We start from the raw sequence: 57,671 nt of genomic DNA on the forward strand, positions 1-57,671 counted from the left end.
AGCAAATTGTTCTGGAATAGTCGCAATGGATAACGTTCCATCGTAACCTTGGTTATTACTTGCCGCGTAATAAAGCATGTCATCTGCATAGAATTCAATTAAATCACCGCGTGGTTCAAAAGTTAATTCAACTCCACCAGGTAGTGGAATTGGTGTACCAAACTTCACTAAAAATCCTTCAATATCAATTGGCACATAATGTACATTCTTCAAACCGAATGTTACTTTGTTTTCATTCTTCATTTACATCAACCTCGTTTCATATATTTTTTGATACATTTTTTCTGATTCAATAAAAGTCCCATATGATTCATAAGGAATCTCATTGTCATCTAAGACTTGTTCAAGTTTAGCTTCAGCAGCTAAATCCTTTTTAGTTGTGTAAAGCTCTATATTTAAATCATTTATCTTGTGATAAACCTTGTTATCAGCCATTAAATTCGCTGATCCATCCGCAAGAAAACAAATATATGGTGGCTTTGGTATCGGATTACCTGGTAACGCTGTGAAATGCGAATAAGCCACAGGATAACCTGTAGCACCAAGAATCTTCTTTAATTCAATTAAATTCATTGTTGAATCGCCCTTTCGACTCGCTCTACAAATTCATTTATTGCTTTTTCTTCAGCTGGATCAATATGAACTTGAGCCGGTACGCGTCCACCATTGGCTTTTGCGTGTCCTTTTTCTAGCAGGTGTGTAAGCTGAGGCTTTAATGCATTATGAACAATAATTGCATTGCCATCCTTCTTCTTACGCCATCCCTTCGCATACTTACCTGTATTTTTAGGGCTATTCTCTTTCAGGTCACTCACTAGATCATTTGCAACCTCTTCTTTTGCAACTTCTAATTTTTCTTCTACTTCATTTCCGTACCTTTGTAGTTCTCTAGCAATCTCATTTGCAATGTTATCAATACTAGCCACTAGCTTTCACCTCACAATAAAGCTCGATTTTTTCATCATCTCTTTCATATGTGCGGTATATGCTAAATTCCTTATCTCTATACTTTACTTTTCGTTCATCCTGGTAATCCAAGACATGAACAATCAATACATGGCTAGCTTTAATGTCACTTTGTCCAGCTTGAAAGAATTCTGATTGTGGGACAGATTTCTTTTTACAAAATACTTGTCTACTAAACATTTCCGTTTCTTCTTTTTGCCCTAATCCATCTTCAATAACTGTAACGATTGGGAAATGTAGAATATCGTTCATTTATAATCACCTGCTAAAGTTAGATGATTTTTAAGCATGTTATATGATAATTGGAATCGCTCAGATTCCTTTGCATCTGGAATGAAATTAGCTTTCGTATAAGTGATAATCGCACGCTTAATTAATGGATCAGTATCATCATTCGATTTGAAACCAGAAACGCCCGATAACTTCAAATCATATCGGGCCGCTTCAATCAAATCATCAATTTCATCATCAAGATCATTATGAGAGACACGCAACGCCTTCTTAACAGTTGTAAGCATCATTGTTATTCACCAACTTGCTCCAGTTCTTTTAAAGATTCAAGTGCAGCTTCTTTCCCTTTGATTTTTTCACCATTAGGTAGTTGATAATACCCACCACCTACATGATGAAGTCCGTTAGAATACTCTTGTTTTACTTTAAGGAATCCTTCTTCTTGTAAGAAAGCGATGCGTTCCGGGTCTTCTGACTCGTACACATCGCCTTCTGAATATCCTATTTGTGTATCCTTATCGATAAATGGCTTAATTACTAAGCTTTTCATTTATTATCAACTCCTTAAACTGCAACTGCCTTTTTAAGAACTACTAATGAGTTATTATCGACAACCTTACCATCCACAATCATGATTGCCTTTGTTACAAGGTCATCAGTCTCATTGTCTTCATATTTCTTAACTCCCATTTGATAGTTAGTGTTAAGAATATAATCTTTGTAGTTAAATAAGAATGCAAATGGTTTACCATTTGCTGCAGTCGAGAAACTATCAACATAGTTGCATAAATTAACTGGACGCCCTAATAAAACTCGTTCCGGTTTACCCGCGATACCATAATTAGTACGTGCAATTGGTTGTCCTGCACTATCTGTCATAGCTGAAAATGCCATAAATGTTTTCTTTGTCATTGTCCAAACAGCATTTGCTTCATATTCAAGTGGTAATGCCGCTTCTGCATCAATGAGCGTTTTGTATTCGATTTTAGCGATATCTAATGCTTGTCCTGTAACAGGAGTTTCAGTCAAAATACCTTTTGGTTGTCCAGAACCAGTTCCACTAATAATTGATTGTTCAATTGCTTTTGTCATTGCTTCCACAATATTGTTGATTAAAGTAGACTCAAAGACTACTAGTGCCATAGTATCTACTTCAAGAGAAACAGCTACAGCACAACGTAATTTATTGTAGTTAAAAGTAATACTGCCAGTAGGTTTCTTCTGTTTATCACTTCCAGCACTTTCAGCTACCCATGTTGCAACTGGTTTAACAGCTGAAGTCGGAACAGTTACTCCGCCTTTAATAGCTGTACGTGTAACTAATGGAAGAATCATTCCAACAGCTTCTATTTTTTCAATAATTTGATTCAATACAGTTTGTGGAATAACAGATCCTACATCGCCAGTTTTTGTAACTGCATTAGCGCGAAGTTCAGCAGGGATTGCTTCCCCACGTAACACATAATTCATGAAAGCATTACGATATTCTAGTGAATCTGTTCCGAATTCGCGTTCTTCATGCTGTTGAGTGTTGAAAGTGTGAATTGTGCGAGTTTCAGGTGCACCACCGTCATTAATAGCACTAGCTTCTTGCAATAAACGTTGACGTGTCTCAATTCCTGTTTGTTCTTCGCTTAGTTCGCGTAATTCAGTTTCTAATGCTACTAAATCAACTTCTCCACTACCTTCTAATGCCGTGCGGATTTCCGCTTTACGTTGTAAAATTTCTTGCAAACGATTCATATATCATTCTCCTCTATAAGTAAGTTTTTAAGATTAGTTTTTTACGTAATTCTTCTTTATATTTTCTTTCTTCATGATGTTTGTATGGATCGTAACCCCTCGCACTAACTTCCGAATCAGGATAAGCAGGAAAAGCGACTGCGCTAACCTCTAATAACTTAGCCTTGATTACCGTTCGTAACATTAAGTCATCGTCAGGTTCATCTATTTCCTCGGTTATCATACTAAAACCAAAGCTAACACCATCGACATCGCCACGCTTGATTGTTTCGTATGTGTCGTTTCCAAGTGTTGTTTTGGGCAATGTCAATTCGAACCTTAACCCAATGGAATCTTCCGCTAATTGCAAGGTGTTATTCTTTGTTCTTCCTAGAACTTTAGATGTATCATGCGACCATAAGAAACGTTGATCATCCTTTTGCAATGACTCTAAGAATGCACCTTGTCTAAACTGTTCGCGAAATTTACGATAATAACCCATCACAACTGAATTTTTACCCCACTTTACAGCATAACCAGAAAGAATTTTATTGCCGTTTTCATCTTCCCTAATTTCCATCGTTTGTGTTACTAGTTCACGTTGTTCCGTCTTGTCCATCGTTCTCACCCCCTTCACTAGCTGTTATTGGAGCCATATCCAATCTCATCAATACTCTGTCTCCACCATCAATAGGACCCATGTTAAGGATTTGCCGGACTTCATTTGGTGTCATCATCGCTCTATCCACAAATTGAACAAGATTCATCTTCGTGCTCATGGAAGCGTACTGCAGGCTTGAGGCTTCATATATTATTTTGTTTCCAAACCCTCTTTCCCGACGTGAAAAAAGCTTGCGGGTCATTTCACCTGCAAACTGCATTGCTAATGGTTCTATTTCAGATTCGTAATATGAATTCCATTCATCTTCTGAATATTTACTTTGTATAATTTGTTCGTTTGTGTTGAAGAAGTTATAAATCCTTTGAGTTGTTTCTTGCATCTGCTTTGAGTCAGGAACAAATGCCTCATTCTTAACTTGATCTAAATCATAACGAGGATCAGTAGCCGCTGCGCCTCCGTTTACATTATCAATACTTAGATAATTTTTAACGAAATTGCTAACCTGCATATCAATATCATCTTGCTTCAATACAGATTTGAATTTAAGAACCCATTTAATGATTGCACTATTTTTAATCGCTTTTACAATACCTTGGTCAGTAGTTGAAACGATATCCATAAGAGATGCCAATGATTTACCAGGATGTTCACCAAAAAAATCATCTTCATTAAAATCTTTTCGTAAATGAATGATATCTGTGTATGGAACAGTCATTCTTTTACCATTCTTAAAATAAAACTTTAGGAATATGTCCCCTTGTACGCCTTCCACAACTTCTACATTCATACATGGAATAGGATAAATTTCAGTAGCATAACCTAATTCATCACGTTTGATATAAGCGAATGCATTATGATTCAGTTCTAACTGAACCGTCATCTTTTCTTGAAACATCTGGCCCGTCATTAATGGGTTCGGCTCTTCTAAAATAAATCGTATATAAGGATCAGGATTCACCTTAAATTCAGTTGTATTATCTCTAATATGTTTAGCGACCAATTTACCAACAGCCTTCGCCTTAGGTCGTATACACGCTCGAATAATGTCACTTTGATATATATCACCATTCCATGAAAAAAAACCGCCCCCGTTATCGTTCACCATTTCAAAGCGAGTTGTTGTAGGTGCTTGCTTCTTGCCAAACATCTTATCGAATAATCCCAATTTATCACCTCCCTTAAATCATATTTAAATAATCATTTCGTTTCTCTTGAAGGACTACATACGCATTTAAAAGTGCCGCTGTCCCATCAATACGGCGACGTTGATTCTTCGTTTTATTCGGTTGTATGTTTAAGTTTTTATCAATATCAACTGCGGTGTTAGATAAGCACCACTTGTCGATAGGATTATTGTTATAGTTAATCAAGTTTGATTCTAAGTCAGCTCCTAAAAGCCTCATCGGGCTTGATAATGTTTGTTTACCTTGCGCGACTGGAATCATAGCTTCCTTACCGAAATATCCTTCCATTTCCTCAACCCAATAATTCGCACTCCATCGGTCATAACCAATCCATGGGAGATAAATACCGTATTCATCACGTATTTCTAAGAACCATTCTGTTACATATTTGTAATGAACCGAATTGCCAGGAGTAGTCCTAAGTAACCCTAAGTCATGCCAACGATTATACGGTATTTTATCTTCTGTACTTCGTTTTTCTAACAAGTCTTCTGGAAGCCAGTACATCTGTTTAACATATATATGCGGATCGCCAGAAACCATAAAAATAACCTTCGCTGCCGTTAAATCGGTTGTTGAAGATAAATCGCAACCACCAATTCCATACGAAGGTCTTAGTTCATTGATATTATAAGAAGCTAAGTTGTTTAATTGTTCAAATGTTAACCATGCTTCCGATGATGTTTCACGAATATTAAAGTCTTTAGTTAATAAATTGCTAACTAAAAGAGAATTAGCCTTAGCTTTATTTACTTTCGTTTCTAAGTTATCTATTTTCTTTATGGTGCCTAAACCAGGATTAGCTTTAGACCATTTTGTTTTGTCAGTCCATTCTTCTCTTTTATCAAGTTCATAAATAACAGGTAAAAAACGATCGTCTTTATAACCCTCTTCATCATCCAATCCATTCAGTAACATTTCTGCTTCATCATACTTCATATCATAAACGGATTCTCTTACCGTTCCGGCCGTTGTAATCATAAGAATTAATGGTTGCTCACGTGCCGAAGTACCATCGACAATTACGTCATATAAATTCTTATCCTTCCACGCATGAATTTCATCCAAAGAAGCTCCATGAACGTTTAATCCGTCTAATGTATCGCTATCACTACCCACTGGTTTAAATACACTATCGTTAAAATCAGCAGTTAATTCTTTAACTAAAGTTTTTATCCTCTTTGATAAAGCGGGTGACTTTTTCACCATTCTTTTGGATTCCGACCAAACGATTTTTGCTTGCTGTTCCTTGGTTGCTACTGCATAAACTTCTGATCCACCTTCACCATCTGCAACTTGTAGGTACAAACATATACCAGATGAAAGTGTGGACTTACCATTTTTACGTGCGACTACTAAAAATGCTTCTCGGTACTTTCTGGTCCCATCGATTTTATGAACAAAGCCAAAAGTAGCAGCCAAAAAAGCCTGTTGCCAAAGTTCTAAATCAATTGGTTTACCTGCCCATTTTGCTTTGCTATGTTTACAAAAATTTTCGATAAATTCAATAACATGATTGGCCCGATTAGGGTCATATTCGTACTCTGAATCATTGCTATAAACATCATCAACAAGCTTCTTATAAATACGCTTAACTTTGTTGCCTACTACAATTTCACCGGATTCAATTTTATTGTGATACTCTATTATCGGGTTATGTGATAATGGATATTGTTTTCTCATCGCTTCTGCACAAACTTTTCAAATTCATCATCATTTTCTTCTTTTTTCTTTGGATCCGGTTTAGGAACGTAATCACCTAATTGCTTCATAATGCTCTGATAATTTTTATTCATCGATATATACCGACGAGCTTGTGGACGTTCTCTTTCATATGGTTCTTGATTCTCAGATTGCGAGAACATTTCATCATAACCATTCTCATCGAGATCTTTTCGGATATCTTCTAATCGAACTCTTAGGTCTGCAGCTTCAACAATTAGCCCATCCACAACCAAGAGGGTATCTTTTGGCATTTCTTTATATATCCGTTTAAGTCTGTTAATTTCCTTTTTAACTCGGTCTTCTTTTGTTAACTCTTTCTTAATCGCCATCAATAACACCTCATTTCTTCCGTTTTGGGGTAGGGGGGTCACGCGAAATGACCTGTGTGTTACACGAAGCTCCCCTATCGGTCCCCGATAGACCTTTAACTCCTTCCTTCATAGGGGGCCTATCCTTTCAGGAATTCATCCATCATTTTATTAAGCAAACTAATCATTGCTGCTCTTCTTTCTCTTGGCGTGGTATTATCGTGCATTTCATTATGGGTTTTACTCACTTCCTCTAACCTCTTAGCATCGAAATGTTCATTCACCAAATTCTCTCCAAGTATTGAAATGAACGTTCCAATCACAACCGCTTGTTCTTGTTTTGTTAATATCATTTCTTTTCCTCCCTCCTAATTAGATCGCCGTTCGCATCAAACATTACATCTTCCCTAATCAATACAGACTTACCAAACGTCTTTGTATTATGGCAAGGTAAGCATAAGTATTGTAGGTTCTCGTGATTCAATGTGATATCTGGATTGTCTATATTCTGTGGTGTAATCTCAACAATATGGTCAACAATATAGCCAGGAACTTCCTTACAATGCTCACATATACCATCTAATGTTGTAGCAATATATGACTCTCTGCACTTCACCCATGCTGTTGACTTGTAAAACTTCTTTGCGTATTCCTTTGCCATTCCCACCTCACGATAACCTCTTCTATAAAATAAAAAAGCAGCGGATTCGCTACTTTTATTTCTTCCAATTTTTAAGGTCTTTATATTGCTTTTTATATTCATTTTGTAAAACATCCTCATGCCATTTATCCTCTTTGTCTTCTCTGGATTGGCTATTATTGTATTCATTTAGGGTTCCTGTGTACATAACGGTAAATACATTGTCTAGCTTCTTTTAATGAATTGAATTCTCCGAGGTATACTTTTTGCTCTATCCCTACCGCATAACCATGTACAAAGTAAGTTGTCCCCTTTTTTCAATGTGTTTCAAAAAACGGCCTTTTTGACTCATCTATTTTTCTCACATCAACAGCCCCTTTCTAAAATGTTTCACATTTTCTTGTTCAAAAGAATCATATTTTAAAAAATCCATATCGAAAACTAATTTATACAGGGAAATAAATAATATACACAAAATAACTACCGATAATTAGCCCCCCTCTAAAAGATTTTTCTCTTATATATTTTTATTTTTTGTATAAATAGCTATGATTTACCAAAACATCGCCTCATAAAACACTTTGTTCTGTAACGTATAACCTTTTAAATACACCCTCACTATTATCTCAGTATATAATTTCTTTACTCTTCCATAGTTATTATTGAACCAAAACTTTCTCCTCTATAATCCAAAATAGGCGCTTCTTTATGTATATAGATATCTTCCAATATTTTTCCAAGTTCAAACAATCTCGTACTTTTAATAACTACACCAAGATGATTAGGAATCAACGTACTATATGCACTTGTAGGAATTTTTTCTATGACTACATCTCCCTCTGCAGTGTGCTCATAAGATGCAAATACTACTCCTAACAATTTAATTGACAAAAAAGGGTCAAATGTTTTTGAATCAAATAAAGTTTCAATCGAAAATACTGGTGATCCACTCGATCCTGGATATATAGCACAGTCAATTAAAAACTCTTCCTCCCCTTTATAATTAACGGAGGGTGCTGTAGCTAATATCCCCTTCCTGAAAATAGGGAAATTATTGACTTCGTCCCAAATTGCATTTGGATAGCCTACAACAACAATATCCTTTGTTGCTGATATCCCTTGTAATCCCTTTTCATCCATTACTTGACTTAAAGATACAGATTTGTAGTAAGGTCTTATCCCATCTTTTGCTGTTAATCCATGGAGAGGAGCAATTGCCATAGCGCAAAGATCTACATCCTTTTCAGGGTGATCATAGAATTTTTTTTCAAAATTCTCTACATGAAATTTACATTGCCCTTCTCGCTTACCTTCTTTGGTAACTGCATGAAATTGAATTGTTCCCTCCACAGCTCCCTCTATCACATGTTTATTTGTAACAATTACGGGAATCTTCACAGGTACTCCTTTTATTGTTTTTTCTCCTAAATCCATAATAAATCCCGTACCACAGTTCGGCTCACCTTTATCATCTTTAGTACTAATTATCACTGTCGCAAACTGTAAATCCTCAACAGTATTTATCGTCATAGTCCTCCAACCCCCAATTATTAAAACTATTCAAATATTTTTCTAAAAAATAACATTATTAACCTGTTATTTATATTATAATTCTATTATAATATCTCATCATAGAAAGGAGGAATTTTCATGTCTGAAAAAAATTCTGACAGAAAGCCTTTAGGTAAAACGATGGTTAATTCAGCCAAACATACCAAAGCTTCCGTCGATAAGCCGTCATTAACAATTAAAACAATGACCACAAAAGGTCCTACCCCAAAAAAGAAGTAGAAATATTCTACTTCTTTTTTACTAATTCATTGATTTATTTCTTCTATTGTTTCCAAATCTTCATTGTCTTCAGCTTGTGGATTTTGATTATACATGGATTGTGCTTTTATGCATTCGTTACTGTCATATACTTCAACCTGCATACCTGTTTTTATATCTACAAATACTTTTTCAATTTCTATATCATACGCTTTAACTATTTTGGTCCAATACTTTGTTTCCCTCAATACTATGTTTTTTTCTAATTCATATGTTCTAGAAACATTTTGTATTTCTCCTACTATAAACATTTTAGGATTATCTAATTTCGAGATCCTTACTATTTGTGCCTGATTACTTAAAAACACGGTATCCCATACATTTGATTCTCTCGATAATGGCGCCTTATTATTCTTCACTCTTATTTTATTTACTTTAGTTAGCATTTTATCGTATATCTTCCCAGATACAATTTTTGCAAATAAATAGCTTATTATTGTACTAGTAACCACATAATACAATAAGAAAAAGAAATTACCTGACATTTTATTTAATGATGCCATGTCATAAATACTACTTAAGTTTAACTTTGAATATAAATCTGTTTTAACTAAAAAAATTGTAATGTTATAGATTGTTAATACGACAATATTAACCGGGATCCAGAGGATTGCACTAATTGCCAGAATTTCTGTACCTTGATATCGTACTGTTGGTGTGACACCAAATAATTGAATCCAGAAATAAGTTATCAAACCTGGAAAAGTAAAAATTAATAGCGCTAAAAAATTTTCCATATATACCTCCATGAATTTCCATAAAATAATATATCAAATTTTACCACAAAATTAGCAATTTCAATATCATTTTGCACCCTTCTTCGCTACAAACTTCCTTTCGTCATCCATAATACGGTAATGAAAAACATGTTTGTCATCTATCGTGACTTGCTCCAGTAGTCCCATTTGGGAAAGTTGTCCCAGTCACGTATCATACCGCGTAGCTGGGATTTCTCCGCCTAACTAGTGTGTCGCTCATAAGCTGACTTCCGAAACAAGTGCATTAAAACAAGCTTTATATACTTTTGATATCTTATTCTGTATTTGAATCTTTACGGGGAGCGTACTTACTAGATCGTCTAAAATCATTTACAACTTTACGTTTAAGAATTTTTTATATGAATTCCCCATCTACAAAAATCTCAATCTTTATTCGTATAAATTCCAGTAGATATGTAGCCTCACCTTCAAATGTCCATTTTGTTCATATTCATTTTTAATGTGTAATTTCTATACAACAAAAAAGCATCCGATTTGGATGCTTTTTTACATAACTTTGTACAAATCTATAATGGCTCTCGTATATACTACTCCCCAATATTCATTCGCATCTATCGTACTGCTAAAAAACAATTCTTTCCCATTGTCGAAATTTAACTTTAATAGATGTTCACCATGTTCATACTTGCCCTTAGTTAGCGACTTAGATAATAATTTGCATTTAAATTGCTCGTATAGATAATTTTCTTTTATTTTTTTGACAGTTAAATAACCGTCTTTTAAAAAGAATATAAACTCTGTTTCCTCATTATTATATAAATTTCTAGGATAAAAGAATATAAAGTCTTTTGCTTCATCATAAAATTCACTCAAATCTTCTATAATTCTTTTGTATCCATCGGAATTATTTAATTCTCGAGCTTCTGCTTTTTCCTTGAATTCATCATATGTAATTCTCATTGTTCCATCTCCCTTCTCTCTATCTATTCGACAGAAAAGAAGAAGACCCTACAAAATAAAAAGCGCCCGAATGAATACTTTTTTCATTAAGTATTAATTTGCACTTCAATTTACGGTAAATGCAGTTTTATTCTTCTTCCAATCACCTAAAGTTGTTAACATTTATCTACTCTAACAATATTAAGTAACTGGAAGAAGAGCAAAAGCTCTCCTTATTAACAGTAACATTCAATCAGTACCATCTGCTGGTTTCGGATTTCATGTGCCCTCATTATGAACCGTTTAGAAAATATATAAAGGAATCTTTGTGAGTTGTGTTTTCCGCCACTTCTCATAATACAAATATAACACGCAAATTCCAAAACAACCGGCACATATACTGCCAAAAAGCGGTCACGACTCTGCCACTTATTTTCACATCATTTATTCCTCAATTACTCCTAGTAACTTTCTAAACTCTTTTTCAAGAGCACATTTTAATTTTGGAATTTCACTTAAAATATCCTCAGGTATCTCCTCTAATTTTTCTTTCCAATAATCTGCTCCTTGAACCCATTCATGTTTATATCCTGAAAGAGCAAGTAATATTGGATACATTTTCCCTAATATTTTCTCAAGCAGTTCACAAATATCTTCTGAGAAGTAAATCTGATTATCATAAAAATAATCTTTTAATTCACTAGCATCTTGATACGTTTTAACCACCGCTTGTTGCATCTCCGAAGGATTCATTGACTTACCAATTGATCGAGTAAGTATTCCATCATATCCTAATAACTCCATAGAACTATCATGTAACTTGACTAATTTGATATATAAATGTCGTATTGTTTCCGCTCTATCTATATGTAATTTACTAAATGTAATATTATGTTTATTATTCATTCTTTGTAATTCCGCTTTATACTGCTCTGTTTGTTGATTCAACAGTAACTTATAATGCTCTGTCTGTTGATTCAATAATGCTTTATGTTCCTCTGACTGCTTACTTAATGTATGAGTAAATACTGTTTTAAAAAGATAACCTGCTATTCCTGTTACCGTTACAGTTCCTAGAGTAAATACCCCTAAGCTTCCCATCCACTTAACACCTGCTTCTGCCCAAGACCAATCCATTTTTCACACTCCATAATCATTATTCATAATTTATATATTAAACTATAAGTATTTATTATACTACCACTAGTTACCCATATCTTATATTTTGTGTAACCGTCCCTATCGTTGAACCCCTTGATATTCATAGCTTCATAACACTTTCTTTTTTGAATTACACAACACATAAAAAATGGGTAACTATAAAACACAAAAAATAAAAAGGATGTTGCTATATTTTAAATTTAATCATAGCTTTATCCATTGCATCTTGGTTGACACCTATGTATCTTAACGTAACTCTTTCGGATGAATGATTAAATATCTCCATAAGTAAGGCTATATTCTTTGTTTGCATATACATGTGATATCCAAATGTCTTACGTAATGTATGTGTACCTACCTCATCTAATCCAAACTCTGATGCCGTACTTCTAAGTATCTTATATGCCATGCTGCGTCCAATTGGTTTATTCTTTCCTTCGCGACTCTTAATTAAATACTCATTGTCATCTCTTTCTTCAATGTACCAACGTAGTTCTCTTTTTAATGATGGAGTTAATTGAATACGTTTCTGTTTCCCTGTCTTCTTTTCTCTCATTGAGATGTGGCTTCCTTTTAAATCACTAACTCTTAGTTTTAAAATATCACTGATCCGCAAACCTGTATTAATCCCCATTACAAACAAAATATAATTGCGCTCATTGTTTTCCCTCAGATATTCTTTAATCTGTTGTATTTGCTCTGGATCACGTATTGGCTGAACAAAATTCATCGGTCATCCCCTCCGTAATGCTCTTCTGCCTCATATACTTCTAATCTAAGAGCAAATGCTAGTTTATAAAAAGCATTAGATTTATTGCGTCTGTATGTACGTTCACTCATTCCAACCTCGTTATAAATCATGTAATCAAAGACTTCTTCATCTTCTAAATATCGCTTTACAATGATGTCTCTTTGATTCTTGCTAAAGCGACTTAATGCCTTATCAATTTGAAAGGATAAGCGTTGTAATTTCACTTCTCTTTCACTCATTACAACATTTGCTAAAGCAACATCTTCAGCTGGCTTGCCTACCATGTTTGTAGGACCGTGATATTTTATCTCGCAAGAAGCTGTGACCTTCATCTCATTTCTAATCATCCCAAACTGTCTATAAATACGAACGTTTTCAAGAACCTCTTCTAAACGTACTTGTGTTGCTTTACGATCAATTTTTGGTAAGAATGTTAATTGCGTCATATATAAACACTCCTTATCTGTTTTATTAATGAAAATAAAAAAACGGACACCAAACCATAGAACACTATCACTAATGCCCTTTATCGTTTGATGTCCGCTGGTTCTTCCAGTAGGACTAAATATTTAATTTTTATTTATTATACCATTTTTACACAATTTATCTATTTTTCTATTCAAAGGATTATTTTGTTGAAAAATTCATTCTAATTTATAGCCACTATCTTTTTCTTATATTTTCCATTAAAATTTAATAGAAATATTTCGATAACAAAGGAGCAACCTATGAAGCATAATATAAATCTATGGTCCTTTATTTTTTCATTCGTTTGCATTGCTTTTTTTCTTTTATATCTTGAAGTATGCACACCTGAAATGAATGCATCTTTTATAAACGTCGTTTATTTTCACCCTTTATTTTTTGTACTCATTTTTTCAATAGGAACTTTTTTTGCTGGTATGAAAGGATTCTCTAAAGTAGATAATTTGATTTCAATGCTTAGAAGCATAGTAACAGTTCTACTAACACTTTTATTATCAGTGTTTTTAACACTAACTTTGATTGTGGGCTATGCATTAAGTTAAACGTATTTCTTCACGAATAAAACTCAACATTCCGTCAATACTGTAGATAGGCTGTTTAACAGCCAGAAATCTCTTATGTGTAACCGTACTATTCGAGACTTCCTTCAAGACTGAGCAGTTAGCTTTTGCTGGCTGCTCTTTTAATTGGTTCGAAATCTCTGAAGAAAATATCCTCTGATATAGGTCTTATAACGCAATCTGAACATTTAACCCAGCAATACCAATCGTTAGCATTAATTTCTAATAATTGAACGACCGTTCCATCTTCTTTATGTTGATATGATTTAGGTGGATCTATAATCATATCCGTTCCCCTTTTCTACAAAATGAAATTTTTATTAAGCTCATTTTCACTCCCACATACTATTTTTAATTCCGCTTATACTATAGCTGTAACTTAAAGTTACATATCATTTACTTGTAGGGCCTAATTTTCTTTTGTACAACAAGCAGTTAGCTAATTGAGCTAGCTTCTTTGTTTTTTAACCATTTTTGTAGGAATACAATTTATATGCATAATTTCTGAAGTGAGATCTATACTATATTTAGGTCTTAGGTCTTAACATCTAAAACCCTTATTTCAGCCTTAGACCTAATCAAGCGCTCCTCTCTCTTCCTTGGGGCTAAGCAGTTAGCTTTTGCTAGCTGCTTTTGTAATTTATCTGAATAAAATTCCAAAACTTCCACATAATATCTACAAGCTGTTCAATTCCTGAATAGCAACCTTTTTCTTTTGTTAACAAGTTGCAATGGATCAGTTAGCTTTTGCTAGCTGTTCTTTTGTTTTCACCATTTAAGCAGGGTTTGAATATATTAAATTCTACCTTTCTTTATAACGTGAGCTGGCCACTTACGCTATTTTTACAAAGGGTACTAATTGATAGTGCTCTTTTTAGTTTTGCCTGAATAAATCCCCAATTTCTGTCCATACTTTGAATACGCCAATCTGTAACAATTGATTTCTCCTTTAAAGCGGGGCAGATAGCTTTTGCTAGCTGCTCTTTTGTTTGAGATTAAAATAGCGTTTTGGTTTAAAATGATGCCCTATTCATTTGGACACATTTACCAGTATTTTTACCAAAAAATTCATGATATCGTTAATTAGTCGAGTACGTCATTACTTGACGATTACCCTTAGGAACCCCGCAGACAATCGGGGTTTCTTTTATTTAAATAACGATTTTGTTACACTTTTGTAACCCCTATGGTTAAATGCGTGTGTTAGAATTTATAAGAATTTGCAAATTCCCCTTTGCAAACCCATATATCTTCTGCCCTTGTGACCCCAGAATACAAGGGCAGTTTTTAATAAAAAATAAGGATTTTGTATTAATTACCACTCATCATGCATACGAATAATTTCTAGTTGTTCCTGCGTTATTTCCATATCAACCGGATCATAGTGTTTCTTAATAAATTCCACATCATTATTAAATGGAAGGCTTGCCATGAACTTATAAAAGTTTTGTACATCCTCTTCAGTTGGCTTTTTAAAATCTGTTTTTATGATGTGAAGAGCATCAGTGATTTCTTGTGTGTCTAAAAACTCATCGCTCCAGTCACCGCAATCCGGGCCATTACATAAGTAACGGTTTTCTTTATTTTTAGCTTTAAATACAATTGTTGGTATTTTCATTCTTCATTCCCCCTTTGTTCATATTTTTGTAACACCTGTACAAGAATTTGTGTGTTAAACTAAGCTCATTCGAAGAAGTCATTCGTTATTGACCCGAAAATTCTTGATACCCTATCCCCTGCCCTAGCTTCCCTTGCTAGGGCTTTATTATTTTCCATTCAAATAACTATTTTGTTAAATCTACAATAGTGAGATTAATAGCTCCGGCTTGATCTAAACCTACTAATAAATTCTCTGCTACTGCCTTTGCCATATGAGTAGCACATGCGATTTCCTTACCATCCACAATAATTTTTAGTTCTTCTCCGACATCTTCAATTTTTACATCCTTCATATTTTCCATCTCTCCCTTTTCGATTAGTTGCGATAGGTAAGACTTTGAAGTTATCTCCATCTTTTCCCCCGCTTAACACTGTACGTGCGACTTTCATCGCATACAGCGCCCCATCTTATTCTTCTATACTAAAGCAACTAGATTACAAACAATGTTGTACTCACCAATGTATTAATTCCCCTTTCTTACGAAAGGTCACATCATCTTACTCGATCCTGTGAGTTACATCTAATTGATTTAGTTTTCAAAGAACAAGACTAGGGACTATCCCTCCACATTTATTACATGCTTCTTCGGTACTATGTCCCCACCTTCACAAGAATGAAGCAATTTCGGTTCGTTAGAACCTTATATGCACCTGTCTGCTAGTAGGCCTTGATGACAGTTTCTTGCTTACCACGTTCCAATTGACTTAGCTATACATATATCCTTAGGTGCTTGCTTTAAGCCTGTTATCTTTACACCTTCATCGTTAGATGTTCCGAATTTCATATCATTTACTCTTACTTTTCGGTAGATAACGTCGTCATTGACGACATACACATTTCTAATGTATTAAGCGTTTAGACCCGTACATTCGCAAGTTCGCCAGTCCATCTGGACATTCTCACCATAGATATTTTGTAGCATCCCGACCTATCCATCACCATATGATTTTTCACTTAGGTTTTGTTCAGCCGACTTCACCTAGCTTCATACAATTTGTGACTACTATCACGCCTTGCATGTAGGAGTATCAGATAAGTAGTTTCAGCTCAACCTGACGGCTTTCATTCCTACTTTCAGTCAATCAGTTGTTGTTATCAAATTGATAACCCTCCTATTTCGTGTTTGCACACTTATGAGGAAACGTGTCGCACAAATAACGCTTTTATTCAATTTCTTCGACAGCATCCACATCTGTCCAGTGAATCCAATGCCCTCCTATCTCAGACGGTTCAAAAACATTCATGTATAAATTCTCTTCGGTTTTCACATTCACAAAACACTTATATTCAAAAAAACCATTGTCTGGATCAAAGATTGTTATTTCGTATTTCTTGTCTACTTCAAATAGATTCATAACCAGTTCTGATACTTTCATCTCTCATTCCCCTTTGTTCATGATTTTGTAACAGATGTATACAAGTTTGTGTGTTACACTAAATTCATTCGAAGATGTCATTCGTTATTAATTCGGCAATTCTTAATACCCCATCCCCTGCCCTAGCTCCCCTGCTAGGGCTTTTGTTGTTAAAATAACTATTTTGTTCAAATATTAGATAGATGTTAATATTCTTAATAAAGGAGGTCTATTGATGAAAAACTCATGGAAAAAGATTTCTTCAGTTATTTTCATAGTAATTTTCCTTTTAATAATTTTATATTTTGGTGGTATGTCTCTTTTTTGGAATAAGCCATAAATTAAGTACAGCAGTTAGCTTTTGCTAGCTGTTCTTTTTCTTTACAATAACGCTTTTATGTGAAATTCGTACACATTTTTGACACATCGAACATCACAATTACTTGAAAATTCGTGATAATATTAATTTGTCGAATACGCCAAATTTCGACACAGTACGACAATAGCCTCTCCCCTCCGAAATCCTTGCCCCCGCAGGGATTTCTCCTTATATTCATTAATTGTTCACTGAGTCTTCATCCTGAACAAAATTCAAGGTTTATTATTACCCCAATTTCCAACTTGTTTAAAAAAATAAAAGCTAGGCTAAATCAACTCTGATTCTCGTTTTTCAATACGAATTACTTTTTTATTCTTGTATATCAAGGACTGCTCACCATGACCACTTATCGGCGGCTCTATTTGACGAACTTGTCCATCTTTCACGATATAAACCATATTTTCAGCTAAAGAAATTTCCGCTCTCATTTCTGCAATATCTTCTTTAATAATCGCCACATTCACCACTCCCATGATATAATTACTTTGTCGAAAGTAGTCGGGAGTATTCTCGGCTTTTTTATTTGCTTATAAATACTGCACAACATTCTCCGGAACAAACGATTGTTCCAAGGATAGATGAAGCCGTATTGGAATCGGCTCTTTGCTATCCCTTGCTCGCTTACATATCTCTTCAGCTTCTTCCCAATCAAACTGTTTATCCTCCACTCGCTTATAACGCCAAATCCCAATTGTGTAATCCTCAAATAATTCGTAACGATCATCTGGCGCTGTCGTTGGTTTTAATTCGTCAATCGCCTTTGCTTGGCGTGGTATTTGTACAACAACGTCAGCAAAACGTAGTTTAGAATTTAACCGATGAACATGAGCCTTCTTAGGATCAAATGACACAACTCGTTCAACATCAAAAATTGTTAGCTGCTTTGTCATCGCTTGTTCCCTCCAATACCTGCAAGCTTGCAATTAAGATTCCTTCAAGCTGCGTTAATGTTAGTTGATCTAATGTTTGCCCATTAATTTCCGATAGTCCTAATCCCAATAATTTACGAATGATTGCTAGTTTTCTACGCTCTACTTCCTGACGTAACAACATGATTAGGCCTCCTGTTGGTGACTGAACTTCCGCTCTAAATTTACAAACTTACTAAACTCTTTAATGAATGCTAGTTCAACAACACCAACTGGACCGTTTCTCTGTTTCGCTAAAATGATTTCTGTTATGTTTTTATTTTCCGTTTCACGGTCGTAATAATCTTCACGATATAAGAATGCAATCAAGTCCGCATCTTGCTCAATTTGACCATTTTCACGTAAGTCTGAGAGTAACGGCCTTTTATCTTGTCTACTTTCAACAGCACGGCTTAACTGTGATAATGCAACCACACATACATTTAGCTCTCTTGCCATAAGTTTTAGCTTACGACTAATCTCACCAATCTCTTGCATACGATTTCCTTTGTGCTTTGGGTCACCTACAATAAGCTGCAAGTAATCAATTGCGACTAACACCTTTTTGTCTGGGTATTTGCGCTTTAGTTTCCTAGTCTTTGCGTAAATCTCTTGCATCGTTACATTGGCTTTATCGTATATTTCTAGTGGTAAATCATTTATCAAGCCCATAGCCTGACTAATCTTTTCCCAATCCTTTAAATTACATAGCTTTTTAGGGTTTTTTAATTTCGTAGCATCTATATTTCCAGTACTTGAGATCATACGCTTAAGTAACTGTTCTTCTCCCATCTCTAGCGAAAAGACTCCTGTTGCTGTATGAGCACTCGCTGCATGGAAAGCAATGTTTAATACAAATGCTGTTTTCCCCATCGAAGGACGGGCACCGACAATAATTAAATCGCCTTCTTGTAGTCCTGCTGTCATTCTGTTTAAGTCGTCATAACCAGTTGGTATACCGGTTAGATCTCCTACATCAATTTGCATGTTCTTATACAGATCAACTAGGGTTTCCTTTAGATTAAATTCATCTGAATAACCTGTTTCTTCAATAGCGCTTAGTTCATCAATCGATGTACTAATAGCATTTATATCTCTTTCATGCTGAAGATGATTATATAAGTTGCCAGCAACCTCTTGAGCATGTCGCATCTTCCAAGCTTCAATCACTAAACCTTCATGATACGAGAAGTTTTTAGTTGTTGTTACAACTTCTGTCAGGTTTACAAAGAATTCAATTCCACCAATTTGATTCATAAAGCTTTCATCGAATTTTCCCATGAGAGCGACAAGATCTATTGGAACCTCAGCATCTTCTAACTCTCTCATCGCTTTAAAAATCGCTTGATGTGTCGGATTAGAGAACTGCTTTGGCTTTAGTTGGCAATCTTTAATTAAATCACCTTCTTGAATAATACTACCTAAAACACTTTGTTCAGCTTCTGCGTTACGAATCATATCGTTACTCATTGAACCATCCATCCATTCTGTTGATTAAGTTTTGCAAGTTCTTCATCCGTTGGAATGTTTTGTTCCCATGATTGTTGCTGCTGTATTACGTTTTTAGTAGATTCCGATAAGCCTTTTTGTTGATAAGGTATTTGTGTCGGCTGTTGCACTTTTGTTAATCGTTGAGCGCGAAATGCTTTATCAGCCACCTCCACATCTGCTATCGTTTTAAAACCTTTAAGATGCCAATCTCGTAAAATCGTATTTACGTAAGACATGTTTCTCGTATTTTTCTCTAAAGCAATCTCCATAGCTTTTACAACTAGCTCTGCATTTAAATCATCTATCCAAGCGTGAATACCATCTGCGATAAAAGGTGTAATGAATCCGAAATTCTGCTCGTAAAAAGAAATTGGATTAACCTCAACGACTTCTTCAGCGCCTGCGCGTTTTTCTTGTTGTTGTTCTTCTTCTTTTTCTTCTTCTTCTTCCTTGCTAGGGTCTTGGAAGCCCCTTATAAGCCCCTCCAAACGTGCCGATAAATACTCCTTAATTCTTGGAATCTTAAATTCTTGTTGTACTTCTAATTCCAAGCAAGTTTCATAGAAATCAACTAAAAAATCCTGGTCCTTCACAGATTGAATTTCTTTTAATACACACTTTTCAATGTTCACATTTTTAATCGGATTGAATTTTAACCAGTTGATTAAGAACAACTCTTTTGTTTTTTTGTTGTAATTAATTTTCCCGTACTCTGCAAAGCGTTCTAATAGCTTCATAACAGTTTCGCGGTTGTACCCTGTATCAGTTTCAATGATACGAAGTGGAAGCTCATAGATTCCTGATTGAGATGTTTTACTGTTTGTCATCAAATATAAGTAGAAATACTTTTCCTCCGGTGTAAGATCTAAAACAAATGAATCCTGCCAAAATGAAACATGTACTGGTCTATAAACTGCCATATTATTCATCCTCCCGTTTACATATCGCAAATCCGTCCTCTACACGTAATAAGCGATAATTCTTGTATCCTATTTTGAGATATTGGTTTACTAAGTAAATTAGGTGTTGCTCTGAGGTTGCTTGCTGAAATACCTTAGGGTTCAGCAACACTCTATGTAATGATTTGTCTAAAAGCATGCAACACACTCCGTTGTTATACGAATGCTAATTTGATATAATTAATTCAAATATTTTTTCCAAAGCTATTTATCTATCACTCTGCCAAGTGGTAGATTTTTTATTTTCTACGTGTTACTAAAGAGGCATTAACTCCTCTTGCTCTTAAATCTTTAATCACTACACGATAACTCATCGATGCCTCATGTTCTTCTTTTGTATCACGAAGCATTTTAAATTCTTTCATACATCGTTCCAGTTCTTCTTCCCAATGATTTGATTCTTCGGCTGATTTTGCATAAAACATGTTATGAATACATGCAACCATACAGTTATGAAGTTTATTCGCAAATGAAAAGTCTCCTGGGAGAACTAGATCATGAAGACGATCGTATTTATGTGTCATGAATTACATCTCCTTTCTATTTGAGTTGATGCTGTACGCATCGTTACAACCAGAAAGGTGCATTGTAGGGGATGGAGGAACAATCCCTTTCTGGTTGTAACGACAAGCACAGTAGCTTGTCCAAATAATGAATAAAATGTTATAATTATTTTGTAAAATATATTGCCAGCTACTGTTCTCAGGCGGTAGCTTTTTCTTTTGCCCATTTATGTTTTAAAATGAATGATGCTTCAATAATTTTGATTCGAATCTTCACTAACTTCTTCTCTTGCTTTAATTCAACTAATTTTGAATCCTCACCAAGTATTTTCGCTATTTTAATTTCATCAGTTAGTTTTGCATCATAGCGAATTAGTTCCTTATATTCTCTTAAACTTGGTTTCTTATAATCTACCGTCATTTTTCTTCCTCCTTTACAGCACTTTTGTTAAAGTCATTAAGCTATCCACCGATTGAATAATAACGTTCTCCGCCATAGCCTTTTGCAACCAACTTCTTTGTATTTGTTCCATAATGCCAAAATGAACTTGCTCAAGAGCTTGTACTACACATTGAGTAGCTTGGATTGTATCGAAGATTTCTTTTGCATGAACTGCGTATTCATGTTTCTTTTTTTCATCAAGCTTCCATGACCTTGTTGCAACTTGTAAGTTCATGATTTCCTTTGCTGCCACAATCCCCTCTTCAGCTTGTTTAATGTAGTTCATCAATTGTAGATTTACATCTTGAGTTAAACGTGGATCTGTAGGTGGTAAACCAACACCATAAATATGTTTGATTGCTTGTTGATTTAACTTTGCTCCTGTTGCATGACACCAATCCATCGCAAGCTCAAATTCTGGTTTAGAAAGTCCAGATTCAATACGAGTTAAGCGTTCATGTGTAATGCCAAGGTACTTAGATAGTCCTTTCTTCGTTTTCAGCTGAACATTATCACAACACTCTCTAGCATTCTGTAATAATTCCCCTATTGCTGAATTGCAGTATATGCTTGTTCCCATATCTGTTCGCCTCCATATTTAGTTTTCAAATGGTTACAATGAATTTAGTACATATGTAACTTGTCTATTTTTCATGTAAAAAGAGAGGAACTATTCCTCAATGTTTTCTTTCACTTGCATTTCTTTGATGATGGCCCAACCAGCCTTGTAATATGCTTGAAGGAGTTTATCAATATCCTTTTGCGATTTTGGCTCAGGAGCCACAACATGGACTTTCGTTTTTCCAAATTCATAAGTCGCTGCATATTCTTCTTGTTGGCTCATGGTGTCACCTCTTGAAGTGCTTTTTATATGTTTATGCGACGAATCTGTTGGTACTGCCATGTTAGTTGCTGTCATTTTTCCACCCACTTCCCAACTATAAAGTATAAGATTCTTGTACTATCATGCATCAAATTAAATCTTTGACATCACACCCAAGAATGGCAGCCAATCTTATAGCTTTTTCAAGATTTGGATTACTATAACCATTTTCCCAATTACTTATTGTAGATTTTGTAACTTGCATTCTACCTGCAAGTTCTTGTTGCGTTAACTTACTTTTTTTCCTAGCTCTAATTAACTTAATATTTTTGTTCACTTTCTCGCCCCTTGTATAAGTAATTTGTACTTTAATTATAAGTATAAGATTCTTGTACGTCAATGCATTTGTACAATATTCTTGTACAAAGTTTAATATTTCATTTGTATAAGGTACAATATCTTTGTACTTTTTATTAACGGGAGGTGCTAAAAATGTTGAAACAAAGATTAAAAGAAACACGTAAAACACGTCAACTTACTCAACAAGAATTAGCGAATAAAGTAAATACCACTAAGGGCACCATTAGTAACTATGAGAACGGACATAGCACTCCCTCAAACGAAATGCTAAAAGATTTAGCTAATGTTTTAGGAGTAACAACAGATTATTTATTAGGAAGAGAAGATGAATCAAGAGTATCCAATACACTTCCTGACTTAACAAAAAAAGATAGTCGTGATATTGCACGTGACTTAGAAAAAACATTAAAGGATTTAGAAAACAGTGATGAAGCGTTAATGTTTGACGGAGAACCAATAGACGACCATACAAAAGAAATGATTCGTATTTCTCTGGAGAACTCAATGCGCATGGCAAAACAATTAGCAAAACAAAAATTCACTCCAAACAAGTATAAAAAAGATTGAACGGAGCGAGAAATGGAAATTAAAGAATACGCACTCAAAATCGCAGAAAAACATGAAACAACAAATCCATTTGAAATTGCTAGACGAAAAAATATTATAGTGTTGTTTGAAGACCTTGGGAATACTCTTGGTTTTTACAACACATACAAACGCTTTAAATTCATTCATATTAATAATCAAATCGACGAAACCACTCAACGTTTTGTGTGCGCTCATGAACTTGGACATGCTCTATTACACCCAAAAGCAAATACTCCATTTTTAAGAAATAAAACTCTATACTCTGTAGATCGATTAGAAATTGAAGCAAATACATTTGCAGTCGAACTTCTATTATCTGATGAAATGATTTCTGAATATCAGAATACTAATCTATCAATTCAAGAAATAGCAGAAATTCATGGCGTTCCAAGGGATTTTGCTCGTTTAAAAAATTTGTTACTGTACAATAATCATTTACGTTGAAATTATTACTTAATTGATGCGATAGTTATTAAGTACAGCTATATCAAGTCATTTATACAAGCAATTGCTAGATTTATACCGTAACTCTAAATCAAAAACTTAAGGAGTTGTGAAATTACTATGGATAAATTTATTGGACCAATTATTACTTTACTAATTGCCCTGATAACTAATGCTATTGCATTCTATCAATTTCGCATTAAATTTAAAACTTTTAACGAATTTGACAAATTGTTCCTGAATAAATCTGAACAAAAAAAACTTACTGATTTTCAATTCCTTTCCGATTGGTTTCTATTGTTTTTTGCAATGTATTTAATGCCATTAATTGCATTCTGTCAATTTGAAAAACCATCCCATAATTGGAGTTTATACCTAGGGACGTTTGGGCTGCTATTTATGATGATTTCTATATGCTGTTTCGTACCCGTTTTTATTTACGCTTTTCAAAAAGACTTGCCGGTACAAAAATATTCTAAAGCCCGCAAATGGGGATTGGCGAATATGATATTAAGTTTAATTTGGTTCTATCCTATTTCCTATTTAGTGGTTACTAGTAAGAGTTGGCTTGCAATGCCTGCTATAATTTTATTTGCTCTTTTGTATAGTTTATTTTTAAACTTAGTTGCAAATCAAACAAAAAAGAAACCTTCTACTACAGAATATCTAGTAGATATTCTCACTGAAGAAGAATTAAAACAAACTCCATTAATCCACGCTTATATTATCGATGATAAAAAATCAGTTTTATATCATGGTGGGGACCTCTCTAGAAAAACTTTTTATGTTTGCGATTTTTCTTCAAAAATATATTTAAAGTATACTCCATTTCAAGAACTCGATATAAACACAAATGAATTGAGAACAGAGAACGTTTCCCAGTGATTCAAAAACAACTTATACACAATAATTAACATAAAAATAAAAGGTGCGCCTCCCTTAAGAGGCCTTTCTTTTATTAATTATCATATTTATTTCTTCACAATGTTTGTTTTTCATATAATACATATTATTGAGGAGGTACTACTATGAAAACCGCAATCTACCTAAGAAAATCCCGTGCCGATCTCGAAGCCGAAGCACGTGGCGAAGGCGAAACTTTAGCCAAGCACCGCTCTACCCTGTTGAAAATTGCCAAGGAAATGAACTTAAATATTTTAGCTGTCCGTGAGGAAATTGTTTCTGGTGAGAGCCTAGTGAAACGCCCTGAAATGTTGGCGCTACTTGAAGAAATTGAAGATAACAAATATGATGCTGTTCTTTGCATGGATATGGACCGTTTAGGTCGTGGTGGTATGAAAGAGCAAGGAATCATTTTAGAGACGTTTAAACGCTCGAATACGAAGATTATGACACCACGGAAGACTTATGACCTTAATGATGAGTGGGATGAAGAATACAGCGAATTTGAAGCGTTTATGGCACGTAAGGAATTAAAGATTATTACACGCCGTATGCAACGCGGCCGTATCGCAAGTGTAGAGGCTGGTAATTACCTCGGCACACATGCACCATTCGGGTATGATATACATCGTTTAAATAAGCGCGAACGTACGTTAACGATTAATTCAGAAGAAGCTTCTGTCGTAAGAATGATATTTGATTGGTATGCAAGCGAGGATATGGGTGCGAGTGCAATTAGAAGCAAGTTAAATGATCTTGGCTACAAAAGTAAGCTAGGTAATGAATGGAATCCTTATAGCATCTTAGATATATTAAAGAACAATGTGTACATCGGAAAAGTAACGTGGCAAAAACGAAAAGAAGTAAAACGTCCTGACGCTGTAAAAAGAAGTTGCGCACGTCAAGATAAATCAGATTGGATTATTGCTGCTGGCAAACATGAGCCAATCATACCGGAAAGTTTGTTTGAGCAAGTACAAGAAAAATTAAACTCAAGATATCACGTTCCTTACAATACGAACGGAATTAAAAATCCTCTAGCTGGCATTATTAAATGTAGTAAATGTGGTTATAGTATGGTCCAACGTTATCCGAAAAACCGAAAGGAAACTATGGATTGTAAACACCGTGGCTGCGAAAACAAATCCAGCTATACTGAATTAATTGAGAAGCGTTTACTCGAGGCATTAAAAGAATGGTATATCAATTATAAAGCTGATTTTGAAAAACATAAGCAAGGTGACAAATTAAAAGAAACACAAGTTATTCAAATGAATGAAGCTGCATTACGAAAGCTTGAGAAAGAATTAGTGGATGTCCAAAAACAAAAAAATAATTTACACGATTTATTAGAGCGTGGCGTTTATACCGTAGATATGTTTTTAGAACGTTCAAAAGTTATTTCCGACCGTATCAATGAAATTACTTCCACGATGGAAAACTTAAAGAAAGAAATTAAAACAGAAATTAAGAAGGAAAAAGTGAAGAAAGATACAATACCTCAAGTAGAGCATGTTCTTGATCTGTACTTTAAAACAGATGATCCAAAAATGAAAAACAGCCTCCTAAAGTCGATTTTAGAAAAGGCTGTTTATAAGAAAGAAAAGTGGCAAAGGCTCGATGATTTCGAACTTGTGCTTTATCCTAAGCTCCCTCAAGATGGCGACATATAAGCGTTCGCGCTTTGTCGTCACCTTGTTGGTGTAATTAGATTTACCCCATTTAACCCTAAAGCATCATTCGTCGAAACAGCTAACACAACAGGCTTTCCATTTCTAAGCGTCGCTTTTGCTGCCATTAATACTGGAGAATCTGTCATCGCATTCGCAAATTTACTCATCGAATTTCCAGTTAAAGGAGCAATCACCATACAATCTAGCGGGATTTTTGGTCCGAGTGGTTCTGCTCCGACAATTGAATTAATTGCTTTAAACCCTGTTATTTCTTCGATCTTTTTAATCCATTCTTCCCCTTCGCCAAATCTAGTATTTGTTGATTGGACAGTATAAGAAACAACCGGACGTACTTCTGCACCTTCTGCAATTAACTTCTCTAAATGCGGCATAACTTCTTCATACGTACAATGTGAGCCTGTAAATCCGAAACCAATTCGTTTCCCCTTCAAACTCATTTCTCATCCTCCTCCTTTGCGATTGCATCTGCTATTAATAACTGAGAAAGAACATTCGCTAATATTTGTCCTGCTGTTTTCGGTGCAACAATCCCAGGAAGACCAGGTGCTAATAGTGCCTTCACTCCACGCTTCTCCGCATAGCGAAAGTCCGTGCCACCTGGCTTAGAAGCTAAATCAATAACTAGCGTATGAGCTGGCATTTTTGAAATAACATTCGCTGTCACAACGAGATGCGGAATTGTGTTAATAACAATATCGATATTACCTACTTCTTTCTCTATGTCTTGCATATGAAAAGGAGAAAACATCATTTCTGTAATACGAGCAATATGTTCCGAACGTCTTGCTCCAACTTTGACATGTGCTCCTAATGATTGAAAGGCTCTTGCAACACTCATACCAGTTCTACCAAATCCTAAAACCATTACATTCGATCCATGAATTGTGTAATCAGTATGTTGAATAACCATCATTAGTGTACCTTCTACGGTCGGAATAGAGTTATAGATTGCAACATCATCACGATCAAATAATTTTACAAGTTTGCGATTTGTAGTAGATACGAGATTTTCCAAGTAAGGTGTACCAATACCTGAATATATAGTAAAGTTTTCTGGCGTCTTTTCAATTTGTTCTTTCGTTATGGAAACTTTTTCATTTGAAAAAATAGTATCTACTTCTCCTTTGGCATTCGTCCCTGCAACCGGCAAAATAATCGCATCTAAAGAAGTGAAATTTAAATCTTGTATACTTTCTTTTGCTGCCCCTGTGAAGCCATGGTCTAACTGTTCAAACCCTATTAATGAAAGTTTTGCGTCCAGTTCGACTAGCTTGCGAATTACTTCTAGCTGTCGTGCGTCTCCTCCTATGACAGCAATATGCATCTCAGTCAACATTCTCTAATTCACCTTCTTTTTCTTTCATTTATAAGAAAAATGCCTACTTTTTCTTTTTCCTCCACATCATATGTAATGTACGGGTTTGAGGTGATTAAAAAACAAAAAGCACACGTGATTTAACTTCTTTATCCCGCTATTTGCGAGGAGTAAGACTGCCTCCTCAAAATTCGGCTGAAACAAAGAAGTTAGGAGGCCGTCACAGGCTGCTCGTAAAAGCCTTCACTTTATATAAAAATAAAAAAAGACAACCAAAATGGTCATCTTTCACTCCGATCTTGAATGGTTCGTAAGATCACAAAGTATCATATCATTTCCCACCTTCTTAATTTTGCTCCACTCTACTCTCACTTCTTGCTGTTCTCTTTTAAAACCTCCCCATTTCCCAGTAGGTATAATAAGCGCTTGTATTTGTCCATCTCTCTCATCAATTTCTAAATCTGCATGACCTAAAACTCCCATTTTTTCTGCTCTTTCTAAATCCACAATCTCTTTGCCACTTAATTCACTTAAACGCATTAAATCTCCCCCTATCCTACTTTTCATGAAGGTTATCCTATAATAAGTACCTATTCTGCATATATAAAAAAAATAACCGTATCTCATATAAAAGAGATACGGTTATTTCCGAAAGCGAATGAATTACAAAATTGATTAAAGTTTCATTCCTTTTGGCAGTTTTCCATCTGGACTAATAAGTGCCGCAGAGAATTCATCGGTAAACATATTGCGAATTAACTCGTCTACATTTTGCTTTGTTACAGTGTTTACACTTTCAATAATCTCATCAAGAGAACGATGTTTACGAAGAAGCAATTCGTTTTTACCATTACGGCTCATACGACTATTCGTACTTTCTAAACTTAACATTAAGTTTCCTTTTAATTGTTCTTTACTGTTAACAAGCTCTTTTTCTGTAATACCTGTATTTTTCAACGTATTTAACGTTTCTTGCATTGTTTCATACAGTGTATCTAATTGTTTGCTACCTGTTCCACCGTAAAGTGTTAACATTCCTGTATCTTCATAAGAAGAGTGATAAGAGAATACTGAGTACGCCAATCCACGTTGCTCACGTACTTCTTGGAATAAACGGCTACTCATACTACCGCCTAAAACATTATTTAATACAATTAAGTTATAAATATCTTCGTGGCCCATTTGCAAGCCTTTATATCCTAAACATAAATGAGCTTGTTCTGTTTCTTTCTTACGCGCTACTTTATTGAAATGGAAGATTGGGCTATGTACTTGTTCACGATTTGTTGTTCCTTCGTAATTACCGAAATATTGCTCTACAGTTTGTAAAAATGCTTCATCAATATTTCCTGCAATTGATACAACAACATTTTCAGGTGTGTAATGATCTTTCATGTATTGACGTAACGTATCACCTGTAAATGTTTCAAGCGTTTCTTCTGTTCCTAAAATAGGATATCCAAGCGGATGCGTTTCATATGTTGCTTTCGTTAACATATCATGCACAATATCATCTGGCGCATCTTCGTACATTTTTATTTCTTCACATACAACATTCTTCTCTTTTTTCAGTTCTTCCTCATCAAATGTTGAATGAAAGAACATATCTGCTAAAACATCTAACGCGTATTTAGCATGCTCATCTAGCACTTTCGCATAGTAACATGTATATTCTTTTGAAGTAAAAGCATTTACTTGTCCACCAATGCTATCAAATGATTCTGCAATCTCTCTTGCACTTCGCGTTTCTGTCCCTTTAAAGAACATATGTTCCAAAAAGTGTGAAACCCCATTATTTTTTTCATTTTCATTTCTTGAACCTGCGTGGATCCATATACCAATCGCAACCGAGCGTACAGTTGGTATATTCTCCATAACAATTCTTACACCATTTTTACAAGTATATTTTTTAATCAAAAACTTTCCTCCTAATGCCAGTTTCTCTAAATAATTGCTATTATTTAATGATAACAAGTTTAGAGATGAATGTCATGCAAATGTATTTAATCCACACGTTTTTCATCTAGTAATTCTGTAATATTCCCCACTTTATATCCTTGTTCCTTTAAATTTTTAATCATAGTATCTAGCGCTTCTGTTGTAGATGAAGTAGGATGCATTAGCACAATAGCACCTGGATGTATTTTTCGCATTACTCTCTGCAATAACACACCCGGTTCTGGCCGCTTCCAATCAATTGTATCTACAGTCCACATAATCGTCCCCATTTGGAAATCATCCGCTATTTTTACTACCTCATCCCGAAAGCTTCCGCTTGGCGGAGCAAACCATCTCACTTTCTGATTTGTAGCTGCTTCTATCATTCGATTCGTTTTTTGTAATTGATCTCGTATTTCATCTGTAGACAGCGTTTTCATATCAGGGTGTGTGTAAGAATGATTTCCTACTTCTTGATTTGCATCGACAATCATTTTGGCAAATCGTAAATTTTCTTTCACCCAGCGTCCTTCTAAAAAGAAAGTCGCCTTCACATCATGTTTTTTCAATACCTCTAATATACGTGGCAAATACTCATTACCCCAGGCCACATTAATTGTTAATCCCACCATTTTTTTATTTGGATGTCCTCGATAAATGGGAGCTGGTGGTAAATCTTCTAAGTGAACACTCGGTGATACTTCCTTAAATTCAAGTTGTTTTTGATCAAACTTCTTGATTTTCTTCATATTATTATAGGACGCTTCTATATCCACTTGTTTTCCATTATACCCAGGCGTCGCCTTCCAAATCTTATCAATCATCGCATTTTGCGGCATAATCTCGTACTGTTTTACATGTTTTTGAATCTCTTCATGCAAGTTATCCTGCGCAAAAACGGAATAAGAGCCAAAACCCACATATAAAGAAAATATAAATATGTACGCTAATATACGAGCTTTCATATAAACCCTCCCATTAACTATAAAAAAAGAAACCATTTTCTTCTTATCTTTGTTAATTTGAGCGTTATGATGAAAACTATACCTATACTCACATAAAAATCTAAATGAATCACATTTTTTACATAACAAAAAAAAGCCAGCTAAACTGGCTTTCACTTATTGTTGCTCTTGTGCGTTTTCTTCTTTAGCTGCTTCTTCTTTAGCAGTTTCTTTTTCTTGCTCTTCTTTTAGCAATACTTTTCTAGATAAGTTTACACGACCTTGTTTGTCAATCTCGATAACTTTAACTGAAATCTCATCACCGATTTTCACAACGTCTTCTACCTTACCTACACGCTCAAGTGCAAGTTCAGAGATGTGAACAAGTCCATCTTTACCGCTAAATAATTCAACGAACGCACCGAATTTTTCAACACGTTTAACTTTTCCTAAGTAGATTTCGCCTACTTGTACTTCACGAACGATATCTTCGATAATTTTCTTCGCTTTTTCATTCATCTCTTGATTAATTGATGAAATGAATACTGTACCATCTTGCTCGATGTCAATTTTAACGCCAGTTTCTTCAATGATTTTATTAATCTGTTTACCACTTGGTCCAATAACATCACGAATTTTATCTGGGTTAATTGCCATTGTAATAATCTTCGGAGCATACGCAGATAACTCAATGCGAGGTTCAGCGATAACAGATAACATGTGATCTAGAATGTGCATACGACCAACTTTCGCTTGTTGTAATGCTTCTTCTAAAATCTCACGAGATAAACCATCGATTTTAATGTCCATTTGTAGTGCAGTTACACCTTTTGCAGTACCTGCTACTTTAAAGTCCATATCACCTAAATGATCTTCCATTCCTTGAATATCTGTTAAAATTGTGTAATGCTCACCAGATTTCACTAGACCCATTGCAATACCAGCAACTGGCGCTTTAAGTGGTACACCCGCATCCATCATCGCTAATGTACTACCGCAAATACTCGCTTGTGAAGTTGAACCATTTGATTCTAATACTTCAGATACAAGACGAACTGTATATGGGAAATCCTTTTCAGATGGAAGTACAGGTTCAAGAGCACGTTCTCCTAGTGCACCGTGACCAATTTCACGACGACCTGGTCCACGCATTGGTCTTGTTTCACCAACACTAAATGAAGGGAAATTATAATGGTGCATAAAGCGTTTTGACTCTTCTACACCTAGACCATCTAAAATTTGCACATCGCCTAATGCACCTAATGTACAAATACTTAATGCTTGCGTTTGTCCACGTGTGAATAGACCAGAACCATGTGTACGAGATAAAATGCCAACCTCTGATGCTAAAGGACGAATTTCGTCACCTTTACGACCATCTGGGCGGATTTTTTCAACTGTAATAAGACGACGTACTTCTTCTTTTACAATTTTATATAAAATCTCACTTACTTGTCCTAATGTATCAGCATCAGCTTCCTCAGCTTCGTAATGCTCAATTACACGCTTTTTCACTACGCTAATTGCATCTTCACGTGCATGTTTTTCGTGCACTTGAATTGCAGAATGCATATCTGTCTCAGCCATTTCACGTACAGCTTGGTTCAAATCAGCATCCACTTCATAAAGTTTCACTGCTGTTTTCTCTTTACCGACAGCTTGTACAATCTCTTCTTGGAATGCAATTAGACGTTTAATTTCATCGTGTCCGAACATAATTGCTTCTAACATTGTTTCTTCAGGTACTTGATCCGCTCCTGCTTCAACCATGTTAATTGCATCTTTCGTACCAGCTACAACAAGGTGCATATCACTTTGTTCTTGCTGTTCTACTGTTGGATTAATAACGAACTCGCCATTAATACGGCCAACTGTCGCACCTGCGATTGGACCTTCAAATGGAATATCTGAAATAGATAATGCTAATGAAGAACCAAGCATAGCTGCCATCTCAGAAGAACAGTCTTGATCAACACTCATGACGATGCTGACAACTTGTACTTCATTACGGAAACCATCTGCGAAAAGTGGACGGATTGGACGGTCAATTAAACGACTTGCTAAAATTGCTTTTTCACTTGGACGGCCTTCGCGCTTAATAAAACCGCCTGGGATTTTTCCGACTGCATATAAACGCTCTTCATAGTTTACTGTAAGCGGGAAGAAATCTACATTTTTTGGCTCTTTTGATGCAGTTGCTGTAGATAGAACTGCTGTGTCGCCATATCTTACTAATACTGCTCCGTTTGCTTGTTTTGCAAGCTGACTTGTTTCAATTGTTAGCTGACGACCAGCTAAATCTATCGAGAAGACTTGCTTTTCCTGACTCATTTAAGTACCCCTCTCAATTTAAAATATTCAATTCTTCTATGTAAATGGATAGTATATCACAATATTCTTTCCTCTAGTATTGCCGAAAATTAAGTAAGCTATAAAGAGTAGAAGATATATTTTTACCTAACAAAAAAGCGGGAATATTCCCGCTTCTTTGACTATCGACGTAAGCCAAGCTTTGTGATTAATTCACGGTAACGTGTGATATCGCTATTACGAAGGTAAGTAAGTAAGTTACGACGTTTACCAACCATCTTTAATAGACCACGACGTGAATGATGATCCTTCTTGTGAGTACGTAAGTGCTCGTTTAGAGTGTTAATTTGCTCCGTTAGGACAGCAATTTGAACCTCTGGAGAACCAGTATCAGTCTCATGAGTTCTAAATTGTGCAATGATTTCATTTTTACGCTCTTGTGTTAAAGCCATCCTATTTCACCTCCTAATAATTAAACCCCCAGTTACCTAGCAAGCATCGGTGAGTCGCAATGCCAAGTAATGGTTGTCATAAAGTACATAACATAGAATACTACTTTTCATTTGAAAAAGCAAGTATATTCTTTACGCTCGTAAAATATTCTTGGGCAACCTTTTTATCTTGAGCGATTTGCGCAACTAACTCATCAATTCCATTAAACTTTTTTTCTTCTCTTATACGCATGTGCCACTCCACTGTAACACATTGATCGTATATGTCTTTATTAAATTCAAATAGATGCACTTCAATAGATAATTGACGCTCATTCTCTTTGAAAGTTGGTTTATATCCGATATTACATACACCATCATGCCATTCATCATGGACCTTCAACCTTACCGCATATACACCTACAGGTGGCAACAGATATTCATCACTTAAACCTATATTTGCAGTTGGAAAACCAATTTGACGTCCACGCTTATCACCGTGTACAACTGTTCCTTCTACCGTGTAAGCTCTCCCTAAAATAGATGGAATTTGTTCCATTTCACCGTTTCGAATTAACTTTCGTAATGAAGTAGAACTTACTTTTTCTTCTTGATATTCAACTTTTTCGATCACGGTTTGTGTAAACTCCCCTCTTGCATGAAATGGTAAAGTCTCCATCTTCCCTTTTCCTAAACGTCCATATGAATAATCAAAGCCTGCTACTACATGCTTTACATTTAAACCAATAATATACTCATCGACAAACTGTTGTGGCAATAATCCAGCAAATGGCTCATCGAATTTCACCACATATAAGATATCAATTCCTAAACTTGCGATGATTTCTTCTTTAAGACGCATCGGTGTAATATACTCCACATGCGCTTCTTTTTTCCCTAATACAACAGATGGGTGTGGATGGAACGTCATGACAGCACTTTTACATCCTCTTTCATCCGCTATTTTTTTCGCTGTTCGAATCACACGTTGATGTCCTAAATGAATGCCATCAAAATATCCTAATGCCATTACAGTAGGTGGTAATTCTATTTTATTTTGTTCATGTGGATGAGTTAAATGAATAAGTTTCACGCTTGAATTCACCTTTTTCTGTAATAATCCTTCCAATAATTCATTATAGCTTTAGTTCTTGATTATTCACAAGTACTTTCATTGGCTTTAGCATGCCAGGGTGTTTTGGGTGATGCTCATAAATTGCTAAGCAACTATCATTTTTATCAAATACTGTAATAAATGGTGCTGTTGTTTCTAATTCATTCTTTAAGAACATGCCATTCTTTATTTTTTCAGCTTGCTTTTCATCTACAACCATTTTTGGAAACTTACTTAGCGCCTCATCGATTGAGATGAAAATAGACTCTACTGTTCCATTTTGCACGCTTTCTTCAATTTCTTCAAATGATATGCAATCTTCTAGTAAAAATTCACCAGATGCTGTTCTTACAAGGTGAGACATATGTGATGGAAATCCAAGTTTTTCACCAATCATTACTGCTAGTGTTCTTACATATGTTCCTTTACTACACGTTACACGGAAACGAAATGAAATGTTTTCTCCTTCAAAAACTTCACGTTCATCAAGTAATACAAATTCATGAATTGTAATTGTACGAACTGGACGTTCAACTTCTTGTCCTGCCCTTGCATATTCGTATAGTTTTTTTCCGTTAACTTTTACAGCTGAGAACATCGGTGGCATTTGTTCAATTGTCCCTGTTAGTTCCGCTAGTACCTCTTCTACTTCTTTACGTGTAATGACACGATTTACATCTTGTTTCTCCACAACTTCACCAGAAGCATCTTCTGTTGTTGTTGAAAATCCTAATGTCACTTCACCTTCGTATGTTTTTGTTTCACTTGTCAAAAATTGCGCGATTTTTGTTGCACGCCCAACGCAAATAGGTAATACTCCTGTTACATCTGGATCCAGTGTCCCTGTATGACCAATTCGTTTCTCACGCAATATCTTTCTTAATTTGAACACACAATCATGTGATGTCATTCCCTTTGGCTTATGTAATAATACTACACCTTCCATATATTCACCTCATCGTTATTCTTTTGTAGTAATTGCAATTATGCAAAACTTATTTTACATGGAAAAAATGGATAGACAAATGTCTATCCATTATTCTTCACGTTTACCGTCTTTATTAATTTGATGTAAAAGTGTATCAATTCGATGACCATATCCGATAGACTCATCAAACTCGAAGGAAATTTCCGGTGTTTTACGAAGACGAATACGTTGGCCAATTTCTGAACGAATAAAGCCTTTTGCCTTCGCTAAACCTTTTAATGTATTTTCTTTCTGTTCTTCGTCACCTAAAACAGAAATATATACTTTAGCAATTTGTAAATCTCCACTTACTTGTACATCTGTTACTGTAACAAATCCAATACGTGGGTCTTTAATTTTACGACTGATAATGTCGCCTAATTCTTTTTTCATTTGCTCGCCCACACGGTTCGCACGTAATTTCATAACTCTTCACCTCATTCAATACCATTCCAAATGTGTTATCGTACGTTCAATTTCAGGAAATGAATCGATATACTCAAGTACACGATTCATTTCTTTTTCACAGACAACACGATTTGAGGATACGGAAACAATTGCAATTTCTGTACGTTGCCATACATCTTGATGCCCAACTTCAGAAACAGCTACATTATAGCGCTGTTTCACACGAGTTAACACACGTTGCAAAATTGCTCGTTTCTCTTTTAAAGAATGCACATCGTAAATCATACACTCGAATGAGAGTGAAGCGATAATCATCGCTTCACTTCTTCCATAACGTATGCTTCAATGATGTCCCCTTCTTTAAGATCATTATATCTCTCAATTGTAATACCACACTCATAGTTTTGTGCAACTTCTTTTACGTCGTCTTTGAAACGTTTTAACGTATCAAGTTTTCCTTCGAAGACTACTACGCCATCACGGATAATACGAACGCCACTATCACGTGTGATTTTACCGTCTATTACGTAACAACCTGCGATTGTTCCAACTTTTGTTACTTTGAATGTTTGACGAACTTCCGCTTGACCGATTACTTTTTCTTCGAATTCTGGATCCAGCATACCTTGCATTGCTGATTCAATTTCTTCGATTACTTTATAGATAATACGGTGTAAACGAACATCAACTTTCTCTAATTCAGCTGTACGCTTCGCATTTACATCAGGGCGTACGTTAAATCCAATTACAATTGCATTAGATGCAGAAGCTAAAATAACATCAGATTCTGTAATCGCACCTACGCCTGTATGGATAATTTTCACTTTTACGCCTTCAACATCAATTTTACGAAGTGATGCTGCCATTGCTTCTACAGAACCTTGTACGTCTGCTTTCACAATTAAGTTAATTTCTTTTACATCGCCCTCTTGGATTTGTTGGAATAAATCTTCCAGGCTGAATTTAGATTTCTCACCACGTTGTGCAACTAACGCTTCTTGTGCACGTGATTCACCGATTTGACGAGCTTTCTTCTCATCAGCGAATGCCATGAAACGATCTCCCGCTTGTGGCACTTCATTTAAACCTGTAATTTCAACAGGAGTTGATGGACCAGCAACTTTTACACGACGACCAATATCACTTACCATTGCACGAACACGACCGAATGATGTTCCAACAACAATTGGATCTCCAACTCGAAGTGTACCGTTTTGAACAAGTAATGTCGCGATAGTTCCTTTACCTTTATCAAGCTGTGCTTCAATTACAGTACCAGCTGCATAGCGATTTGGATTTGCTTTATATTCTTCTACTTCACTCACAAGAAGGATCATTTCTAGTAAGTTGTCAATTCCCTCGCCTTGAATCGCAGAAATTGGTACGAAAATCGTGTCTCCGCCCCAAGCTTCTGGAACTAATTCATATTCTGTTAATTCTTGCATTACACGATCAGGATTTGCCGCTGGTTTATCCATTTTATTCACAGCAACAATAATTGGTACTCCAGCTGCTTTCGCATGGCTAATCGCTTCAACTGTTTGTGGCATAACACCGTCATCAGCTGCAACAACAAGAATTGTAATATCTGTTACTTGTGCACCACGAGCACGCATTGTTGTAAATGCCGCGTGACCTGGTGTATCTAAGAACGTAATTTTCTTATCATTTACATCAACTTGGTATGCACCGATATGCTGAGTAATTCCACCAGCTTCGCCAGCAGTTACTTTTGAATTACGGATAGAGTCAAGCAATGTTGTTTTACCATGGTCAACGTGTCCCATAATTGTAACAACAGCTGGACGTTCTTTTAAGTTTTCTTCATCATCTTGCTCATCGATGAATGTTTCAAATTCAGTTTCACTTACAACTACTTCTTCTTCTACTTCAATACCGTAATCAGTTGCAATTAACTCAATTGTATCTTTATCTAAGTCTTGGTTAATTGTTGCCATAATTCCTAGCATGAAGAGCTTTTTAATAATTTCAGATGGCTCTTTGCTTAACTTTTTAGCAAGGTCACCTACTGTAAGGCTTCCAGAGAAAGTGATTTTATCTGGCGTTTCTACTATTTGTGTTTGTTGTCTTCCAGCAAAGTTATCTTGACGTTTGTCTTCATTTGCTTTGCCTTTTTTCTTATTCTTATTGCTGTTCTTTTTACTGCGAACAACTTTCTCTTCTACTTCAAACTCATCTGCAACAGAAGGTTTTTCTGCTCCAGTGTTATATTGATTATCTAATTTGTTTACTACTTCATCTTCTAACATTGTCATATGATTCGAAACCTCGATATTCATCTCTTTTAGTTTTGTCATAAGATCTTTACTTGAGATATTATTTTTTTTTGCATATTCATGTACTCGAATTTTACTCATACCTTCACCCCCGGTAATTTGTATCGAGCATGCTACGTAGCTTTTTCGCAAAGCCTTCATCTAACACAGCTACGACGACTCGCTCGTCTCTCCCAATCGCATGCCCTAATTGTTGTCGATTTTCGACTTTTCTCATTGGTATGTTGTAGTACGTGGTTTTATCAATGATGCGTTTTGTAGTGTTCGCTGACGCATCTTCAGAAAGCAATACTAGCTTTGCTTTGCCACTTCGTACTTCTTTTAAAACGAGTTCTTCACCCGAAATAATTTTTCGAGCGCGGTTTGCTAGTCCTAAAAATGATTTCCAATCAGACACTTATTTCGACTCCTTCTCAACAAGCTCAAGAAGCTCTTCGTACAGAGAACTGTCGATTTTCGCTTTTAGATGATGTTCCAAAATGTTTTTCTTTTGAGCTTGAATAATGCTTTCTTTATCTTTTGATAAATATGCACCTCGTCCTGATTTTTTTCCTGATAAATCAATAGACACTTCGCCCTCTTTGGAACGAACAATGCGAACTAGCTCTCGTTTTGATTTCATCTCTTGCGTCGCAATACATTTTCGTAACGGAACTTTTCGATTGCTCATACTCATCACCTCTATTCGATTTCGTCTTCAGCTGAATCGAATCCGAATGCGATTACGTTATCTTCTTCTGTCACAATACCAAGTTGTTTCGCATCAGACTCACTTTTAATATCAATTTTCCAGCCTGTTAATTTAGCTGCAAGACGCGCATTTTGTCCACGCTTACCAATCGCTAATGAAAGCTGGTGGTCTGGAACAACAACAGTTGTTGCTTTCTCTGCTTCATCTACAAGTACTTTAACAACCTGTGATGGACTTAAAGCATTTGCAACATATTCAACTGGGTCATTCGACCAGCGAACGATGTCAATCTTTTCACCTTTTAGTTCATCTACAACGCGTTGTACACGTTGTCCTTTTGGTCCTACACAAGAACCTACTGGATCAACATCGATATTCTCTGCATATACAGAAATTTTAGAACGGTCGCCTGCTTCACGTGCTACAGAGCGAATTTCTACAGTTCCATCATAAATTTCTGGAACTTCCATTTCGAATAAACGTTTTAAAAGACCAGGATGTGTACGTGATACGTAAATTTGTGGTCCTTTTGTTGTCTTTTCTACTTTTGTAATAAATACGCGAATACGATCATGTGGTTTATATTGCTCATTTGGCATTTGCTCACTTACAGGTAATAAAGCTTCTACTTTACCTAAGCTTACATAGATGAAACGAGCATCTTGGCGCTGTACAATACCAACCATAATGTCTTCTTCACGATCACTAAATTCTGAATAAATAACACCACGTTCCGCCTCACGAACTCGCTGTGTTACAACTTGTTTTGCAGTTTGCGCTGCAATACGACCAAAATCTTTTGGCGTTACTTCAATTTCTAGTACATCGCCATCTTGGTAGTTTGGATTAATTTGTCTTGCCTCTTCTACAGAGATTTCAAGACGTGGATCAAATACATTATCCACAACGTCCTTACGTGCTAAAACTTGAATTGTTCCCACTTCTGGGTTAAAGCTCACACGAACGTTTTGTGCTTGGTTGAAATTGCGTTTATAAGCAGAGATTAATGCTGCTTCAATCGCATCAATAATAATATCTTTACTAATACCTTTTTCTGACTCTAATACGAGCAAAGCATCTAACAACTCAGTGCTCATGAAGATCCCCCTTCTTACTAAAACGTAACAGCAAGTCGCGCATTTGCAACTTTATCCATTGGAATTTGGATTTCTTTTTTACGTGTTTTAATTGTTAATAGTAGTGTAATTGTAGTACCGTCGTAGGAAAGTAGCTTTCCTTCAAACATCTTCTCACCATCAATCGGCTCATATGTTTTAATTGCCACTTGTTTTCCTACCGCTTGCTGGAAGTCTTTCTCTTTCTTTAATGGGCGTTCCGCTCCAGGAGATGATACATCCAAAAAGTAAAGATGAGGAATTGGATCCTCTTTATCTAAAGCTTCGCTTAAACGTTCACTTACCGCACCGCATTCTTCAATGTCGACTCCCTTTTCAGAATCGATGAATACGCGTAAGAACCAGTCTTGTCCTTCTTGCACATACTCTACATCTACAAGTTCAAGATTTAACTCTTCAACGATTGGCTGCGCAAATGCTTCTACAACTTCTGTGACTTTCTTATCCATAAACAGCCTCCTTCCTGCCGCCATGTACCATTTACAAGAAAAGATCCCGTTCATAAAGACGGTCTATCTTATTCTTTCTCGTTAGCTAACAAAAGCCCCTGCCGTTAAGCAGGGAATATCTGTCCTAGTATTACCAAATTTAAGAAGTAAAACTTGTAACAAAATATGTATATACGACAGAAATATCTTTACTATCTACATAGACAAAATGTAGATAGTAACACGAAAGAGTGGGTTTCCCCACTCTCTTTTTCACAAAATATACATGACATGGTTATCTCGGTTTATAGTATACCATAGCAAATATTGATTTGCAAAGACTTTTCCTACCTATTAGAACAGTGACAATTGGTTTTGATCCGGTAAATCTCCTAGACAACCTTGACCATCTAAATACTCAATAATCGTTTTAGAAACCTTACTGCGCTGCTGTAAGTCTTCCTTTGATAAGAAATCACCATTTTTACGAGCTTCAACAATACTGAAAGCTGCGTTTGTACCAAGACCAGGCACTGCATTAAATGGAGGAATTAAAGTATCCCCATCAATTATAAATTCGGTTGCATGCGAGCGGTATAAATCAACCTTTTGGAATGAATAACCACGCTCACACATTTCAAGTGTCATTTCTAGTACCGTTAATAAACTCTTCTCTTTCGGTGCTGCATCCAATCCCTTTTGTGCAATTTCATCAATTTTTACACGTATGGATGCTGAACCTTTCGCCATCGCCTCTACATCAAAGTCATCTGCACGAACTGTAAAATATGCCGCATAGAATAAAAGTGCGAAATGTACTTTAAAGTATGCGATACGTACAGCCATAAGTACGTAAGCAGCCGCATGGGCTTTAGGGAACATGTACTTAATCTTCTTACATGAATCAATATACCAACCTGGTACATTGTTATTTCTCATTTCCTCTTCCCATTCTTCTGGTACACCTTTACCTTTACGCACCGACTCCATGATTTTGAAGGCTAATGATGGATCCAAGCCTTGATAAATTAAATATACCATGATGTCATCACGACAACCGATAACTTCACTCAGTGTACACGTACCGTTATAAATTAATTCATTCGCATTACCTAACCATACATCTGTACCATGGGACAGTCCAGAAATTTGGACAAGCTCTGAAAACGTCGTTGGTTTCGTTTCTTCTAACATTTGTCTTACGAATTTCGTACCAAACTCTGGTATACCAAGTGTACCTGTTTTACAGTTAATTTGTTCTTCCGTTACCCCTAAAGATTCTGGACCAGAGAAAATCTTCATTACTTCTGGATCATCCGTTGGGATTGTTTTCGGGTCAATACCACTTAAATCTTGAAGCATACGAATAACAGTCGGATCATCGTGTCCTAATATATCAAGTTTCAATAAATTATCATGAATTGAGTGGAAGTCAAAGTGCGTTGTTCTCCACTCAGCACCTATTGAATCAGCCGGAAACTGAATTGGTGAAAAGTCAAAAATATCCATGTAATCTGGTACAACGATAATACCACCTGGATGCTGTCCGGTCGTACGCTTTACACCTGTACATCCCGCAACTAAGCGATCAATCTCTGCATTTCGAATTGTTAAGTTATGATCATTAGCATAACCTTTCACATACCCATAAGCGGTTTTTTCCGCAACCGTACCAATTGTTCCTGCGCGGTATACATAATCTTCACCGAACAGTAATTTCGTATAGTTATGAGCGCGTGGTTGGTATTCTCCGGAGAAATTCAAATCGATATCCGGCACCTTATCCCCTTTAAATCCAAGGAACGTTTCGAAAGGAATATCATGCCCATCTTTCACATATGGAACATTACATGTTGGGCATTCTTTATCTGGCAAATCAAAACCAGAACCTACAGAACCGTCATTAAAGAACTCTGATTGTTTACAATTTGGACATACATAGTGTGGTGGTAATGGATTTACTTCTGTAATTTCCATCATCGTTGCAACAAATGATGAACCTACCGATCCACGCGAACCTACTAAATAACCGTCTACTAACGATTTTTTCACAAGCTTATGTGAAATTAAATAAATAACGGCGAATCCATGTCCAATAATACTTTTCAATTCTTTTTCCAAACGAGCTTCTACAATTTCCGGTAGTTCATCTCCATAGATACTTCGTGCCATTACATAGCTCATATCACGTGTTTCATCATCGGCACCTTCAATTTTCGGTGTATATAAATCATCTTTTACTGGATGAACATCACCAATTAATGATGCAATCTTGTGTGTATTTGTCACAACAATTTCTTTTGCTTTGTCTTCACCTAAGAATGAAAAACAATCTAGCATTTCATTTGTTGTACGGAAATGTACAGGCGGTAATGAATGGCGATTTAACGGATTAGCTCCGCCCTGCGAACTGACTAAAATTTTCCGATATATCGCGTCCTCTGGATCTAAATAATGCACATTCCCAGTAGCAACAACTGGCTTATCTAACGTCTCACCTAGTTTTACTAGGTTAGAAATTATTGTTTTTAACTGTCCTTCATCTCGAACGAGTTCACGTTCTACTAAATGACGTAACACTTCTGGAGGCATGACCTCAATATAATCGTAGAACTGCGCAATTTCTTCTACTTCTTCAGGCGCTTTTTGCATCATAGCTTCAAACACTTCACCTTTGTCACAAGCTGTTCCTACTATAATGCCTTCACGATATTTTTTTAATAGTGATCGTGGTACACGTGGTACACGATAAAAGTAATTCAAGTGAGAATATGAAACAAGTTTATATAAATTTTTCAACCCAACATCTGATGTGGCAAGTAATGTCATATGACTTGGACGCCCACGTTTATATGCATCCCCTTGTCCCATACTATCGTTTAGTTGATCGTGATATTCAAATCCCTTTTCAATTACATCTTTTAACATCTTCACAAGTAAATATCCCGTTGCTTCTGTATCATAAATCGCACGGTGATGTTGCGTTAATTCAATATCAAGCTTTTTACACATCGTATTTAATCGATGATTTTTCATTTCCGGGAATAAGAAACGTGCAAGTTCTAACGTATCAAGAACTGGATTTTTCGTTTTTTCTATCCCAGCCTTTTTAAAACCTACGTTAATAAAGCCCATATCGAAGCTTGCGTTATGAGCAACAAGTGTATGGTCACCCATCCATTCCTCAAACTTTTTAAACACTTCGTCCACTTCTGGTGCATCAGTTAACATATCATCTGTAATACCTGTTAATTCAATAATCGTCGCCGATAATGGTTGATGAGGATTTGCGAAAGATTCAAAGCGATCAATAATTTCGCCACCTTTTATCTTTACAGCAGCTAACTCAATGACTGTATCATATACAGCAGATAACCCTGTTGTCTCAACGTCAAAGACAACATATGTTTCTTCTGCAAGTAGACGATGTGCTTCGTTATACGCTATCGGCACACCATCATTAACTAAATTTGCTTCTACACCATATAGAACTTTAACTCCAGCCTTTTTACCAGCAGAATATGCTTCTGGGAATGACTGTGCAACAGCATGGTCTGTAACTGCAATAGCCTCATGCCCCCATTTTCCTGCTTGGGCAACGAGCTTAGAAACAGAAGTAACAGCATCCATTTGACTCATTGGAGTATGAAGATGAAGTTCTACTCTTTTTTCCCCTTCTTTTGCTTTATCTTTACGAGAAGGCCCCGTTATTTCATTTATATCATTTGCGATCATAACTAAATCACGCACGAATGTATCATTTTGAACTGAACCACGCGCTTTTACCCACGTTCCTTTTTTCAAGGATTGTAACATCGGGATGTCTTCTTTATCACGTGAGAACATCTTAATCATAATAGAGTTCGTATAGTCCGTTATCTTTAAAGTTAATAGCGTACGTCCACTACGAAGTTCTTTCGTCTCTACATGGAAAACATACCCTTGAACCGTTTTTCTTCTTTCTTCATCTTGAATTTCACGCAGCGGCGTAATCTCTTCATCTGGCTTAATAAGATAACCAAGCACAACTGGTCCTTCATGAACAACATCACTTTCTTCAGCTTGCTTTTTAGCCATCTCTTCCATAGCCTGTATAACTCGTTGACGATCTTCTTCCTGTGTTTGCTCACGAAACTTTTGCATTTCTTCTGTATTTTGCTTTATATGTGTGTCTAACTGAAAACGTGGGAATCCAAAAGCTTCGTATTGATCCCCTACTGGTTTCGCAACGTTTTTCTTTAAAGCAGTAGATTCCAGCTCATTATTCACATTTACTAGCAACTTCACGCCATTGACCTGCGGAAGTTGCTTCTTTAAGTACGCGAACATAGGTGAAAATGTAATTCGTTCTGTACAAAGCGGCCAATATGCCTTCACTTCTTCTTCTGTAAATTGTTTATTCTCTGTTTCTAATGCAAATGTTGTTCTTGCAATATGAGAAAATGATTGCTTAAGCTTTGTTTCTAGCAACTCATATAATTCTGTCGGCAAAATACGTGGCACTTGTAAGTCAAAATGCCAACTTTTATTCGCTTTATCAATAACTAGCTTTTCAATTCCACCGCCATGTAAATATTGATTTATAAGGTCTTCTGGTATTTGCAACTGTTGGAGCAAAATTTGAAATCGCTCTTGTTGTTCATTTGTTAATGACATAAGCACTCTCCTTCCATTTGCTATTATAAATTGAAACGTACTACAAAGAAAGATTTCTCCCTTCTTCTTTTACAAAATACGTTTACAAAGAAAGAGAAGGTACCTCATTACGAGGTACCTCTTCTTATTTTAAAATATTAGCAATATATGTTTGAAGTTCTTCTACTTTCACTTCTTCAGACTCGCCTGTAGCACGTACTTTCACTTCTACAATACCTTCATCTGCTTTTTTACCAACTGTAACACGAACTGGAAGACCGAATAAATCTGCATCTGCAAATTTAACACCTGCACGTTCTGCACGATCATCTAGTAATACTTCGTATCCTTGCTCTTGTAATGAGTTGTAGATATTTCCACCCATTTCACGTTGTGCATCAGATTTCATATTTACTGGAATTACATGCACATGGAACGGTGCAACAGCTTTTGGCCAAACTAAACCGTTCTCATCATTAAACTGCTCTGCAATTGCTGCCACTGTACGAGATACACCGATACCGTAACAACCCATAATAAGTGGTTTTGTTTTTCCGTTTTCATCTAGGAACGTTGCGTTCATTGCTTCACTATAACGAGTTCCTAATTTGAATACATGACCAACTTCAATTCCACGTGCGAAAAGAATTGTTCCATTTCCATCTGGAGATTGGTCTCCTTCTTGGATGAAGCGTAAATCTGTATATTGACTTACTTTAAAGTCACGTTTTGGATTTACATTTACATAATGGAATCCTTCTTCGTTCGCTCCTGAACATCCATTGACAATTGATGCTACAGCATGGTCAGCGATAATTTCGATATCCCCTGTAACACCAATCGGTCCTAAAGAACCCACTTCACAGTTTAATAACTCTTTTATTTCTTCATGTGAAGCAAGCTCAACGACTGAAGCTCCGTATACATTCTTCACTTTTACATCATTGACTTCATGATCGCCACGAACAAGTACTACTACTAATTTCTCATCTACTTTAAACACCATAGATTTAATGCATTTTTCCGCTGCAATATTTAAGAATGCAGATACTTCTTCAATAGCTTTTTGATCTGGAGTTGCTACTTTTTCAAGTTCTTTTTCGGCTTCATCACTCTTCGTATACGTAGCAACAACAGGAGCCATTTCAATATTTGCCGCATAATCAGATGTATCAGAATACGCAATTGTATCTTCACCTACATCAGATAACACCATAAATTCGTGTGTATCTTTTCCGCCCATTGCTCCAGAATCAGCGATAACTGCACGGAAATTCAAACCACAACGAGCAAAGATATTAGAATACGCTTTGTATAAACCGCTATATACTTCATCCAAACTTTCTTGTGTTGCATGGAAAGAATACGCATCTTTCATTAAAAATTCTCTTCCGCGTAATAAACCGAAACGTGGTCTTTGCTCATCACGGAATTTTGTTTGAATTTGATATAATGTTAATGGTAGTTTTTTGTATGATTTAATTTCATCACGTACAAGATCTGTAATTACTTCCTCATGAGTTGCCCCTAGCGCAAACTCGCGTGCATTACGATCTTTCATACGCATTAATTCTGATCCGTAAGAATACCAACGGCCTGATTCTTGCCATAATTCAGAAGCTTGCATAGCTGGCATTAATAGTTCTACTGCCCCTGCGCGCTCCATTTCTTCACGAACAATACGTTCTACTTTGTGTAACACTTTTAAACCAAATGGTAGAAAACTATAAATACCAGAAGCATTTTGACGCATAAACCCTGCGCGAAGTAATAATTGATGACTCTTAATTTCAGCATCTGCTGGAACTTCACGTAATGTAGGACTGAATACCATACTTTGTTTCATTTATTCGCACCTCTTCATTTTACTCTTACACGCAATAAAATCCCTCACCTCGAGTTAGGTGAGGGATTTTATTCTACGAGCTCTATTTCATTATAAACTTCTTCTTATTTTACAAGAAAAACTTACGGATGTCATTCCATGTTACAACTAACATAAGCAACATTAATAATGCAAACCCAATAAAGTGAACCATTCCTTCTTTTTGACGATCAATTGGTTTTCCTCGTAACGCTTCAATTAAGAAGAAGAACAAACGTCCACCGTCTAAAGCTGGGACTGGTAATAAATTAAATAAACCAAGGTTAATACTTAAAACTGCCGCTAAACTTAGTACACGCGTAAATCCATAATCTACAACTTGATCTGTTAGATTATAAATTCCTACTGGACCTGACAACTCATTAATAGAAAATTGACCCGTTACTAATTTCACAAGAGAATCAAAAATTAGTTTCGTCCATTCGTATGTTTGTTCAAATCCTGATTTAATAGAACCCATCACTGTTTTCTCTACAGGAGAATAAACACCAATTCTACCAACTTCGTCTTTTCCTTCTTTATCAAGCGTTGGTGTTACTTTCACATTAAATTGCTCACTATCACGCTTTACATGTAACGTAATTTCTTTATTTGGGTTTTCACGTACAATCGTTACAACATCTTTCCATGTACTAGTGTTCTTACCATTGATTGCTTGAATTGTATCGTTTTCTTTTAATCCAGCTTGTTCTGCAGCACTATTCCCCATTACTTTTCCAACCATCGGTTTGTCAACAGGAACTCCTTGTACAAATCCAAGAATCACAAAAATAACAAATGCTAGAATAAAGTTCATTGCAGGACCTGCAAAGATTGTTAGAGCGCGTTGACCCAATTTTTTAGAGCCAAATTGTCTATTGTACGGAGCGATTTGAATTTCTTCTCCCGCAGAAATGATACGAGCTTTTTCATTCACTCGGAACGTTTGCAGCTCTTCCTCGTACTCTTCATAACCCGAAATTGTAAGATTATGCTCTAAATCAGCTTGTTCGACTTCAATGACACGAACATTTGGATATTTTTCATGTCCGTCAAAAACTAATTTCACAACTTCGTCTTTTTCATTTAATACAAGCCCAACCTTTTTTCCAGGTTTTAACTCAACTGTGTCCGCATCCTCGCCAGCCATTCTTACATAGCCACCAAGGGGCAGTAATCGAATCGTATACACCGTTTCATTCTTTTCAAATGAGAATATTTTTGGACCAAAACCAATCGCAAACTCGCGGCACAAAATACCTGCTCTTTTTGCGAAATATAGATGCCCTAGCTCATGGAAAAATACGAGTGCACCGAAAATTAATATAAAGGCAATCGCTGTATTCAATTCCATAACCACCTTTGCTAAATTTGTTCCATCACAAACCGTCTTGTGGCTGCGTCAATTTCCTGAATTTCCTCTAAGCTCGGACGTGCAATGACAGTGTGATGGTGCATTGCTTTTTCAATGAGGTCTTCCACTGTTAAGAAACCAATTCTCTTTTGTAAAAAAGCTTCAACGGCTACTTCATTTGCCGCATTCATTACAGCCGGCATACTTCCACCTGTCTTTCCAGCTTCATACGCAAAACGTAGACAACGGAAACGCTCTTGATTCATTTTCTCAAAATGCAATGTTCCCATTTCCCATAAATTTAACTGTTTCGTGTCTGAAAGAGGTAATCTATCAGGATATGTAAGCGCGTATTGAATCGGTACTCGCATATCAGGTGAGCCAAGCTGTGCCATTACACTACGATCTTCAAATTCAACCATAGAATGGATAATACTTTCTTTATGTAGAACAACATCGATTTGCTCATAAGGGATACCAAAAAGCCAGTGTGCTTCAATTACTTCTAGCCCCTTATTCATCATTGTAGCAGAATCAATTGTAATTTTCGAACCCATTGACCAGTTTGGATGACGAAGTGCATCTTCTACGGTCACTTGATGCAATTCATCTCTCGTTTTATCACGAAAACTTCCGCCTGAAGCAGTTATAATTAAGCGAGAGATTCTTTTTTCATTTTCACCATTCAAGCATTGAAAAATAGCTGAATGTTCACTGTCTACTGGAAGTAACGATACATTATGTTTTCGTGCTGCTTCCATTACAAGATGCCCTGCAGTTACTAACGTTTCTTTATTTGCAATTCCAATTGTTTTTTTCGCCTCAATTGCGCGGAGTGTAGGTAACAACCCTACGCTACCTACAACAGCATTCACTACAATTTCTGTATCTGGGTGTAGCGCTACTTCTAATAAGCCTTCGCTACCATATACTACTTTTGTATTACCAGAAACAGCTTGTAATTTTAAAACATCTTCCTCTCTTTGCACAGAGACAATTTGCGGAGAAAATTCTTGAATTACCTTTACTGCATAATCAACATTTTTCCCTACAGAAAAAGCAACGAGACGGAATTGGTCTGGGTGCGAGCGTAACACATCTAATGTTTGTGTACCGATTGATCCGCTTGCACCTAGTAAACTAATGTTTTTCATGACTCCAACCCCTCGTTCATTTATTAATTGTATTGTAATAAGAAGTATAGAATTGGTAACACAAATAACCAACTATCTGTTCGATCTAAAATACCACCATGTCCAGGTAAGATTGTACCGGAATCCTTTACACCATAATGGCGTTTAAAGGCAGATTGCACTAAATCACCAATTTGTCCAAAAATAGAAATGATAATCGTCAGAACAATTAAAATTCCTACATTCGCTTCAACTGGGAAGAACATGTTATAAACAAGTGCAACAACAATTCCACAAACAATACCGCCTAATGAACCTTCAATCGTTTTATTCGGACTAATTTCTGGCCACAATTTTCTTTTTCCAAATGCTTTTCCTATGAAATAGGCACCTGAATCAGTTGCCCATATGACAAATAGTGCACAGAACACATATTTGATTCCTAATATTCTCGTTTCATTTAAATATAAGAATCCCATTCCAACATATGTCGTTGCCATAAGTAAAAATGAAGCATTGTCAAAAGTAAATGTATTCTTAGAAAGGACTGTATATGATAAAAGTAATAAAACAATCACAAATGTGATTTCTAATTTACCTAATCCAATCCACGTAAACAGTTCTGATGCACTACTCGGAATTAAAATAATCCACAATAATACTGCAGCTAAAACTGTTGGTACCGAAATAAGCGTAAGCTTGTTCATACGAATTAATTCATATAAACCTATAGAAGCAAGTGCATACACTAAAACTGTAAAAGGCACGCCACCGTAAATTACGATGGGAATGAATAGCGCGGCAGCAATCACTCCAGTAATAATTCTCTGTTTCACTACCAAACCCTCTCTTTCTACACGCCTCCGAATCTGCGCCCTCTATGTTGAAAGTCTGTAATCGCATTTAGCAAATGTTCCTCGGTAAAATCTGGCCAATACACATCTGTAAACCAAAATTCCGAATAAGCAATTTGCCATAACATGAAATTACTAATACGTAGCTCTCCGCTTGTACGGATTAACAGCTCTGGATCAGGTAAAGAACTCGTCATTAAGTAAGAAGAAATCATTTCTTCACTTATTTCTTCCGAACGAATTTTTCCTTCCTCACTATCTTTCATCATATGTTGCACAGCAGAAACGATTTCATCTCGACTTCCATAGTTTAACGCGAAATTAAGAATTAATCCCGTATTCTCTTTCGTATCTTCCATGGCTTTTTCCATCGCTCTGCGCGTATGCGTAGGAAGACGATCTTTTTGCCCTATTACTCGGACTTGTACATTTTCTTCAATCAACTCTGGTAAAAATGCACCTAAAAATTCTTCTGGAAGCTTCATCAAATAATCAACTTCTTTTTTCGGTCTTTTCCAGTTCTCAGTCGAAAAAGCATAAAGAGTTAATACTTTCACATCAAGCTTACTTGCAAATTTTGTGATTTTCTTCACAACTTGCATACCTTCATGATGACCAGCAATGCGAGGCATGGCTCTTCTCTTTGCCCATCTTCCATTACCATCCATAATAATAGCAATATGTTCTGGGATATATCCTTTTTTCACTTTTTCAATGAGATGATCAAACGATGTGACCTTTTTACTTTTAAAAAAAGGAAACTTTTTAAACATCATTCATACCCTCCAACAAGCAGACGTATGCCTAAAAGTGTAAAAAGACCCCCTTAAGAAGAGGGTCATATTTGCGAAATTATCGCTATTACACTTCCATAATTTCTTTTTCTTTGTTTTTTGCGATTTCGTCAACTTTTGCAATATATTTATCTGTTTCTTTTTGGATATCTTCAGTATATCCTCTTAAATCATCTTCTGTAATGTCGCCAGCTTTTTCAAGCTTCTTAAGGTCATCATTACTGTCACGACGTACGTTACGAACAGCAACTTTTGCTTCCTCAGCATATTTTTTCACAACTTTCACAAGATCACGACGACGCTCTTCTGTTAATGCAGGGAATGCAATACGAATTACAGTTCCATCATTAGAAGGGTTTAAGCCTAAATCTGCTTTTAAAATTGCTTTTTCAATATCACCGATAGAAGTTTTATCATAAGGTTGAATTACAAGCAAACGTGCTTCTGGAACTGTAATGTTCGCTAATTGCACAACTGGTGTTGGTGCACCATAGTAATCAACTTGTACCTTATCTAATACAGACGAGCTTGCACGACCAGCGCGAACTGTTGCTAATTCACGAGAATAAGCAGCAACTGCTTTTTCCATTTTTTCATTTGAAGACTTCAATACTTGTTGTCCCATAATTTATTTCCCCCTTACAACTGTTCCAATATTTTCGCCTAAAACGGCACGTTTAATGTTACCTTTTTCCATAACCGAGAATACAATTAATGGAATATCATTATCCATACATAAAGAAGAAGCTGTAGAATCCATTACACCTAAACCTGCTTTTAGTACATCTAAGTAAGTAAGTGTTTCGTATTTCGTAGCTGCTGGGTCAATAGATGGATCTGCACTATATACGCCATCCACATTATTTTTCGCCATTAAAATAACGTCCGCTTCGATTTCAGCTGCACGTAATGCTGCTGTTGTATCTGTAGAGAAGTATGGGTTACCAGTACCTGCAGCAAAGATAACAACACGTTTTTTCTCTAAATGACGAATTGCTTTACGACGAATGTAAGGCTCTGCCACTTGACGCATCTCAATTGAAGTTTGTACGCGAGTTTGAATTCCAATATTCTCTAAGCTATCTTGAAGAGCTAATGAATTCATAACTGTTGCCAACATGCCCATGTAATCTGCTCCTGCACGATCCATGCCCATTTCGCTTCCAATTTTCCCACGCCAAATGTTACCGCCACCAACAACAACAGCAACCTCTACATCAAGTTCTGCAATTTCTTTCACTTGTTCCGCAACTGACTTAATAACAGCTGGGTTAATTCCAAATCCTTGCTCGCCAGCTAAAGCTTCTCCGCTTAGCTTTAAAACGACACGATCATATTTCGGTTTACTCATAATGAACCTCCAATTGCTTACATCTTTATTTTAAAAAAGGGAACACAATGTGTTCCCTAATCTGTATTAGTTGTTACCTTTTACTTGGTTCATTACTTCTTCAGCAAAGTTGTCTTCGCGTTTTTCGATACCTTCACCAACAGCGTAGCGAACGAATCCTTTTAATGTTCCGCCTTTAGACTCAACGAATTGACGAACTTTCATATCAGGGTTCTTAACGAATGTTTGGTCAAGTAAGCAAATCTCTTCAAAGAATTTGCCAAGACGGCCTTCTACCATTTTCGCAACGATTTTTTCAGGCTTGCCTTCGTTTAAAGCTTGTTGTGTTAATACTTGACGCTCATGCTCAACTTCTTCAGCTGTTACAGCATCGCGGTCGATGTATTTAGGATTAACTGCTGCAATGTGCATTGCTACATCTTTAGCAGCTGCTTCATCAGTAGAACCTTCAAGAACTGTTAATACACCAATACGTCCACCCATGTGTAGGTAAGCGCCGAATGCATCTGCATCAGTTTTTGATACGATTTCGAAACGACGAAGTGTAAGTTTTTCACCAATTTTAGCGATTGCTTCATTGATGTACTCTTCTACTGTTTTGCCGCCTTCAATTGTTTGAGCCATAGCTTCTTCAACGTTAGCAGGTTTGTTAGCTAATAAGTGAGCAGCTAATTCTTTAATTAATGCTTGGAAACCTTCGTTTTTCGCAACGAAATCAGTTTCAGAGTTTAATTCTAAGATTAAACCTTCGTTACCGTTTGTTTCGATGAAAGTTAAACCTTCAGCAGCGATGCGGTCTGCTTTTTTAGCAGCTTTCGCAATACCTTTTTCACGTAAGAAGTCAATTGCTTTCTCCATGTCGCCATTAGTTTCAGTTAAAGCTTTTTTGCAGTCCATCATACCTGCGCCAGTTTTTCCGCGAAGTTCTTTTACCATTTGTGCAGTGATTGCCATATTTTTCATCCTCCTAAAATATGTATTTATACCTTTTATAAAGGTGTTTATACCTTAAAAAAGGTGATAAAAGGCCGAACCCCTTATCACCTTTCCAAATTTGTTACGCAGTAACAGTTTCTTCACCTTGTTTTGTTTCAAGGATCGCGTCTGCCATTTTAGATGTAAGAAGTTTTACAGCACGAATTGCATCATCGTTTGCTGGAATAACGTGATCGATTTCGTCCGGATCACAGTTTGTATCAACGATACCGATGATTGGAATGTGTAATTTGCGTGCTTCAGCAACTGCAATACGCTCTTTACGAGGGTCTACTATGAATAATGCACTTGGAAGACCTTTCATATCTTTAATACCGCCTAAGAATTTCTCAAGACGCTCTAACTCTTTTTTAAGTTGAACAACTTCTTTCTTAGGAAGTACTTCGAAAGTACCATCTTCTTGCATTCTTTCGATATCTTTAAGACGCTTGATACGTTTTTGGATTGTTTGGAAGTTTGTTAAAGTTCCACCTAACCAACGTTGGTTAACGAAGTACATACCAGCACGAGTTGCTTCTTCTTTAATAGCTTCTTGTGCTTGTTTTTTAGTACCTACGAATAAGATGTCTCCGCCTTCAGCAGCGATGTCACGCATCGTGCGGTAAGCTTCCTCAACTTTTTTCACAGTTTTTTGTAAGTCGATGATGTAGATACCGTTACGCTCTGTGAAGATGTAACGCTTCATTTTTGGGTTCCAACGACGAGTTTGATGTCCGAAATGAACACCAGCTTCAAGCAATTGTTTCATAGAAATTACTGACATAATTTAGTTCCTCCTAAATGGTTTTTGATATCCTCCGTTTACTTCGTCTCTAAGCGAAACTACGAACGTAGCACCAACACTTAAATCAGTAAACGTGTGTACTTTGTACTGACACCACTGCTTACTATATCATACTGAAATATTACAATCAAGTCGAAAATGCGAACAATGTAAAACTTTCTTTTTTTCACGCTCAAATTCTAGTATTACCAACCTTCAATTCCTTTAAGCAAGGAATTGAAGGTTAATTAATAGTTTTCTAATGAACGTTGTCATGACGCCTTACGTAAGCAAAATCATTCTCTTAAAAAAAACAAAAAACTCTCCTCAACCGAGGAGAGTTTTTTTATAAATTAGTTTGTTTTCAATTTAGCAAGTTCCTGTAGAAACTTGTCGTTTAGCACTTTAATGTATGTTCCTTTCATACCTAAAGAGCGAGACTCAATAACACCAGCACTTTCTAATTTACGTAGTGCATTTACGATTACAGAACGAGTAATTCCTACGCGATCAGCAATTTTACTTGCAACAAGTAAACCTTCTGTTCCGTTTAATTCTTCGAAGATATGCTCGATTGCTTCTAACTCACTGTAAGATAATGAGCTAATCGCCATTTGAACAACAGCTTTACTACGTGCTTCCTCTTCGATTTCTTCTGCTTTTTCACGTAAGATTTCCATACCTACTACAGTTGAGCTGTATTCAGCAAGAATTAAATCATCGTCTAAGAACTCTTGACCAAGACGAGCTAATACTAGTGTACCTAGACGCTCACCGCCACCAACGATTGGTACGATTGTAGTTAAACCTTGACCGAATAATTCTCTATTTTCTACTGGGAATGCTGTGTAGTCACTATCCACACCTAAATTTGAAGATGTTTCTGTAACATGGAATAAGCTTTGCGTATACTCTTCTGGGAATTGACGCTCTGCAAGCATGTGCTTCATACGTTCGTTCTCGATTTGTTGGTGAATCGCATATCCTAATAATTTACCGCGACGACTTACAACGAACACGTTCGCTTCAATTACTTCACACATTGTGTCAGACATCTCTCTAAAGTTTACAGGCTTTCCTGCTGCGCTCTGTAATAACGCATTTAATTTTCTCGTTTTTGCTAATAATTCCATTTCAAAATTTCCTCCTACATGTTACTTACATATTTTTTCATCACTTGGAAACTAGGGCGAGTCACCTGATGACACTATTACAAAATAAACTGGCTCACATCTTTATTTTTAGCTATTGTCGCTAATTTTTCCTCAACATATTGAGGTGTTATCGTTATTTTCTCTAACGTAATTTCAGATGCCTCAAACGATAAATCTTCAAGGAGCTTCTCCATAACAGTATGAAGTCTTCTCGCTCCAATATTATCTGTATCCTGATTAACTTGATAAGCAATCTCAGCAATCTTACGAATAGCTTCGTCTGAAAATTCAATTTCTATACCTTCAGTCGCTAATAACGCCATGTACTGTTTAATTAGCGCATTGTCAGGCTCGATTAATATTTTAACAAAATCATCCGCCGATAATTTTGTTAATTCTACTCGAATCGGAAATCTCCCTTGCAATTCCGGAATTAAATCCGACGGTTTAGACATATGGAACGCTCCAGCTGCAACAAATAAAATATAATCCGTTTTTACTGACCCGTATTTTGTTGCTACATTCGATCCTTCTACAATCGGTAAAATGTCACGTTGCACACCTTCACGCGATACATCTACGCTATTCGACTGCTTACCAGCAATTTTGTCAATTTCATCGATAAAAATAATCCCGAGCTGTTCAGCACGATAAACAGCCTCTTGTGTAACTTCATCCATATCAATTAAGCGCTGTGCCTCTTCATTTGTCAAGAGTTTTCTTGCTTCTTTTACAGAAAGTTTACGTTTTTTCGTTTTTTTCGGCATGATACTTCCTAGTGCATCTTGGAAATTCATTCCCATTTGCTCCATGCCAGTTCCTTGCAACATATCAAACATAGAAGACTGTTGTTCCGTCACTTCGATCGATATCACTTCATCTTCAAGAAGGCCTGCCGCAAGCTTTCTTTCCACATCTTGACGTTTCTTTTCGATTTCATCATCTTCCTCTACATCAGATGTTTGGTTTGAATTTTGATTACCACCAAAAAGCATTTCTAATGGATTTTTAAATCCAGATTGTTTCTCCGGACTCGGCACTAAAATTTCAACAAGACGTTGATTCGCTTGCTCTTCTGCTTTATCTTGAACTTTAACTACCATTTCCTCTTTCACAATGCGAACGGACGTTTCAACAAGATCGCGGACCATCGACTCTACATCTCGACCCACATATCCAACTTCTGTGAATTTCGTCGCTTCAACCTTAATAAAAGGTGCTCCAACGAGTTTCGCCATTCGCCGTGCTACCTCTGTTTTACCAACACCTGTCGGTCCAATCATTAAAATATTTTTAGGTGCAATTTCATCACGTAAATTTTCAACTAATTTACTGCGACGGTATCGATTTCGTAGAGCTACAGCAACCGCTTTCTTTGCATCTTTTTGACCGATGATGTATTGATCTAATTTTTCCACAATTTGACGCGGAGTAAAATGTAAATGCATATAAAATGCCTCCCTTACGATTCTACAATTCTTCAACAATTATGTTATGGTTCGTATAAACACAAATATCGCCTGCAATTTCTAAACTGGCCTTCGCAATTTGTTTCGCTGTTAAATGTTCACTTGCATGTTGCTTTAAAGCACGACCAGCAGCAAGTGCATAATGTCCGCCTGAACCAATTGCTAAAATACCATCATCTGGTTCAATCACTTCTCCTGTACCTGAAACAAGGAGCATCGTTGTTTTATCCATGACAATGAGCATTGCTTCTAGCTGACGTAGCATTTTATCACCACGCCATTGTTTCGCCATCTCAACTGCAGCGCGCTGCAAGTTGCCATTATACTCTTCTAATTTCCCTTCAAACATTTCAAAAAGAGTAAATGCATCAGCAACTGATCCTGCAAAACCAGCTAAAACTTTCCCTTGGAAAAGTTTGCGAACTTTGCGAGCTGTATGTTTCATTACAACAGCATTCCCCATCGTTACCTGACCATCTCCAGCCATTGCACATTCTCCATTATGATGAACTGCAAATATCGTTGTAGCGTGGAAATTTCCCATAGAAAAAACTCCTTTATATGTTTTTATAGCCTTAAAAGCAATTTATGCCCGCGGGTGATGCTTCATGTACACAGAACGCAATCTTTCTTTAGAGACATGCGTATAAATTTGTGTCGTTGACAAATTCTCATGACCTAATAGCTCCTGCACAGTACGTAAATCCGCTCCTTCATCCAACATATGTGTAGCAAATGTATGCCTTAACATATGGGGACTTATCCGCATTGTAAGTGAAGCTTTCTTAATGAGTTCGTTCAAAACATAACGTACACCCTGATCTGTTAACGGCTTACCTTTCGCATTTAAAAATACCATATGAGATTGTTCTTCAGTCTTTTGAGCTAACTGTTTTCTCCCGTTCTCTATATAAGTAATTAAAGCATCTTGTGCATAGCTTCCGAACGGAATATATCTTTGTTTTTTCCCTT

68 protein-coding genes and 2 pseudogenes (2 of these 70 cut by a window edge) are annotated in these 57,671 nt (G+C 36.2%); 6 read left to right on the forward strand and 64 right to left on the reverse strand.

Translation table 11 applies throughout. The annotated features are described in order from the left end of the window. The 15 genes and pseudogenes from MHI07_RS17460 to MHI07_RS17530 all read right to left on the reverse strand — a co-directional run. Window positions 1-243, reverse strand: partial view of a major tail protein gene (locus tag MHI07_RS17460; protein WP_340825408.1) — the 5' end (the start) only. Its footprint begins 351 nt before the window's first position; the window shows 243 of its 594 coding nt (coding positions 1-243); the start codon lies at window positions 241-243; its stop codon lies off the left edge, out of view. Beyond that, complete coding sequence (locus MHI07_RS17465; protein WP_340825410.1) at window positions 244-573, reverse strand: hypothetical protein; 330 nt, start codon at window positions 571-573, stop codon at window positions 244-246. It abuts the gene before it with no gap. Then, window positions 570-926, reverse strand: coding sequence for an HK97 gp10 family phage protein (locus MHI07_RS17470; RefSeq protein WP_340825412.1), 357 nt, complete (start codon window positions 924-926; stop codon window positions 570-572). Before MHI07_RS17470 ends, MHI07_RS17465 begins: the two co-directional genes overlap by 4 nt. Next, a complete protein-coding gene (locus MHI07_RS17475; RefSeq protein ID WP_340825414.1) occupies window positions 919-1,218 on the reverse strand; it encodes a phage head closure protein in 300 nt (99 codons plus the stop codon). The genes MHI07_RS17470 and MHI07_RS17475 overlap by 8 nt, the downstream gene beginning before the upstream one ends. After that, on the reverse strand, window positions 1,215-1,487 hold the full coding sequence (locus MHI07_RS17480; protein ID WP_340825416.1) for a head-tail connector protein: 273 nt from the start codon (window positions 1,485-1,487) through the stop codon (window positions 1,215-1,217). The genes MHI07_RS17475 and MHI07_RS17480 overlap by 4 nt, the downstream gene beginning before the upstream one ends. 2 nt (window positions 1,488-1,489) lie before the next feature. Further along, complete coding sequence (locus MHI07_RS17485; RefSeq protein WP_340825418.1) at window positions 1,490-1,747, reverse strand: hypothetical protein; 258 nt, start codon at window positions 1,745-1,747, stop codon at window positions 1,490-1,492. Between the two features lie 14 nt (window positions 1,748-1,761). Further along, the gene (locus tag MHI07_RS17490; protein WP_340825420.1) at window positions 1,762-2,940 is read right to left on the reverse strand and encodes a phage major capsid protein; all 1,179 of its coding nucleotides are present in this window, start codon (window positions 2,938-2,940) and stop codon (window positions 1,762-1,764) included. 13 nt (window positions 2,941-2,953) lie between these two features. Further along, on the reverse strand, window positions 2,954-3,538 hold the full coding sequence (locus MHI07_RS17495) for an HK97 family phage prohead protease (RefSeq protein ID WP_340825423.1): 585 nt from the start codon (window positions 3,536-3,538) through the stop codon (window positions 2,954-2,956). Further along, window positions 3,516-4,706, reverse strand: coding sequence for a phage portal protein (locus tag MHI07_RS17500; RefSeq protein ID WP_340825425.1), 1,191 nt, complete (start codon window positions 4,704-4,706; stop codon window positions 3,516-3,518). The genes MHI07_RS17495 and MHI07_RS17500 overlap by 23 nt, the downstream gene beginning before the upstream one ends. A 13-nt stretch (window positions 4,707-4,719) precedes the next feature. Further along, window positions 4,720-6,408, reverse strand: a complete 1,689-nt coding sequence (locus MHI07_RS17505) for a terminase large subunit (RefSeq protein ID WP_340825427.1) — start codon at window positions 6,406-6,408, stop codon at window positions 4,720-4,722. Then, window positions 6,405-6,779: a hypothetical protein gene (locus MHI07_RS17510; protein ID WP_340825429.1), complete on the reverse strand. Its 375-nt coding sequence runs from the start codon at window positions 6,777-6,779 to the stop codon at window positions 6,405-6,407. Before MHI07_RS17510 ends, MHI07_RS17505 begins: the two co-directional genes overlap by 4 nt. 119 nt (window positions 6,780-6,898) lie before the next feature. Then, window positions 6,899-7,111 carry a hypothetical protein gene (locus tag MHI07_RS17515; RefSeq protein WP_340825431.1) on the reverse strand — a complete coding sequence of 71 codons (213 nt, stop codon included), beginning with the start codon at window positions 7,109-7,111 and terminating at the stop codon, window positions 6,899-6,901. Then, on the reverse strand, window positions 7,108-7,419 hold the full coding sequence (locus tag MHI07_RS17520; protein ID WP_340826914.1) for an HNH endonuclease signature motif containing protein: 312 nt from the start codon (window positions 7,417-7,419) through the stop codon (window positions 7,108-7,110). Before MHI07_RS17520 ends, MHI07_RS17515 begins: the two co-directional genes overlap by 4 nt. A gap of 55 nt (window positions 7,420-7,474) precedes the next feature. Next, window positions 7,475-7,763, reverse strand: a pseudogene (locus tag MHI07_RS17525) (hypothetical protein). Window positions 7,764-8,040: 277 nt separating this feature from the next. Further along, window positions 8,041-8,928, reverse strand: a complete 888-nt coding sequence (locus tag MHI07_RS17530; RefSeq protein ID WP_340825433.1) for a S1 family peptidase — start codon at window positions 8,926-8,928, stop codon at window positions 8,041-8,043. A gap of 120 nt (window positions 8,929-9,048) precedes the next feature. Between MHI07_RS17530 and MHI07_RS17535 the strand changes: the two genes are divergently transcribed. Then, the gene (locus tag MHI07_RS17535; protein ID WP_340825436.1) at window positions 9,049-9,189 is read left to right on the forward strand and encodes a hypothetical protein; all 141 of its coding nucleotides are present in this window, start codon (window positions 9,049-9,051) and stop codon (window positions 9,187-9,189) included. 26 nt (window positions 9,190-9,215) lie between these two features. Here MHI07_RS17535 and MHI07_RS17540 read toward each other — a convergent pair whose 3' ends face one another. From MHI07_RS17540 to MHI07_RS17560, 5 genes are all read right to left on the reverse strand, one after another. Further along, the gene (locus MHI07_RS17540; protein ID WP_340825437.1) at window positions 9,216-9,965 is read right to left on the reverse strand and encodes a hypothetical protein; all 750 of its coding nucleotides are present in this window, start codon (window positions 9,963-9,965) and stop codon (window positions 9,216-9,218) included. 528 nt (window positions 9,966-10,493) lie between these two features. Next, a complete protein-coding gene (locus MHI07_RS17545; RefSeq protein ID WP_340825440.1) occupies window positions 10,494-10,907 on the reverse strand; it encodes a hypothetical protein in 414 nt (137 codons plus the stop codon). A 423-nt stretch (window positions 10,908-11,330) separates the two neighbouring features. After that, window positions 11,331-12,023, reverse strand: a complete 693-nt coding sequence (locus MHI07_RS17550) for a hypothetical protein (RefSeq protein WP_340825442.1) — start codon at window positions 12,021-12,023, stop codon at window positions 11,331-11,333. Window positions 12,024-12,234: 211 nt separating this feature from the next. Then, window positions 12,235-12,777, reverse strand: coding sequence for a site-specific integrase (locus tag MHI07_RS17555; RefSeq protein ID WP_340825444.1), 543 nt, complete (start codon window positions 12,775-12,777; stop codon window positions 12,235-12,237). Further along, window positions 12,774-13,244: an ArpU family phage packaging/lysis transcriptional regulator gene (locus tag MHI07_RS17560; RefSeq protein ID WP_340825446.1), complete on the reverse strand. Its 471-nt coding sequence runs from the start codon at window positions 13,242-13,244 to the stop codon at window positions 12,774-12,776. Before MHI07_RS17560 ends, MHI07_RS17555 begins: the two co-directional genes overlap by 4 nt. A 282-nt stretch (window positions 13,245-13,526) precedes the next feature. Here MHI07_RS17560 and MHI07_RS17565 point away from each other — a divergent pair, with 282 nt between their 5' ends. Beyond that, window positions 13,527-13,826, forward strand: coding sequence for a hypothetical protein (locus MHI07_RS17565; protein WP_016105985.1), 300 nt, complete (start codon window positions 13,527-13,529; stop codon window positions 13,824-13,826). Window positions 13,827-13,944: 118 nt separating this feature from the next. Here the strand turns inward: MHI07_RS17565 and MHI07_RS17570 are convergent, their stop codons facing one another. The 14 genes from MHI07_RS17570 to MHI07_RS17635 form a co-directional block, all read right to left on the reverse strand. After that, entirely contained in the window at window positions 13,945-14,130 is a 186-nt protein-coding gene (locus MHI07_RS17570; protein ID WP_016105986.1) for a hypothetical protein, read from the reverse strand. 1,029 nt (window positions 14,131-15,159) lie between these two features. Next, window positions 15,160-15,462: a hypothetical protein gene (locus MHI07_RS17575; protein ID WP_088099820.1), complete on the reverse strand. Its 303-nt coding sequence runs from the start codon at window positions 15,460-15,462 to the stop codon at window positions 15,160-15,162. A 166-nt stretch (window positions 15,463-15,628) separates the two neighbouring features. Continuing rightward, a complete protein-coding gene (locus tag MHI07_RS17580) occupies window positions 15,629-15,856 on the reverse strand; it encodes a hypothetical protein (RefSeq protein WP_340825452.1) in 228 nt (75 codons plus the stop codon). 811 nt (window positions 15,857-16,667) lie between these two features. Next, complete coding sequence (locus MHI07_RS17585; protein WP_340825454.1) at window positions 16,668-16,880, reverse strand: hypothetical protein; 213 nt, start codon at window positions 16,878-16,880, stop codon at window positions 16,668-16,670. 624 nt (window positions 16,881-17,504) lie between these two features. After that, entirely contained in the window at window positions 17,505-17,696 is a 192-nt protein-coding gene (locus tag MHI07_RS17590) for a DUF3954 domain-containing protein (protein ID WP_002192662.1), read from the reverse strand. 69 nt (window positions 17,697-17,765) lie between these two features. Beyond that, on the reverse strand, window positions 17,766-18,128 hold the full coding sequence (locus MHI07_RS17595; RefSeq protein ID WP_002192661.1) for a hypothetical protein: 363 nt from the start codon (window positions 18,126-18,128) through the stop codon (window positions 17,766-17,768). Continuing rightward, window positions 18,103-18,291 (reverse strand): hypothetical protein, encoded by a 189-nt coding sequence (locus MHI07_RS17600; RefSeq protein ID WP_002128777.1) that lies wholly within the window; start codon window positions 18,289-18,291, stop codon window positions 18,103-18,105. The genes MHI07_RS17595 and MHI07_RS17600 overlap by 26 nt, the downstream gene beginning before the upstream one ends. A 2-nt stretch (window positions 18,292-18,293) precedes the next feature. Next, window positions 18,294-19,616: a replicative DNA helicase gene (gene dnaB, locus MHI07_RS17605; RefSeq protein ID WP_340825458.1), complete on the reverse strand. Its 1,323-nt coding sequence runs from the start codon at window positions 19,614-19,616 to the stop codon at window positions 18,294-18,296. Next, on the reverse strand, window positions 19,613-20,557 hold the full coding sequence (locus MHI07_RS17610) for a DnaD domain-containing protein (RefSeq protein WP_340825459.1): 945 nt from the start codon (window positions 20,555-20,557) through the stop codon (window positions 19,613-19,615). The genes dnaB and MHI07_RS17610 overlap by 4 nt, the downstream gene beginning before the upstream one ends. 278 nt (window positions 20,558-20,835) lie before the next feature. Next, the gene (locus MHI07_RS17615; RefSeq protein ID WP_002088134.1) at window positions 20,836-21,120 is read right to left on the reverse strand and encodes a hypothetical protein; all 285 of its coding nucleotides are present in this window, start codon (window positions 21,118-21,120) and stop codon (window positions 20,836-20,838) included. A gap of 178 nt (window positions 21,121-21,298) precedes the next feature. Further along, window positions 21,299-21,520, reverse strand: a complete 222-nt coding sequence (locus tag MHI07_RS17620; RefSeq protein ID WP_340825461.1) for an RNA polymerase subunit sigma — start codon at window positions 21,518-21,520, stop codon at window positions 21,299-21,301. Window positions 21,521-21,533: 13 nt separating this feature from the next. Beyond that, on the reverse strand, window positions 21,534-22,121 hold the full coding sequence (locus MHI07_RS17625) for a sporulation sigma factor-processing peptidase (RefSeq protein ID WP_113735520.1): 588 nt from the start codon (window positions 22,119-22,121) through the stop codon (window positions 21,534-21,536). A 90-nt stretch (window positions 22,122-22,211) separates the two neighbouring features. Beyond that, a complete protein-coding gene (locus MHI07_RS17630; protein ID WP_144559582.1) occupies window positions 22,212-22,460 on the reverse strand; it encodes a hypothetical protein in 249 nt (82 codons plus the stop codon). Window positions 22,461-22,512: 52 nt separating this feature from the next. After that, complete coding sequence (locus tag MHI07_RS17635; protein WP_016105994.1) at window positions 22,513-22,701, reverse strand: helix-turn-helix transcriptional regulator; 189 nt, start codon at window positions 22,699-22,701, stop codon at window positions 22,513-22,515. 155 nt (window positions 22,702-22,856) lie between these two features. On the opposite strand from MHI07_RS17635, the gene MHI07_RS17640 reads away from it, so the two are divergent. The 4 genes from MHI07_RS17640 (at window position 22,857) to MHI07_RS17655 (ending at window position 26,332) form a co-directional block, all read left to right on the forward strand. Further along, window positions 22,857-23,291, forward strand: a complete 435-nt coding sequence (locus tag MHI07_RS17640) for a helix-turn-helix domain-containing protein (RefSeq protein ID WP_340825467.1) — start codon at window positions 22,857-22,859, stop codon at window positions 23,289-23,291. A gap of 12 nt (window positions 23,292-23,303) precedes the next feature. Further along, window positions 23,304-23,756 (forward strand): ImmA/IrrE family metallo-endopeptidase, encoded by a 453-nt coding sequence (locus MHI07_RS17645; protein ID WP_105586459.1) that lies wholly within the window; start codon window positions 23,304-23,306, stop codon window positions 23,754-23,756. A gap of 120 nt (window positions 23,757-23,876) precedes the next feature. Beyond that, window positions 23,877-24,641 (forward strand): hypothetical protein, encoded by a 765-nt coding sequence (locus MHI07_RS17650; RefSeq protein ID WP_340825468.1) that lies wholly within the window; start codon window positions 23,877-23,879, stop codon window positions 24,639-24,641. A gap of 143 nt (window positions 24,642-24,784) precedes the next feature. Further along, window positions 24,785-26,332: a recombinase family protein gene (locus tag MHI07_RS17655; RefSeq protein WP_340825470.1), complete on the forward strand. Its 1,548-nt coding sequence runs from the start codon at window positions 24,785-24,787 to the stop codon at window positions 26,330-26,332. 32 nt (window positions 26,333-26,364) lie between these two features. On the opposite strand, the pseudogene dpaB reads toward MHI07_RS17655, so the two are convergent. From dpaB to xerC, 30 genes and pseudogenes are all read right to left on the reverse strand, one after another. After that, window positions 26,365-26,790, reverse strand: a pseudogene (gene dpaB / locus MHI07_RS17660) (dipicolinate synthase subunit B); the annotation flags it as partial. Then, window positions 26,787-27,689, reverse strand: coding sequence for a dipicolinic acid synthetase subunit A (dpaA, locus tag MHI07_RS17665; RefSeq protein ID WP_002160749.1), 903 nt, complete (start codon window positions 27,687-27,689; stop codon window positions 26,787-26,789). The pseudogene dpaB and the gene dpaA, both read right to left, overlap by 4 nt. 267 nt (window positions 27,690-27,956) lie before the next feature. Further along, the gene (locus MHI07_RS17670; RefSeq protein WP_002160748.1) at window positions 27,957-28,208 is read right to left on the reverse strand and encodes a YlmC/YmxH family sporulation protein; all 252 of its coding nucleotides are present in this window, start codon (window positions 28,206-28,208) and stop codon (window positions 27,957-27,959) included. 135 nt (window positions 28,209-28,343) lie between these two features. Further along, complete coding sequence (locus tag MHI07_RS17675; protein ID WP_002160747.1) at window positions 28,344-29,585, reverse strand: M16 family metallopeptidase; 1,242 nt, start codon at window positions 29,583-29,585, stop codon at window positions 28,344-28,346. Window positions 29,586-29,671: 86 nt separating this feature from the next. Next, a complete protein-coding gene (locus MHI07_RS17680; protein ID WP_002111361.1) occupies window positions 29,672-30,571 on the reverse strand; it encodes a polysaccharide deacetylase family protein in 900 nt (299 codons plus the stop codon). A gap of 156 nt (window positions 30,572-30,727) precedes the next feature. Further along, complete coding sequence (gene pnp, locus MHI07_RS17685; protein ID WP_340825473.1) at window positions 30,728-32,881, reverse strand: polyribonucleotide nucleotidyltransferase; 2,154 nt, start codon at window positions 32,879-32,881, stop codon at window positions 30,728-30,730. A 161-nt stretch (window positions 32,882-33,042) separates the two neighbouring features. Further along, the gene (gene rpsO / locus MHI07_RS17690; RefSeq protein ID WP_001229392.1) at window positions 33,043-33,312 is read right to left on the reverse strand and encodes a 30S ribosomal protein S15; all 270 of its coding nucleotides are present in this window, start codon (window positions 33,310-33,312) and stop codon (window positions 33,043-33,045) included. Between the two features lie 100 nt (window positions 33,313-33,412). Continuing rightward, window positions 33,413-34,384 (reverse strand): bifunctional riboflavin kinase/FAD synthetase, encoded by a 972-nt coding sequence (gene ribF, locus MHI07_RS17695; protein ID WP_002160744.1) that lies wholly within the window; start codon window positions 34,382-34,384, stop codon window positions 33,413-33,415. Window positions 34,385-34,427: 43 nt separating this feature from the next. Beyond that, complete coding sequence (gene truB, locus MHI07_RS17700) at window positions 34,428-35,351, reverse strand: tRNA pseudouridine(55) synthase TruB (protein ID WP_002160743.1); 924 nt, start codon at window positions 35,349-35,351, stop codon at window positions 34,428-34,430. Between the two features lie 90 nt (window positions 35,352-35,441). After that, window positions 35,442-35,798 (reverse strand): 30S ribosome-binding factor RbfA, encoded by a 357-nt coding sequence (gene rbfA, locus MHI07_RS17705; RefSeq protein ID WP_002146104.1) that lies wholly within the window; start codon window positions 35,796-35,798, stop codon window positions 35,442-35,444. A gap of 15 nt (window positions 35,799-35,813) precedes the next feature. Then, complete coding sequence (locus MHI07_RS17710) at window positions 35,814-36,095, reverse strand: DUF503 domain-containing protein (protein ID WP_002088157.1); 282 nt, start codon at window positions 36,093-36,095, stop codon at window positions 35,814-35,816. Further along, complete coding sequence (gene infB / locus MHI07_RS17715) at window positions 36,092-38,158, reverse strand: translation initiation factor IF-2 (protein ID WP_002111364.1); 2,067 nt, start codon at window positions 38,156-38,158, stop codon at window positions 36,092-36,094. Before infB ends, MHI07_RS17710 begins: the two co-directional genes overlap by 4 nt. A gap of 4 nt (window positions 38,159-38,162) precedes the next feature. After that, entirely contained in the window at window positions 38,163-38,474 is a 312-nt protein-coding gene (locus MHI07_RS17720; RefSeq protein ID WP_001286519.1) for a YlxQ family RNA-binding protein, read from the reverse strand. Next, window positions 38,475-38,747: an RNase P modulator RnpM gene (gene rnpM, locus MHI07_RS17725; protein ID WP_002088161.1), complete on the reverse strand. Its 273-nt coding sequence runs from the start codon at window positions 38,745-38,747 to the stop codon at window positions 38,475-38,477. An 11-nt stretch (window positions 38,748-38,758) separates the two neighbouring features. Further along, a complete protein-coding gene (gene nusA, locus MHI07_RS17730) occupies window positions 38,759-39,865 on the reverse strand; it encodes a transcription termination factor NusA (RefSeq protein WP_002111366.1) in 1,107 nt (368 codons plus the stop codon). A gap of 17 nt (window positions 39,866-39,882) precedes the next feature. Then, window positions 39,883-40,353, reverse strand: a complete 471-nt coding sequence (gene rimP / locus MHI07_RS17735; protein ID WP_000359098.1) for a ribosome maturation factor RimP — start codon at window positions 40,351-40,353, stop codon at window positions 39,883-39,885. A 333-nt stretch (window positions 40,354-40,686) separates the two neighbouring features. Continuing rightward, window positions 40,687-44,988, reverse strand: a complete 4,302-nt coding sequence (locus tag MHI07_RS17740; RefSeq protein WP_016105999.1) for a PolC-type DNA polymerase III — start codon at window positions 44,986-44,988, stop codon at window positions 40,687-40,689. Window positions 44,989-45,112: 124 nt separating this feature from the next. Further along, on the reverse strand, window positions 45,113-46,813 hold the full coding sequence (locus MHI07_RS17745; protein WP_340825479.1) for a proline--tRNA ligase: 1,701 nt from the start codon (window positions 46,811-46,813) through the stop codon (window positions 45,113-45,115). 109 nt (window positions 46,814-46,922) lie between these two features. Then, window positions 46,923-48,179: an RIP metalloprotease RseP gene (gene rseP / locus MHI07_RS17750; RefSeq protein WP_002160740.1), complete on the reverse strand. Its 1,257-nt coding sequence runs from the start codon at window positions 48,177-48,179 to the stop codon at window positions 46,923-46,925. Between the two features lie 17 nt (window positions 48,180-48,196). Further along, window positions 48,197-49,339 carry a 1-deoxy-D-xylulose-5-phosphate reductoisomerase gene (gene dxr / locus MHI07_RS17755; RefSeq protein WP_002014547.1) on the reverse strand — a complete coding sequence of 381 codons (1,143 nt, stop codon included), beginning with the start codon at window positions 49,337-49,339 and terminating at the stop codon, window positions 48,197-48,199. A 23-nt stretch (window positions 49,340-49,362) separates the two neighbouring features. Beyond that, window positions 49,363-50,154 (reverse strand): phosphatidate cytidylyltransferase, encoded by a 792-nt coding sequence (gene cdsA, locus MHI07_RS17760; RefSeq protein ID WP_002160739.1) that lies wholly within the window; start codon window positions 50,152-50,154, stop codon window positions 49,363-49,365. Between the two features lie 17 nt (window positions 50,155-50,171). Beyond that, complete coding sequence (gene uppS / locus MHI07_RS17765; protein ID WP_002111371.1) at window positions 50,172-50,948, reverse strand: isoprenyl transferase; 777 nt, start codon at window positions 50,946-50,948, stop codon at window positions 50,172-50,174. An 85-nt stretch (window positions 50,949-51,033) separates the two neighbouring features. Next, the gene (frr, locus tag MHI07_RS17770) at window positions 51,034-51,591 is read right to left on the reverse strand and encodes a ribosome recycling factor (protein ID WP_000531506.1); all 558 of its coding nucleotides are present in this window, start codon (window positions 51,589-51,591) and stop codon (window positions 51,034-51,036) included. A 3-nt stretch (window positions 51,592-51,594) separates the two neighbouring features. Continuing rightward, the gene (pyrH, locus tag MHI07_RS17775) at window positions 51,595-52,317 is read right to left on the reverse strand and encodes a UMP kinase (RefSeq protein WP_340825484.1); all 723 of its coding nucleotides are present in this window, start codon (window positions 52,315-52,317) and stop codon (window positions 51,595-51,597) included. Between the two features lie 66 nt (window positions 52,318-52,383). Then, a complete protein-coding gene (tsf, locus tag MHI07_RS17780) occupies window positions 52,384-53,271 on the reverse strand; it encodes a translation elongation factor Ts (protein ID WP_002160738.1) in 888 nt (295 codons plus the stop codon). Between the two features lie 103 nt (window positions 53,272-53,374). Then, entirely contained in the window at window positions 53,375-54,076 is a 702-nt protein-coding gene (rpsB, locus tag MHI07_RS17785) for a 30S ribosomal protein S2 (protein ID WP_002088178.1), read from the reverse strand. 353 nt (window positions 54,077-54,429) lie between these two features. Further along, complete coding sequence (gene codY, locus MHI07_RS17790) at window positions 54,430-55,209, reverse strand: GTP-sensing pleiotropic transcriptional regulator CodY (protein WP_002160737.1); 780 nt, start codon at window positions 55,207-55,209, stop codon at window positions 54,430-54,432. A 77-nt stretch (window positions 55,210-55,286) separates the two neighbouring features. Then, window positions 55,287-56,678, reverse strand: coding sequence for an ATP-dependent protease ATPase subunit HslU (gene hslU / locus MHI07_RS17795; RefSeq protein ID WP_002111373.1), 1,392 nt, complete (start codon window positions 56,676-56,678; stop codon window positions 55,287-55,289). A gap of 22 nt (window positions 56,679-56,700) precedes the next feature. Continuing rightward, window positions 56,701-57,243, reverse strand: a complete 543-nt coding sequence (gene hslV, locus MHI07_RS17800) for an ATP-dependent protease proteolytic subunit HslV (RefSeq protein ID WP_002014538.1) — start codon at window positions 57,241-57,243, stop codon at window positions 56,701-56,703. A 42-nt stretch (window positions 57,244-57,285) separates the two neighbouring features. After that, window positions 57,286-57,671: the 3' portion of a tyrosine recombinase XerC gene (gene xerC / locus MHI07_RS17805; protein WP_078172994.1), read on the reverse strand. The gene runs 514 nt beyond the window's last position; the window shows 386 of its 900 coding nt (coding positions 515-900); the start codon falls outside the window, past its right edge — the gene reads right to left on this strand; the stop codon is at window positions 57,286-57,288.

The organism is Bacillus sp. FSL H8-0545 (assembly GCF_038006105.1).
Taxonomy (GTDB): Bacteria; Bacillota; Bacilli; order Bacillales; family Bacillaceae_G; genus Bacillus_A; species Bacillus_A cereus_U.

Excerpts from the sequence above, each read along its gene's own strand:
- MHI07_RS17465 (WP_340825410.1), bottom strand. The coding sequence starts at position 573 with ATGAATTTAATTGAATTAAAGAAGATTCTTGGTGCTACAGGTTATCCT.
- MHI07_RS17475 (WP_340825414.1), bottom strand. The coding sequence starts at position 1,218 with ATGAACGATATTCTACATTTCCCAATCGTTACAGTTATTGAAGATGGA.
- MHI07_RS17480 (WP_340825416.1), bottom strand. The coding sequence starts at position 1,487 with ATGATGCTTACAACTGTTAAGAAGGCGTTGCGTGTCTCTCATAATGAT.
- MHI07_RS17485 (WP_340825418.1), bottom strand. The coding sequence starts at position 1,747 with ATGAAAAGCTTAGTAATTAAGCCATTTATCGATAAGGATACACAAATA.
- MHI07_RS17490 (WP_340825420.1), bottom strand. The coding sequence starts at position 2,940 with ATGAATCGTTTGCAAGAAATTTTACAACGTAAAGCGGAAATCCGCACG.
- MHI07_RS17495 (WP_340825423.1), bottom strand. The coding sequence starts at position 3,538 with ATGGACAAGACGGAACAACGTGAACTAGTAACACAAACGATGGAAATT.
- MHI07_RS17505 (WP_340825427.1), bottom strand. The coding sequence starts at position 6,408 with ATGAGAAAACAATATCCATTATCACATAACCCGATAATAGAGTATCAC.
- MHI07_RS17510 (WP_340825429.1), bottom strand. The coding sequence starts at position 6,779 with ATGGCGATTAAGAAAGAGTTAACAAAAGAAGACCGAGTTAAAAAGGAA.
- MHI07_RS17515 (WP_340825431.1), bottom strand. The coding sequence starts at position 7,111 with ATGATATTAACAAAACAAGAACAAGCGGTTGTGATTGGAACGTTCATT.
- MHI07_RS17520 (WP_340826914.1), bottom strand. The coding sequence starts at position 7,419 with ATGGCAAAGGAATACGCAAAGAAGTTTTACAAGTCAACAGCATGGGTG.
- MHI07_RS17530 (WP_340825433.1), bottom strand. The coding sequence starts at position 8,928 with ATGACGATAAATACTGTTGAGGATTTACAGTTTGCGACAGTGATAATT.
- MHI07_RS17535 (WP_340825436.1), top strand. The coding sequence starts at position 9,049 with ATGTCTGAAAAAAATTCTGACAGAAAGCCTTTAGGTAAAACGATGGTT.
- MHI07_RS17540 (WP_340825437.1), bottom strand. The coding sequence starts at position 9,965 with ATGGAAAATTTTTTAGCGCTATTAATTTTTACTTTTCCAGGTTTGATA.
- MHI07_RS17545 (WP_340825440.1), bottom strand. The coding sequence starts at position 10,907 with ATGAGAATTACATATGATGAATTCAAGGAAAAAGCAGAAGCTCGAGAA.
- MHI07_RS17550 (WP_340825442.1), bottom strand. The coding sequence starts at position 12,023 with ATGGATTGGTCTTGGGCAGAAGCAGGTGTTAAGTGGATGGGAAGCTTA.
- MHI07_RS17555 (WP_340825444.1), bottom strand. The coding sequence starts at position 12,777 with ATGAATTTTGTTCAGCCAATACGTGATCCAGAGCAAATACAACAGATT.
- MHI07_RS17560 (WP_340825446.1), bottom strand. The coding sequence starts at position 13,244 with ATGACGCAATTAACATTCTTACCAAAAATTGATCGTAAAGCAACACAA.
- MHI07_RS17565 (WP_016105985.1), top strand. The coding sequence starts at position 13,527 with ATGAAGCATAATATAAATCTATGGTCCTTTATTTTTTCATTCGTTTGC.
- MHI07_RS17570 (WP_016105986.1), bottom strand. The coding sequence starts at position 14,130 with ATGATTATAGATCCACCTAAATCATATCAACATAAAGAAGATGGAACG.
- MHI07_RS17575 (WP_088099820.1), bottom strand. The coding sequence starts at position 15,462 with ATGAAAATACCAACAATTGTATTTAAAGCTAAAAATAAAGAAAACCGT.
- MHI07_RS17580 (WP_340825452.1), bottom strand. The coding sequence starts at position 15,856 with ATGGAGATAACTTCAAAGTCTTACCTATCGCAACTAATCGAAAAGGGA.
- MHI07_RS17585 (WP_340825454.1), bottom strand. The coding sequence starts at position 16,880 with ATGAAAGTATCAGAACTGGTTATGAATCTATTTGAAGTAGACAAGAAA.
- MHI07_RS17595 (WP_002192661.1), bottom strand. The coding sequence starts at position 18,128 with ATGACAAAGCAGCTAACAATTTTTGATGTTGAACGAGTTGTGTCATTT.
- MHI07_RS17600 (WP_002128777.1), bottom strand. The coding sequence starts at position 18,291 with ATGTTGTTACGTCAGGAAGTAGAGCGTAGAAAACTAGCAATCATTCGT.
- dnaB (WP_340825458.1), bottom strand. The coding sequence starts at position 19,616 with ATGAGTAACGATATGATTCGTAACGCAGAAGCTGAACAAAGTGTTTTA.
- MHI07_RS17610 (WP_340825459.1), bottom strand. The coding sequence starts at position 20,557 with ATGGCAGTTTATAGACCAGTACATGTTTCATTTTGGCAGGATTCATTT.
- MHI07_RS17615 (WP_002088134.1), bottom strand. The coding sequence starts at position 21,120 with ATGACACATAAATACGATCGTCTTCATGATCTAGTTCTCCCAGGAGAC.
- MHI07_RS17620 (WP_340825461.1), bottom strand. The coding sequence starts at position 21,520 with ATGACGGTAGATTATAAGAAACCAAGTTTAAGAGAATATAAGGAACTA.
- MHI07_RS17625 (WP_113735520.1), bottom strand. The coding sequence starts at position 22,121 with ATGGGAACAAGCATATACTGCAATTCAGCAATAGGGGAATTATTACAG.
- MHI07_RS17630 (WP_144559582.1), bottom strand. The coding sequence starts at position 22,460 with ATGACAGCAACTAACATGGCAGTACCAACAGATTCGTCGCATAAACAT.
- MHI07_RS17640 (WP_340825467.1), top strand. The coding sequence starts at position 22,857 with ATGTTGAAACAAAGATTAAAAGAAACACGTAAAACACGTCAACTTACT.
- MHI07_RS17645 (WP_105586459.1), top strand. The coding sequence starts at position 23,304 with ATGGAAATTAAAGAATACGCACTCAAAATCGCAGAAAAACATGAAACA.
- MHI07_RS17650 (WP_340825468.1), top strand. The coding sequence starts at position 23,877 with ATGGATAAATTTATTGGACCAATTATTACTTTACTAATTGCCCTGATA.
- MHI07_RS17655 (WP_340825470.1), top strand. The coding sequence starts at position 24,785 with ATGAAAACCGCAATCTACCTAAGAAAATCCCGTGCCGATCTCGAAGCC.
- dpaA (WP_002160749.1), bottom strand. The coding sequence starts at position 27,689 with ATGTTGACTGAGATGCATATTGCTGTCATAGGAGGAGACGCACGACAG.
- MHI07_RS17670 (WP_002160748.1), bottom strand. The coding sequence starts at position 28,208 with ATGCGTTTAAGTGAATTAAGTGGCAAAGAGATTGTGGATTTAGAAAGA.
- MHI07_RS17680 (WP_002111361.1), bottom strand. The coding sequence starts at position 30,571 with ATGAAAGCTCGTATATTAGCGTACATATTTATATTTTCTTTATATGTG.
- pnp (WP_340825473.1), bottom strand. The coding sequence starts at position 32,881 with ATGAGTCAGGAAAAGCAAGTCTTCTCGATAGATTTAGCTGGTCGTCAG.
- rpsO (WP_001229392.1), bottom strand. The coding sequence starts at position 33,312 with ATGGCTTTAACACAAGAGCGTAAAAATGAAATCATTGCACAATTTAGA.
- truB (WP_002160743.1), bottom strand. The coding sequence starts at position 35,351 with ATGGAAGGTGTAGTATTATTACATAAGCCAAAGGGAATGACATCACAT.
- rbfA (WP_002146104.1), bottom strand. The coding sequence starts at position 35,798 with ATGAAATTACGTGCGAACCGTGTGGGCGAGCAAATGAAAAAAGAATTA.
- MHI07_RS17710 (WP_002088157.1), bottom strand. The coding sequence starts at position 36,095 with ATGATTATCGCTTCACTCTCATTCGAGTGTATGATTTACGATGTGCAT.
- infB (WP_002111364.1), bottom strand. The coding sequence starts at position 38,158 with ATGAGTAAAATTCGAGTACATGAATATGCAAAAAAAAATAATATCTCA.
- rnpM (WP_002088161.1), bottom strand. The coding sequence starts at position 38,747 with ATGAGCAATCGAAAAGTTCCGTTACGAAAATGTATTGCGACGCAAGAG.
- nusA (WP_002111366.1), bottom strand. The coding sequence starts at position 39,865 with ATGAGCACTGAGTTGTTAGATGCTTTGCTCGTATTAGAGTCAGAAAAA.
- rimP (WP_000359098.1), bottom strand. The coding sequence starts at position 40,353 with ATGGATAAGAAAGTCACAGAAGTTGTAGAAGCATTTGCGCAGCCAATC.
- MHI07_RS17740 (WP_016105999.1), bottom strand. The coding sequence starts at position 44,988 with ATGTCATTAACAAATGAACAACAAGAGCGATTTCAAATTTTGCTCCAA.
- MHI07_RS17745 (WP_340825479.1), bottom strand. The coding sequence starts at position 46,813 with ATGAAACAAAGTATGGTATTCAGTCCTACATTACGTGAAGTTCCAGCA.
- dxr (WP_002014547.1), bottom strand. The coding sequence starts at position 49,339 with ATGAAAAACATTAGTTTACTAGGTGCAAGCGGATCAATCGGTACACAA.
- uppS (WP_002111371.1), bottom strand. The coding sequence starts at position 50,948 with ATGATGTTTAAAAAGTTTCCTTTTTTTAAAAGTAAAAAGGTCACATCG.
- frr (WP_000531506.1), bottom strand. The coding sequence starts at position 51,591 with ATGGGACAACAAGTATTGAAGTCTTCAAATGAAAAAATGGAAAAAGCA.
- pyrH (WP_340825484.1), bottom strand. The coding sequence starts at position 52,317 with ATGAGTAAACCGAAATATGATCGTGTCGTTTTAAAGCTAAGCGGAGAA.
- tsf (WP_002160738.1), bottom strand. The coding sequence starts at position 53,271 with ATGGCAATCACTGCACAAATGGTAAAAGAACTTCGCGGAAAAACTGGC.
- rpsB (WP_002088178.1), bottom strand. The coding sequence starts at position 54,076 with ATGTCAGTAATTTCTATGAAACAATTGCTTGAAGCTGGTGTTCATTTC.
- codY (WP_002160737.1), bottom strand. The coding sequence starts at position 55,209 with ATGGAATTATTAGCAAAAACGAGAAAATTAAATGCGTTATTACAGAGC.
- hslU (WP_002111373.1), bottom strand. The coding sequence starts at position 56,678 with ATGCATTTACATTTTACTCCGCGTCAAATTGTGGAAAAATTAGATCAA.
- hslV (WP_002014538.1), bottom strand. The coding sequence starts at position 57,243 with ATGGGAAATTTCCACGCTACAACGATATTTGCAGTTCATCATAATGGA.